Raw genomic sequence first — 53,229 nt, 5'->3', positions numbered from 1 at the left:
GTGTCTGCTTGTCTGCGTCTCCGGTAAGGGGGGTTCTAAGGTTTGTTCCAAATACCCGCAACCCCTTTTTTCGGTTTATTGCACTTTTTCTTCATTTCCTGAATTTTTGCTTAAAATCAGCATGTTGATTGGCAAATGATGCGCTGGCTTTGGGTGTTTGGGTACGATTATTGCTCTTACCAAAGGTAAGTTGCCGGGTCTTGTCGGGAACCTTTTGAGTTATCCACAGGACAGGCTGCGACTCGAACGATCCGGGTACCCGTTTGCGCCAACATTTCGGCCTCAAACCCGGTGAATCGGCTTGGAATCGGTCCAGCTGGGCAGAATCAAATCAGATGGGCTGCCGTTTTCTGCGTTTTGGCAGTCGCAGCGCCAGCAAACCCAGAATCACAGCCATGTAGAGCAACGGTTCGAACTGAAACCCTTTGACCAGCCAGACAAAGTGTACCCCGCCCAAGATCACAGCCAGATAGGTCAGCTTGTGAAGGGTCCGCCACTTTGGCCCCAGCTTGCGGACCGAATAGGCGTTCGAGGTCACAGCCAACGGCACCAGACATAGAAAGCCAGCCATGCCGACGGTGATATAGGGACGCTTGATAATGTCTGCCCAGATCTGGCTGAGGATCCCGATATCAAGAGCCAGCCAAACCAACAGATGCAGTGATACATATAGAAAGGCCAGCAAGCCCAAGCAGCGCCGGAACTTGAGCAGGTTCAGGCCAGCGTATCTGCGCAACGGCGTGATGGCCAAACCAGCAATAAGTAGTTGAAGGGCGATTTGCCCCAACTCGTGTTCGAGCGCCTTGATGGGCTCTACGCCCAAGCCGCCGGTCTGCGCCAGATACAGCAGCCACGGCACCGGCAGACTACATACTATATAGACAGGCCATGTCGGGAACTTGCGGACGAAGCCGTTTATCTGGTCCACGATATGCGCCACGCTGCCTGCCCTGCCTTAAATGTCTTTGGTCAGATCCATGCCAGCATAGAGCGCTGCCACTTCTTCCTCGTAGCCATTGAACATCTCGGTCTCGATACGCTTCGAGAACAGCCCCCCGCCAATTGCCCGTTCGGTCGCTTGCGACCACCGCGGGTGATCCACCTTGGGGTTCACATTACTATAGAAACCGTATTCGCGGGCATTGGCCTTGTTCCAGCTTGTGGCGGGTTGGGTATCGGTCAACGTGATCCGCACCACCGACTTGATCGATTTATAGCCGTATTTCCACGGAACCACCAAACGCAGCGGCGCGCCGTTCTGTTTCAGGATGTCCTTGCCATAAACGCCGGTGGCCATAATCGTCAGCGGGTGCATCGCCTCGTCCAGCCGCAAGCCTTCGACATAGGGCCAGTCCAGAACGGGATAGGCGACGCCGGGCATCTCGTCTGGGCGCAAGGCAGTTTCGAACGCCACATATTTCGCGCCGGACTGTATGCCTGCCATGTTCAACAGATCGGCCAGTTCGAACCCGTTCCAGGGGATCACCATCGACCATGCCTCGACACAGCGGAATTTATACAGCCGTTCTTCGATGGTCATCGCCTTCATGATGTCTTCGAACGCGTAGGCACCAGGTTTGTCGACCATGCCGTCAATTTCGACTGTCCACGGATCAATGGTCAGCGCATCTGCATATTTGGCCGGGTCATCCTTGCCGGTGCCGAACTCGTAATAGTTATTGTAGGAAGTGATTTCTTCATAGGTGTTCGGCTCCAGCCCTTGGGGTGCGGCGCTGGCGCTGCTGCTGATGCCAGCCAAACCGATCCCCGCTAACGCACCGCCCATGATCTGCCGTCTGTTCATGAACAGCCCCTCGGGGGTCACGTCTTTTTCTTTCAGCGTATTGATCCAGCGGTTGGCCATTCGGGCGCTCCTTACATCTATATATATAGTAGATAGTGCGCGGATCAGGATCGACCAAACGGTAAGCGGCGACATTTCAGCAATCACACCTTATTGTCACCAAAACGCAAAAGGGCCGCAGCAAATGCTACGGCCCTTCGTTACTGTATATATAGTGTCGCTTAGTGAACGGTCGCGTCATCCGGTTTTGGCCGGTTGCTGGCCGCCACCCGATCACCGATGATCAGACCATCGGCACCTGCCGACACAGGGATCAGATCGCCGTCCATCACATCCCCGGCCAAGATCATCTCGGCCAGCGGATCTTGCAGCGCGCGTTGGATCACACGCTTCAACGGCCGCGCACCGAACACCGGATCATAGCCTTCATCCGCGAGCCACTGCCGGGCACCATCGTCCAGCTGAAGATCGATCTTGCGACCTGCAAGACGCTTGAGCAAACGATTGATCTGGATATCGACGATCCCGTTCATGTCGGCACGCGCCAACCTGTCAAAGATAATCGTTTCATCCAGACGGTTCAGGAACTCGGGCCGGAAGTGCCCGCGCACTGCGTCCATGACATCGCGTTTGGCCTGATCCATATCCCCGCCTTCGGGCAATTGGCTCAGCGCTTGGGCACCAAGGTTGCTGGTCAACACGATCAGCGTCTGCTTGAAATCGACCTTGCGACCCTGACCATCGGTCAGCACACCATCGTCCAGAACCTGCAACAACACGTTGAACACATCCGGGTGGGCCTTTTCGACCTCATCGAACAGCACAACCTGATAGGGTCTACGCCGCACGGCTTCGGTCAGCACACCGCCTTCGTCATAGCCAACATAGCCCGGAGGGGCACCGATCAGGCGGGACACGGCGTGTTTCTCCATGAATTCACTCATGTCGATCCGCACCATCGCGTTTTCGTCGTCGAACAGGAACTCGGCCACGGCCTTGGTCAGCTCGGTTTTACCCACGCCTGTTGGTCCAAGGAACAAGAAGCTGCCCAAAGGACGCGCCTCGTCGTTCAGACCGGCCCGCGCACGGCGCACCGCGTTGGCGACGGCTTTGACCGCTTGGTTCTGACCGATCACACGGTTGTGCAACTGATCTTCCATACGCAGCAGCTTGTCACGTTCGCCTTCCAGCATCCGGCCAGCAGGAATACCTGTCCAGCGTTCAACAACGCTTGCGATCTGGTCGGGGCGCACGGCCTCTTCCACCATCACATCGGTTTCGCTTTCCTCGGCCTCTCCAAGTTGGCGTTCCAACTGCGGGATCACGCCATAGGACAGCTCACCGGCCTTGGCCAGATTGCCTTCGCGCTTGGCGATATCCAGTTCGGCCCGCGCGCGGTCCAGCTTTTCCTTCAGCTCACGCGCGCCTTCAAGACGGTCACGTTCACCTTGCCATTGCGCGGTCATCGCGTCGGCTTTTTCCTGGAAATCAGCCAGCTCTTTCTCAAGCTTCTCAAGACGGTCCTTGCTTGCAGCGTCGTCTTCTTTCTTCAACGCCTCGGCTTCGATCTGCAATTGCATGATCTGACGGTCCAGCGCGTCCAGTTCCTCGGGCTTGCTGTCGACCTGCATCCGCAAACGGCTGGCCGCCTCGTCCATCAAGTCAATCGCCTTGTCCGGCAAGAAACGGTCGGTGATATAGCGATGCGAAAGCGTTGCCGCAGCCACCAAAGCCGAGTCGCTGATCCGCACGCCGTGGTGCAGTTCGTACTTCTCTTTGATGCCCCGCAAGATCGAAATCGTGTCCTCGACCGTAGGCTCTTCTACCATCACCGGCTGGAACCGGCGGGCAAGGGCGGCGTCTTTTTCGACATACTTACGATATTCATCAAGCGTGGTGGCACCAATACAATGAAGCTCCCCGCGTGCAAGCGCCGGCTTGATCAGGTTGGCCGCATCCATTGCGCCCTCGCCTTTGCCCGCACCAACAAGGGTGTGCATTTCGTCGATGAACAAGATCACTTCGCCAGCGGCCTCAGTTACTTCGGTCAGAACGGCTTTCAGGCGTTCCTCGAATTCACCGCGGTATTTGGCACCGGCAATCAATGCGCCCATATCCAACGCCAGCAATTGCTTGTTGCGCAGGCTTTCGGGAACATCGCCATCCACAATCCGCAAGGCCAAGCCTTCGGCAATCGCGGTTTTACCCACGCCGGGCTCACCGATCAGAACCGGGTTGTTCTTTGTGCGACGGCTGAGCACCTGCATGGCGCGGCGAATTTCTTCGTCCCGGCCAATGATAGGGTCGATTTTGCCTTCGCGGGCACGTTCCGTCAGATCAAGGCTGTATTTCTTGAGCGCGTCATAGCCTTCTTCGGCGCTGGCACTGTCTGCCGTCCGCCCCTTGCGCACATCATTAATGGCAGTGTTCAGCGCTTGGGCGGTCACCTTACCACTGTCCAATGCATCCTTTGCACCGGATTTCACCATGCACAGCGCCATCAAGACGCGTTCAACAGGCACAAAGCTGTCACCGGCCTTCTTCGCCAGATCTTCTGCCTCGGCCAAAATCTTGGCGGTGGTGTTGTCCAGATATACTTGGGCCGCGTCGCCTGACACCTTGGGCATCTTGCCCATCGACAAGGTGACGGATTCGAGAACTGCCGATGCATCACCGCCAGATGCGGTGATCAGATTGCTTGCCAGCCCTTGATCGTCATCCATCAACGCTTTCAGCAGATGCTCTGGCATCAGCCGTTGGTGGCTTTCTCTGGTTGCGATTGTCTGCGCTGCCTGAATAAAGCCACGCGATCTCTCCGTGAACTTGCTTAAGTCCATGGTTCTCTCCTTTTCAGTTAAGCGCCCGTTTGGTTTGACGCCTGAATAGCAGCACGCCAGTTTGTGGGCCTTGACCTAAATCAAGTATCCCGCGCCGGTTGTTTCAAGAGGGGAGCAGCACAATACGCGGTTTTTAGTCATTAATTCGAACGCGCGCCATTCCGCCGATGCGATTTGGGCAATGGGAACTCTTTCGTCTCAGAATCGTTTTTATAGCAGACGACAACAGACCATCCCATCGCACTGATGACCGATGTTGGACTCAAAAAAGGTACGAGACATGCAGACCCGCCCAGTTCAAATGACCGATGTAATCTATAACGCGGCCGAGCAATGCTTTGAAGCGTTGGTAACCGTCCATGACAGTGACGGTTCACGCAAATACGCCTGTTCGATCAACGCACCGATTTCGACATCCTTCGCCGATGCCGCGACCGGACTGCGCAAACAAGCAGAGCGACGTCACGCCAACCACGGCGGTATGTTCAGTGAATTGCAGTTTCAATCGGCTGCGCTGCGGGGCGGACGCCAGCGGTTCGATCCGAAAACATGGCTTGCGCATATTGCCAGCCTATCCGGTCTGCGCGCGGCCTAAAGCTTGGGTCGGCGGGCCAGCTTGCGCCCGTATCGCCCACGCATTGCCATACCCCCCCCGGGAAACGCCTACCGTATTTGCCAGCTTTTCATTATCTTTTCATTATAATGGACATGGGCAGCCTGACACCGTAAAGCACAACCGTTTGCCCCTGCCCCAAAAACCGGAGTGCCCCCATGTCAGATGATCGCCTTATCGTTGCCCTTGATGTTCCTCACGCCGTCGCGGGGTTGGAACTTGCGCAAAAGCTTGGCGACAGCGTCGGGTTTTACAAGATCGGACTGGGGATGCTGACCACAGGTGGCCTTGGCCTTGCCAACGAGCTGATCCAGGAACATGGCAAACGCGTCTTTCTTGATATGAAGCTGTTCGACATCGGGGCGACGGTCGAAGCCGCTGTGCGCGGTCTGGCCCAGTTCGATCTGGATTTCCTGACCGTCCACGGCGACCCTCATGTTGTGCGCGCCGCGATGGAAGGGGCCGCAGGATCGCGGACCAAAATCCTTGCCGTGACGATTTTGACATCGCTGGATCGCGCTGACCTTGATGCCGCATTGATCCAGCAAGGCGACATTCCCGATTTGGTCGCAACCCGCGCGGGCCGCGCGCTTGAGGCGGGTGCAGATGGCGTCATCGCCTCCCCTCAAGAAGCCGCGCTGATCCGTGCGCTGCCCCAGTCCGAGGGAAAGCTGATTGTCACACCCGGTGTGCGCCCCCAAGGCGCGGCCTTGGGCGATCAAAAACGTGTCGCAACCCCGCATCAGGCCATCAAAGACGGCGCAGACCATATCGTGGTGGGCAGACCGATCTGGCAAGCCGCCGATCCAAGCGCTGCCGCACGCGCTGTATTGGCCGAATTGCCTTAATCCCGCCACCATTAACCCTTGACTGTGCTTAATGGGTAACAGACCGACTTTTACTGTCGTAATACGGGAATTCAACCTTTGTATCCCGGGAATGCTATGGCAACCTTACTTTGGTGATACTCCCCGACGAACTGGTTCTTCCTGATGTTCGTCACCTCCCCCCGCTGGTTGCGGGGGGCTCTTTTTTCCTCCCCCTCCTCATGCAGCTTTCCGCCACCTTGTCAGTGACGCCTCGTCATGTGCGGGATACAGCTGTGTCGCGTAATGAGTGGCTGGCCGGACCACGACATGCCGCCCTTGCCCCATGTAACAGCACCGCCATTCCATACCCCAATCGACCATATACTTAAGTATTAGGTGATTACTGCCCGTGGAACGCCATGTTCAAACCGGGCAGCCTGCGGTATCTTGCCAGCATCATCCGTAGGCCCATATATCCCTTATGCCCGCACTTTGCCGCGATTGCCTGACCCAGATATCACCCGCGCGCCGATGTTCGGTTTGCGGCAGCCCCCGTGTGATGTCCCATCCCGAACTTTTCGACCTGTCCATCGCCCATATGGATTGCGATGCCTTTTATGCGTCCGTCGAAAAGCGCGACAACCCTGCGTTGAATGGCAAACCCGTTATCATCGGTGGCGGACGGCGCGGCGTGGTCTCGACCGCCTGTTATATCGCGCGAATCAAGGGTGTTAGGTCGGCAATGCCTATGTTTCAGGCACTCAAACTTTGCCCAGAGGCCGTGATCATCAAGCCGCGCATGGACGCCTATGTCGAAGCGTCGCGCGCCATTCGCGCAATGATGGAGGAACTGACCCCCGCCATCGAGCCGCTGTCGCTGGACGAGGCGTTTCTGGATATGACCGGCACGACGAAACTGCACGGCGCACCGCCTGCCGTTATGCTGGCAAAGCTGGTCCGGCGTATGAAAACCGAACTGGGCCTGACAGGGTCAATCGGGCTATCCCATAACAAGTTCCTCGCCAAAGTCGCGTCTGATCTGGATAAACCGCATGGCTTTTCGATCATCGGCCAAGACGAGACGATGGCGTTTTTGCACGACAAACCCGTGAGCATGATCTGGGGCGTAGGTGCCGCAACGCTGGCATCGCTGAACAAGGCCGGCATTCAGACCTTTTCCGACCTGCTGAGGTGGGAACAGACCGACCTGATCGCGCGGTTTGGCAGCATGGGCGACCGCCTGTGGCATCTTGCGCGCGGGCAAGACAAACGCCGCGTTTCATCCCATGAGCCGATGAAATCGATCAGCAACGAAACCACCTTTAACGACGACACATCAGACCCCGAATTGCTGGACGGGCACCTGTGGCGCATGGCACAAAAAGTCGCCGACAGAGCCAAGGCAAAAAATCTGGCGGGCCGTGTTGTTGTTCTCAAGCTTAAACGCGCGGATTTTTCACTGATCACGCGGCGCGTGTCGCTGTATGATCCGACCCAATTGGCCGACCGCATTTACCGCACCGCACGCGGGCTGTTTGACCAACTGAATGATGCTGGCCCCTATCGCCTACTGGGCTGCGGCATATCGGACTTAAGCGATGCGGGTGGCGCGGATCTGTCTGGTGATCTGCTGGACCCCGATGCCGGGCGGCGCGGCAAAGCCGAACGGGCCACCGACGCGATTCGCAATCGGTTCGGCGACAAGGCCATCGTCAAAGGCCGCGCGCTGCGCTGATTACTCTGCCGCCAAGGGGACACGCCCCTGCCCGATCAACGCAATTTCAGCGACAACAGCTTGCAGCGCCTTTTGCACGTCCTCAAAATTATCATTCGGCTGCACCAAGGCTTCGTTCATGTATAGCGACCGGTCCAATTCGATCTGAACGGCATGCTGGCCGCGCAATGGCCGCCCGTAAGCTTGGGTAATATAGGCCCCGGCGAAAGGCGTGTTGCGCGTTACATTAAACCCCGCGCTGGTAAACGCCGCCTCGATCCGGTCAACCACATCACCGCTGGCCGCTGCCCCGAAACGGTCCCCCAACACAACGTCGGGCCGTTTCATACCTTGCCGTGCAACGCCCTCTACCGCCTCATGGGGCATGGAATGGCAATCGACCAGCACGGCCTGCCCATGACGCCGATGCGCGGCATCCAGTAAGCCCTGCAACATGGCATGATAGGGCCGCCAACAGGTATCAATGCGCATTTCAGCCTCTTCCAGCGTGATTTTACCCCGATAAATCGCGCGGCCATTCGCCACGACGCGCGGAATCACCCCAAGGCCGGATGCCACACGCGGATTATGCCCCTGCCGGCGCACCCCCTCGATCAACGCGGGGTCCAGTTCTTCACGGGCGCGGTTCAAATCGATATAGGCGCGCGGTGCACCAGCCATCAAAAGCGGCGCACCATAATGCGGGGCCGCATTAAACAACACATCAACGAACGCATCCTCGGACGAGCGGATCGTATGATCGTCCAAAACAGTGGAATTCAGGAAAGAAGCGCTGTAATTACGCCCCGAATGAGGGGACGCGAACACCACACAAGACAGGTTCCGATCGGGGTGAATGACGTCGTACGAGGGGTGTGGCATGGGGGCACCTTTCAAAAACCATACTAACGCATGTTTTTACAAAGCCAAAACCCCTTGATCATACCTGCGACTCTATTTATAGACCCCGCTACCGGCGCGTAAATTTCGCGCCCCGTTTTTGTTTGGGGTGCTGGTTTTCGTGTTACATAGGGGGTGATTAGCTCAGCGGTAGAGCACTTCGTTGACATCGAAGGGGTCACTGGTTCGATCCCAGTATCGCCCACCACCTAATTCATTGGCCTCGCATCGCGGGGCTGCCCGCAACCCGGCGCTGGCCCGCGCCACGACACAGGAGAACGACCATGAAGGTTCGCAATTCGCTCCGCTCGCTCAAGAACCGGCACCGTGACTGCCGCGTTGTGCGTCGCAAAGGCCGCGTTTACGTAATCAACAAAACGCAGCGCCGGTTCAAAGCCCGTCAGGGTTAAGAACTGCTCGCAGACAATTACAAAAGGCCGCTCCTTCGGGGGCGGCTTTTTTTGCTTGGGGGGGGATGGATGCCAGCCGTGTTGGGATAAGTTTCCAGTCGCGGCCAACCGGGACCCGTCCGCCAACAGCGCATAACGATTTCGCAAAAATATGGAATATACGCCCGATTTCAGGCGGCAATAGAATCTGGCGGTGGCTATAACGCTCACATGTTATTTGACCTCCCAGATCACGCTACACTTTACCAAGCGCTTTTGGCGCGCGATGCCGACTATGACGGCCAGGCCTATGTTGGCGTGGCGACAACCGGCGTATTTTGTCGCCTTACCTGTCCGGCGCGAAAGCCGAAATCAGAGAATTGCACATTCTATGCATCTGTTGGTGCGTGCATCGAAGCGGGGTTCCGTGCTTGCAAACGGTGCCATCCTCTTGAGCCGATGGCATCTGCTGATCCGGCAATAGGCGCGTTACTTGCGGCGCTTGAGGCCCGGCCGGAGTATCGGTGGTCAGAGGGCGACATTGCCCGCTTGGGCTTTGATCTGTCCACCATCCGGCGCAGTTTCAAGCGACAGTTTGGGATGACGTTTCTTGAAATGGCACGGCAACGGCGGCTGCGCGGCGGGTTTGAAACCATCTCGGACGGGGGCAAGGTGATCGATGCGCAGATTGATGCGCGCTTTGAATCGGCCAGTGCGTTTCGCGCGGCATTCGCCCAGCTTTTGGGGCGTGCGCCCGGCACCCTCGATAGCAATCCTATGCTTTACGCTGATTGGATCGCGACACCCTTGGGGGACATGATTTCGGTCAGCGATGAATCACAATTGCATTTGCTGGAGTTTGTGGATCGCAAGGCGTTAAAGGCCGAGCTGAGCAAACTTGATAAACTGACAAAAGGGCGGATCGGCATCGGGAAAACCGCAATTGGCGCGCTGATCAAAGTTGAGCTGGCTGCGTTTTTCGACGGAACATCCCCCAAGTTTACCACGCCACTTGCCTATCATGGTGCGCCCTTCGCGCGGCGTGTCTGGGATGAGTTACGACAAATCCCGCCGGGCGTCACGTTCAGCTATTCCCAGATCGCCGCCCGCATCGGCAGACCGACGGCAACACGCGCAGTTGCCCGCGCGAACGGCGCAAACCAGATCGCGCTTGTCGTGCCTTGCCACCGCGTCATCGGGGCAGATGGTGCCTTAACTGGCTATGGCGGCGGGTTGTGGCGCAAGCAAAAGCTTCTCGAAATCGAGAGGCATTACAAACAACAAGCCAATGAAAGCACCATGTCATGAACCAGGCCGAAAAAGCCGATCACTTCAAGTCGTTGCATGTGAAAGGCACCCCTCTCGTTTTATATAATATCTGGGATGCTGGCGGGGCCAATACGCTGTCCAAAGCCGGAGCGGCGGCAGTCGCGACAGGAAGCTGGTCCGTGGCTGCGGCGCACGGTTATGACGACGGTGAGGCTATTCCATTGGCATTTGTGTTGCAGATCGTAGAGCGCATCGCGCAAGCAACCGACCTTCCGCTGACGGTAGATTTTGAGGGCGGCTATTCGGCTGACCCGGAACAAGTTGCCGAGAACACGAGAAAGGTCATCAGCGCGGGTGCCATTGGCGTCAACTTTGAGGATCAGGTCGTGCAAGGTGACGGCCTGTATTCGATTTCGACGCAGGTCGCGCGGATCAAAGCCATGCGTCAGGCCGCTGAAAGCGAAGGCGTGCCGTTGTTCATCAACGCACGAACCGATCTATTCCTTGGCACCGATCCGGCAGCCCATCCCGCACAAGTTGCCGAGGCCATCGATCGCGCTGCGGCTTATGCCGAGGCGGGTGCCGATGGCTATTTCGTTCCGAGGCTGACCGATCTTGCCCTGATCGAACAGATCGTTGGCCAGATAAGTCTTCCTGTGAATGTCATGATGATGGGCGAATTGGCATCGATCAAGGAAGTTGCCAGTGCCGGTGTTGCCCGCGCGAGCTTTGGTCCGGGGCCATATTTTAGTGCGATGTCTGATTTGACCGAACGGTTCAGCGCGTTGAAGTAGGCCGGCCTGCATTTCACAAAGAGTTGCACCACCAATGCAAAGCGGACATCCCCCTGCGTTATCTCCCTCTTGCGCTCCCCCCCACACGCCCTAGGTTCTCACCAGACATAATGACAAAACCAAGAGGGATCTCCATGACTGATCTGCCCGACTATACCCCCCCCGCCGTCTGGAAATGGGAGCCCGGAAACGGGGGGAGATTCGCCAATATCAACCGCCCCGTAGCAGGGTCGACCTCGGAGAAAGAGCTGCCGGTAGGCAAGCATCCGATCCAGCTGTATTCGCTGGCCACGCCTAACGGCGTCAAGGTTACTGTCCTGCTGGAAGAGCTGCTGGCCGCAGGTCACGAGGGTGCGGAATATGATGCGTGGTTGATCAACATTGGCGAGGGCGACCAGTTCGGGTCGGGCTTTGTCGATGTGAACCCGAACTCAAAAATCCCTGCGATGATGGATCGTTCCGGTGACAAACCGCAGCGGATTTTCGAATCCGCATCCATGATGCTGCATCTGGCAGAAAAGTTCGGGGCGTTCCTGCCCACAGACCCAAGCCAGCGCACTGAATGTATGTCTTGGTTGTTCTGGCAAATGGGCAGCGCGCCATATCTTGGCGGCGGTTTCGGCCATTTCTACGCCTATGCGCCGGTCAAAATCAAATACTGCATCGACCGTTTCGCGATGGAAACCAAACGTCAGCTGGACGTTCTTGACCGCCACCTTGCCGACAACGAATACATGGCGGGTGAATATTCCATTGCCGATATGGCGATCTGGGCATGGTATGGCCAGCTTGTTTTGGGACGTCTGTACGAGGCCGCCGAGTTCCTTGATGTGGCATCGTATAAGAACGTCATGAAGTGGGCCGAAAAGATCGATGCACGCCCTGCAGTCACACGTGGCCGCATGGTGAACCGCGCCTTTGGCGAGCCTGAAACGCAGCTGCACGAGCGTCATGACGCCAGCGATTTCGACACAAAAACCCAAGACAAAATCGGGTCTGACACGTAAGTATCACGCGTTTTGCTGCTGTCTCGGCGGCAAAACGCTCCCTTAGTCTTTTAGTCAAGAATTCCTTGCTTGCCGGCCCCAAATCTGTTTCTTACTGAATCTGTAAATTTACTAAAACAGATGGATATACACATGACCCTGACAAAACCCGCTTTTGCTGCCGTGCTTTTAGCCTCAGTCGCCATGCCCGCTTTTGCCGAGGGACAGTTGAACCTGTATTCTTCGCGTCACTACGATACTGATGAAAAGCTGTATTCCGACTTTACCGATCAGACTGGCATCACCATCAACCGGATCGAAGGCAAAGCCGACGAATTGCTGGCCCGTATGCAAGCCGAGGGCGCGAATTCCCCCGCTGACGTCATGATAACGGTCGATACAAGCCGTCTGGCCCGCGCCAAAAACATGGGTCTGCTGCAATCCGTAGACAGCGACATTCTTGAGGATCGCATCCCTGCCAACCTGCAAGACCACGACAACCAATGGTTCGGGTTTTCGCAACGCTCGCGGATCATCTTCTATGCCAAAGACTCTGTTGATACGCCTCCCATGACCTATCTCGAGCTGGCCGATCCAGCCTACAAGGGCAAGGTCTGTATCCGGTCTTCCTCGAACTCGTACAACCAGACCTTGCTGGCCGCGATTGTCACCCACCACGGCGAAGAAGAAGCAACCGCATGGGCACAGGGCGTTGTCGACAACATGGCACGCGCACCTCAGGGTGGTGACACCGACCAGCTGCGTGGGATTGTATCGGGCGAATGCGAAATCGCTGTGTCCAACACCTACTATTTTGCACGTGCCTTGCGCACCGATGTTTCGGGTGTCAGCGCTGAAATCGATAAAATCGGTTGGGTCTTTCCAGATCAAGACGGCACAGGCGCGCATATGAACCTGTCCGGCGCAGGTGTTGCCGTCAACGCGCCAAACCGTGACAACGCGGTGAAGTTCCTTGAATACCTGTCGTCCGACAGTGCTCAGGCGTATTTCTCGGCCGGGAATGACGAATTCCCAGCGGTCAAAGGTGTGGAGCTGGCTGAATCAGTCGCCAAACTGGGCGAGTTCAAAGCAGACGAGGTGAACCTGTCAGAAGTGGCAGAGAACATCCCGACAGCACAAAAGATCTTTGACGCGGTTGGCTGGGAATAAATCCTAACCCCCACGCAAAACGAACAAGAGACCGCGTCGAAGCATCTTCGGCGCGGTTTTTTACTGTCCAGCCCCGACTGTCGGCGGGGAAACCATCAGATGTTTCTAGCGCCTTAGCGCTGGCGCCCGACCTGCCGACAGATCAGGATCACCGGTAGCAACCCCATCGCAACAATCACCAAAGATGGCACGGCAGCACCTTCTAGGCGTTCGTCACTGGCCAGACGGTACGCCTGCACCGCAAGCGTGTCATAGTTGAACGGCCGCATAATCAGCGTTGCGGGCAGCTCCTTCATCACATCGACAAAGACGATCAACAGCGCGGTCAGCAGGCTGGGCGTCAGGATCGGCAGATGCACCCGGCGCAAGGTGCCAATCGGCGTTTCGCCCAAAGACCGTGCCGCCGAATCCATGTTGGCATGCACCATCGCCTGCCCACCCTCGTAAGCACCCAAGGCCGCCGCCAGAAAGCGCACCATATAGGCCGCGACCAGCAGCCAGATCGACCCAGTTACCAACAGCCCCGTCGAGATGCCAAAGGTGCTGCGCATCCATGCATCCAACATGTTGTCAAAAGCCGCAAACGGCACCAGCAAGCCCACTGCGATAACACCACCGGGGACCGCATAGCCCAACCGCGCCACATAGGCCGCCGCGTTGGAAACGCCACCCGGGCGCAGCCGCTGGAAAAACCCGACGCAGACCGCCGCCGTGACAGTGACGACCGCCGCAACGCCCGCCAATGTCGCCGAGTTCCGTATAAAGCCAAGGTAGCGGGGGCTGAGCAGATCCTGCTCGGACCCTAGCCCCATGAAAACCAAGATCACAACTGGCAGCACCGCGCCCAAAAGCACCGGCACACCGCAAGCAATAAATGCCACCGCCGCACGCCATCCGGTCAATTGCACCGGCGGCATCGCTACAGCGCGGCGCGAGGGGTCGTGATATTTCGCCTTACCGCGCTGAACCCTCTCAAGCATCGCAAGCAACAACGCAAAGCTGAGCAAGCACAGCGCGAGCTGCGCTGCACCCGCCCTGTCAAACAGGCTGAACCAGCTGGTGTAGATACCCGTCGCAAAGGTCTGGACGCCGAAATAGGCGACAGTGCCAAAATCCGCGATCGTCTCCATCACGGTCAGTAGCACACCGCCCGCGATAGCCGGGCGCGCCAATGGCAGGCTGACCTTGTAGAACGCGGCCCAGGCACTGCTGCCCAAGGCGCGGGCCGCCAGAAATGTCGTGGCCGATTGCTGCAAGAATGCGGCACGGGCCAGCAGATACACATAAGGATAAAGCACCAAGATCAGCATCAGGGCAGCGCCGCCCAGTGATCTGATCTCGGGGAACCAATAGTCGCGCGGGCCCCACCCCGTCACATCGCGCAGCGTCGTTTGCACAATGCCCGGATGATCCAAGACATGGGTGTAGGCATAAGCCAGCACATAGGCCGGAAAGGCCAACGGCAGTACCAGCGCGATTTCGAGGATTTTGACCCCGGCAAAGCGCGTCATGGTGACGAGCCATGCGGCCCCGACCCCCACGGAAAACGTGCCCAAAGCAACAAAGACCACCAAAAGAAGCGTGGTCCCCGCATAGCCCAGCAGAACCGTATCAACCAAATGCCGAACCGTGTCCGTGCCCCCCACAAGGGCGGCCAACACCACAGCGAGCATCGGCAGGGCGCAGGCGGCTGCAATCATGACCGCAACCGTCGCAAGCCCCCGCAACCCGTCACGGGGGGCCTTGATGGCAAATTCAGCAGGGGTTTTCTGGCGCATGGTCATTAATTCGGTTTCGACTATTTTAGTCGAGAATACCAGCGGGGTGCGCAAAATTATCGTGCCGCACGGTGCGGCGTGGTGCCGCCTTCGGCGAGGATATTTAAGAGCCAGAGAAGCGGGACAGAGCAAGGCAAGCTGACCGAGGTATTGCTAGACTGCGGGGTGTGTCTTGGAGGCGACATGCCAAATTATAGCGGATGGGAAAGGCAGGCCGCAAACCTGCTCAAGCCAGAGTTGAAACGAAAGGGGGTGACTTACGCCCAACTTGTTGAAAAGCTGGACGCTATTGGAATCAACGAGAAAGAGGTGAATGTCGCCAACAAGCTATCCCGTGGGAAGTTTTCAGCGGCGTTTATGTTGCAATGTCTAAGGGTTATCGAAACGGAGCATTTGCACTTGGTTTAGTTGTTGGTGGCGGTGTTGCGCTAAACCTATTCCTTTGGCTTGATTATCGCGCCCAACGCCAATCCAATCAAGCCGCCTATGCTCAAAACGATTCCGATTACAGCCAGATAGGAACTTATTGGGATGGGCTGATCGGGACGTTTATTAGCCCTAGCGATACGCTCGCACAATGGATCATGGCTGCATTCACCATCGCTGCCACTATTGTTCTCGTATTTACGCTTAGGTCTGCCAACAACACCAACAAGGCCGCAATCAATGCATCCAAAGCAGCACTGGCAGCTAACCAAATAATGCGGGATCAAGGGGCTGGCTACCTTATTTTTGAGAAAGTCGAAGTTCAGGCGCGGCGATCTGACGTTTTTATATACGCGACAGTCAAAAACATTGGTCAGCGGCCAGTGCGTGCGGGGAAAATACATGGCGCTCTTAAATTTGTGCTTCCCATGAACGACAAAGGTGGAATCCCGCAATTTCAATTTATTCGTGTACAGGTAAACATTTTTATTGGCGTTGTGGAGGCCGGGCAGACAAGTCGTGGCTTGAGCGCCCTTTCTTGGTCCGACATTGTAGATGACTATGAAATCTATTCTCAACGCATCTACAGCACAAAAGATAGTGGGGTAGATTTTGACTGCCGAATAAGTTGGGATGACACTATCAAGCCACCCAGCAGTGAACGGCATATTTTGCACCCGCTTAGAGATTTTGAAGTTCTCGAACCTAATATGGGGCCGATAACAACACTCACCGTCGCCTATTCCGGCCTGAGTAAAGACAGGGAAGAAAGCAAAACATAAAAGACATAAAACCTTAATCACTCTTCACACCCCGCTTGGTGCGCTTGATACATAAGGCCGGATATTTAAGAGCCAGAGAAGCGGGGCGGGGTTAGTCGTAGCTGCGTTGGTCTTCGATCACGAGGCCGTCTTTTGGCAGGGTGTCGGGGGCGCTGATCACGATCTTGCCTTTGAGCTTGAGCACGTTGACCACGGTTTGCGCGTAGGCATCAGCATCGCCACCGCTGGATTCGATATGCACGGTCATCACGTCTTGTTCACCGGCGCGGCTGGCGACAACGCGGGCCTTGGTGATCTCGGGGTGGTGGGCGACAAGGGCGGCGACCTGTTCGGGGCGCACAAACATGCCTTTGATCTTGGTGGTTTGATCGGCGCGGCCCATCCAGCCTTTGATGCGCATATTGGTGCGGCCGCAAGTCGATGTGCCCGGCAGGATGGCGCTTAGGTCACCCGTGGCAAAGCGGATCAGCGGGTAGTCGGGGTTGAGCGTGGTCACCACGACTTCGCCAACTTCGCCAGCGGGGACCGGGTTGCCAGTGCCGGGCGTAACGATTTCAACGATGACGCTTTCATCGACGATCATGCCGTCCATCGCTGTCGTTTCATAAGCGATGTTGCCCAGATCGGCAGTCGCGTAGCTTTGCAAGCAAGTGATGCCACGGCCGGTGTAATAGTCACGCAGGGACGGGAACAGTGCGCCGCCGCCAACAGCGGCCTTGGTGATCCCGAGGGTCACGCCCATCTCGTCGGCTTTTTCGAGGATGATCTTGAGGTAGTCAGGTGTGCCAGCATAGGCGGTTGTGCCCACATCGCGCGCGGCAATGACCTGAAGTTCGGTCTGACCGGTCCCGGCGGGCAGCACGGCGGCACCGACAGCTTGGGCACCGGATTCAAAGATCATGCCGGCGGGCGTCAGGTGATAGCCAAAGCAGTTTTGCACAATGTCACCCGCACCGATGCCAACGGCATGCAAAAACCGGCCCATACGCCACCAGTCAGGCGCGTTCGAGGACGGCTCATAAATCGGGCCGGGCGATTGGAACACATGGGTAAAGGCGTGTGCAGGCTTGGTCGTAAAGCCGCCAAAGGGGGCGGCCGCCGCCTGTGCTTTGCCGATCTCGGACTTGCGCAGCACTGGCAAAGCAGCAAGCGCATCCGCGCTTGTGATGGCTGCAGGATCGACGCCGTCCAATGATCCAGCATATCCGGTCAGTGCTTTGGCGCGGGCGATCTGGGCGGGCAATGCCTGCGCCAGATCGGCGGCGCGTGCCGCTGCGCTGCGGGTTTCGAGATCATCAAAGTGGGACGTCTGTGCCATGTTGCTTACTCGCAATTCATGTGAAGTTCAGGATCGGCGGCAAAGGTCGTTTTAGCTGAGCCAGCGCTTGCGGCGGCGGTAACTGCGCACGTCGCGAAAAGATTTGCGGCCCTCGTCGGACATGCCAAGATAGAATTCCTTAACATCCTGATTTTCGCGCAGATCGGCGGCAGGGCCGTCCATAACCACACGGCCGGATTCCAGGATATAGCCGTAATGCGCAAAACGCAGGGCGACGTTGGTGTTCTGTTCAGCCAACAAGAAGGTCACGCCTTCGTTTTCGTTCACCGACTTCACAATCTCGAAGATCTGTTCAACCAACTGCGGGGCAAGGCCCATCGACGGCTCGTCCAGCAGGATCGTTTCGGGGCGTGACATCAACGCGCGGCCAATCGCGCACATCTGTTGTTCGCCACCCGAAGTATAGCCGGCTTGCGATTTGCGGCGTTCACGCAGGCGTGGGAAATAATCATACACCATCTCAAGGTCGCGGGCGATTGCGGCCTTACCGTCGCTGCGGGTATAGGCCCCGGTCAGCAGGTTTTCTTCGATGGTCAGGTGTTCAAAACAATGCCGGCCTTCCATGACCTGCACGACACCGCGCTTGACCATCTCGGCGGGATCGGAACTGTGCACTGGTTCGTTGCGGTATTTGATCGACCCTTTGGTGACCTCGCCCCGTTCGGAATGCAACAGGTTCGAAATCGCCTTGAGCGTCGTCGTTTTGCCCGCGCCATTGCCGCCGAGCAAGGCAGTGATGCCGCCCTTGGGGACCTTCAGGCTCACGCCCTTGAGCACCAGAATGACCGAGTTATAGATCACTTCGATATTGTTGACCTCAAGAAGGGTCTCGACCTGCGCGTCGGGCGTTGGGGTGGCGTCCAGCATGGGTGTCTCTTTCATAGATGGCGGTTGTCGGGATGCGGCGACTGTGCCGCCGCATCCCAAGTCAAAGGCTTAACTTAGCAGCCCGGCGTGATACCGGATTCAGCTGCGAATGCAGCCGCGTCTTCTGCGATCAGCGGTGTCAGCACGTCTTGGTCAGACTGCTCGTAGCCTGTGATCAAGCTCCAGCTGTCGGCAGCGGCATCCCACTGGGATACGGCAACAAGACCGTTACCACCGTGGTTTTCACAGGACACAGTGAACTCGGGACCAAAGTTCGGCAGGCCCAAACCGGCCATCTTCGCTTCGGTGATTTCCAATGCTTCCATACCGTCACGCATTTGTGCAGGTGTCAGCGCCTTGGTGTTGTGGATACCTTGGGCTGTCTTCGCAGCTTCGGCAGCCAACATCGCAGCATAGAGACCACGGTTGTACAAAGCTGTACCGATCTGGTCGCCCGCACCGGCAGCTTTGCCCGCGTCGACAACAAACTTCTGGATGTCCGCAAACACGGGGAAGTCATCACCAACATTGTGGAACGTCAACGCTTTGTAGCCGTTGGCCTTTTCGCCCGCAGGACGTACGTCGTTTTCAGAACCGGACCACCAGATGCCCATGAACTGATCCATTGGGTAACGGATGTTTGCCGCTTCCTGAATGGCAACCTGGTTCATAACGCCCCAGCCGTACATGATGACGTTGTCAGGCTTTTCGCGACGGATTTGCAGCCACTGCGATTTCTGTTCCTGACCTGGGTGGTCAACGGGCAGCAAAGACAGTTCAAAACCGTGCTTTTTGCTTAGCTCTTCCAGCGTGCGGATTGGTTCTTTGCCGTAGGCAGAGTTGTGGTAAACCAACGCGATTTTTTTGCCTTCAAGGCTGCCACCGTTCACGTCCAGCAGGTGCTTGACCGCAACCGATGCGCCATCCCAGTAGTTCGCAGGGTAGTTAAAGATGTTCTTGAACACGGAACCGTCTTTGGCCGAGGTCCGGCCATAGCCCATCGAGTGTACAGGAATGCCGTCAGCCGTCGCTTTGGGGATCAGCTGATAGGTGATGCCTGTGGACAGCGGTTGATAGACCAACGCGCCTTCGCCCTTGGTGCTTTCATAGCATTCCACACCTTTTTCGGTATTATAGCCGGTTTCGCATTCGATCATACGGATCGGTTCGCCACCGATGCCGCCATCGCGTTCATTCAACAGCGTGAAATAATCCGCGTAACCATCGGCGAACGGAATGCCGTTTGCGGCGTAAGGGCCGGTGCGGTAGCTCAGCGATGGAAAGACAAGCTCTGCCATTGCGGGGCCAGCGGCCAGCGTAACGCCTAGCGCGACTGTGGTCAGTTTCAGTTTCATGTTCATCGGTGTTTCCTCCCTGGATATGTCCGATCATGCCGGGTTTGCCCGGTCGTCTTCTTCGACGAGGGTCTCCTCCCCCTCGCCATGCGCCGTCCCCTTAGTGCGGGAAGGGCCACAATCTCAGTTTTTCCTTGGCGACGCGCCATAGCTGCGCAAGGCCGTGTGGTTCTGCGATCAGGAACACGATAATCAGCCCCCCGACGATCACAAGCTGCAAATGCGCCACGATATCCGTGGGCCAACCCAGCCAGTCCACGCCAACGATCTTAAGCACGACCGGCAGCAGCACCAGAAACGCGGCACCGGCAAAGCTGCCAAAGATCGACCCAAGCCCGCCGATGATAATCATGAACAGCACGAGGAACGATTTCTGAATGCCGAACACTTCGCCAACTTCGACCGCACCCAGATAGATCGCAAAGAACAACGCGCCCGAGATGCCGATAAAGAACGAAGACACCGCAAAGGCTGTCAGTTTGGCCCGCAACGGGTTCACCCCGATGATTTCAGCCGCGATGTCCATGTCACGGATCGCCATCCATTTGCGGCCCACCGACCCGCGGGTCAGGTTGCGCGCCACATAGGCGCTAAAGATCACGAACATCAGACAGAACAGATAGGTCGCCCAGGCTTGGGTATTCGCACCCGTGATGTTGATGCCAAGGAACGTGCGTTCCGGTGCGCTGATCTGACCAGACGCCGAATAGTTGTAGAACCACGGCACACGGTTGAACAGCCACACAAGAAAGAACTGCGCCGCCAATGTCGCCACCGCGAGGTAGAACCCCTTGATCCGCAAGGATGGCAAACCGAACAGCACGCCGACCGCCGCTGTGACAAGCCCGGACAGCAAAACATGTACCAACATGCTGACATCTGGAAAACTGGTCATCAGCTTGTAGCAGGCATAGGCCCCTACCGCCATAAAACCACCGGTGCCCAGGCTGACCTGCCCGCAATATCCCACCAGAATGTTCAACCCGATCGCCGCAATGGCATAGATCAGGAACGGCAGGAAAAGCGAGTTCACCCAGTAGTCGTTGATCATAAACGGGATCACGGCAATGGCGATGAACAGCACAAAGTAATAGCGGTACCGGTCAAACTTGATCGGAAACGTCTGGCTGTCTTCTGCATAGGAAGAACTGAAATCCCCTGATTCACGATAAAGCATCAGACGCGCCCCTCATTCCAAATGGTTTTAAATCCCGGGGCCCGAACCAAACACATTGGCAGAGCCCCGATCCGACAGCGAAATAGGCTATACGCGTTCAATGATCTTCTCCCCAAACAAGCCTTGCGGACGGAACACGAGGAAAATCAGCGCCAACATATAGGCAAACCAGTTTTCTGTCGCACCCCCAAGGAAAGGCGCACCAATCAGGAATTCGAACAGTTTCTCACCCACACCGATGATCAAGCCGCCCACGATGGCACCGGGGATCGAGGTGAACCCGCCAAGCATCAACACCGGCAAAGCCTTGAGCGCGATCAGCGACAGCGAAAACTGCACGCCCGATTTCGTGCCCCACATGATGCCAGCCACAAGGGCAACAAACCCGGCCAACGACCACACCAAGATCCAGATAAAGTTCAGCGAAACACCGACCGACAAAGCCGCCTGATGGTCATCCGCCACAGCCCGCATGGCGCGACCCTGCTTGGTATATTGCGCGAACATGACCAACCCGATGACCAGCAGCGCCGCAATAATGCTCGCTACGATATCCAGGTTGTCGATAAAGAAGCCATAGCCCAACGCCTCGAACGTGGTCTCGTCGATCCACATGTTGATGCCCTGCGGCAGACCAACGTCCATCGATTTGATGTCAGACCCCCACATCAGATCGCCAACACCTTCAAGGAAATAGGCCAGACCAATGGTCGCCATGAACAGGATGATCGGTTCCTGTCCGACCAGATGGCGGAACACCAAACGCTGCACGGCATAGGCCAGCGCGATCATCACAACCATTGTCAGCAAGATCGCCAGAAACGCCGGAACGTTCCAGCCAAAGTGATGCACATCGGTGCCGAAAACGGCATTGATCAAGTGGCTAAACGGCACCTGTCCGTCCATGATCCCGGCCAACGTCAACGCCGCAAAAAGCGCCATAACCCCTTGGGCATAGTTGAAAATGCCGGATGCTTTGTAAATCAGAACAAAGCCCAACGCGACAAGCGCATAAAGCACCCCCGCCATCAGACCGTTCGCGGTTACCTCTAGGGCAAAGGCCAGTTGCTCAGGCATATCAGACCCTCCAGTTCGCAAAATTTAGGTCAAAATCAGTCATCATGTGCGACCCCCAGATAGGCGTCGATGACGTCTTGGTTGTTGCGCACGTCATGCGGCGTGCCGTCACCGATCTTTTTGCCGTAATCCATCACGACCACGCGGTCGCTCAAATCCATCACCACGCCCATGTCGTGTTCGATCAGAACAATCGTCGTGCCGAATTCGTCATTCACATCCAGAATAAAGCGGCTCATGTCCTCTTTTTCCTCGACGTTCATGCCCGCCATCGGTTCATCCAACAACAAGATCGACGGCTCGGCGGCCAATGCACGGGCCAGCTCGACCCGCTTTTTCAAGCCATAAGACAGGCGCGAAACCGGCGTCTTGCGGATCGCCTGAATCTCAAGGAAATCGATGATTTTCTCGGCGACTTCGCGGTTCGCTGTCTCTTCGCGCTCTGCTTTACCCTTCCAGAGGGACTGCCAGAACAGGCCGGTTTCCATATGGGTCAACCGGCCGGTCATGACGTTATCCAGAACGCTCATCCCTTCGAAAAGGGCGATGTTTTGAAACGTCCGGGCAATGCCCTGCTGCGCCACCTGAAACGGTTTCATCGGTGCGCGACGTGCGCCCTTGTACCAAACTTCGCCATCCTGCGGGACATAGAACCCGCTGATCACGTTCAACATCGAGGATTTCCCCGCGCCGTTCGGTCCGATGATCGCGCGGATTTCACCTTCGCGAATATCCAGCGAAATATCCTTGATCGCCTCTACGCCGCCGAACCGCAGGGTGATGTTTTTCATCTCCATCACCACCGGGCCGATCTGGCGACCATCCGCTGTGACGTAGCCGTCAGCCTGATCCTTCATGCTACACCCTCTTTCCAAATGGTCTTAAAATCCACTGCGCAACCATTGCGCCCGAACACTCCGCTCATGATGCTCATGCCGCAGCCTTCTTGCGATTGTCGGCGAATACCTTGGCGTCGCGCACTTCCAATGTGGCCGCAATCGACCCTTTGCGCCCGTCCTCATAGGTCACTTCCGTGACCGTGCTGACCGACGGCGATCCATCGTAAAGCGCGTTGATGATATCTTCGAACTTTTCGCCAATCACCTTGCGGCGTACTTTGCGCGTGCGGGTCAGCTCACCATCATCGGCGTCCAGTTCTTTGTGCAGCACAACAAAGCGGTGCACCTGACAGCCCGACAGCATCTCGTCTTCGGCGATGGATGCGTTGACCTCTTCCACGTGGCTTTGGATCTGGTCCATCACCTGCGGATGCCGCGCCAGTTCTTGGTATGACGCGTAACCAATGTTGTTGCGTTCCGCCCAGTTCCCCACGGCGGTCAGGTCGATGTTGATGAACGCGGTGCATTCCGAACGGCCATTGCCAAAGACAACCGCCTCAAGAATATTCGGAAAGAACTTGAGCTTGTTTTCAACGTATTTCGGCGCGAACAGGCTGCCATCGGCCATTTTGCCAACGTCCTTGGCGCGGTCGATGATGCGCAGGTGGCCTGTGCTTTCCTCGATAAAGCCCGCGTCGCCGGTGGCGACCCAACCTTCGGCATCCTTCGTGTCTGCCGTGCTTTCGGGGTTCTTGTAATATTCAACGAAAACACCGGGGCTGCGGTAAAACACCTCGCCGTTGTCGGCGATTCTCAACTCGACACCCGGGCAGGTCACACCAACCGTGTCACTACGCACTTCGCCATCGGGCTGCGCTGTGATGAACACGGTCGCTTCAGTCTGGCCGTACAGTTGTTTCAGGTTGATCCCCAGCGAACGGTAGAAATCAAAGATCTCAGGGCCGATTGCCTCGCCCGCCGTATAACCCACACGCACGCGGCTCAGGCCAAGCGTGTTTTTCAGCGGGCCGTAAATCATCAATTCGCCCAGACCGTATTTCAGCCGGTCCATCAGACCTACGGGTTTGCCATCCAGAATGGATGGGCCAACCTTACGGGCGACCTTCATAAAGCGGTCGAACAGCCACTTCTTGAAGCGGCTCGCGTCTTCCATGCGGATCATGACGCTGGTCAGCTGTGTTTCAAACACCCGCGGCGGGGCAAAATAATATGTCGGCCCGATTTCGCGCAGATCGACATGCATTGTGTCAGCGGATTCAGGGCAGTTTGTGCAGAACCCCGTCCAAAGCGCCTGACCCACGGAAAAGATGAAATCGCCAACCCATGCCATCGGCAGATAGGCAAGAATGTCATCAGTCTGGCGCAGACCATCAAATTCCGACGACGACTTGGCTGTCTCGATGATGTTGCGGTTGCTTAGCACAACGCCCTTGGGCTTGCCCGTGGTCCCCGACGTATAAAGCATCACGCCGGTGCTGTCGTAATTCAGCTTCGCCTGACGCGCTTCAAGCTCTTTAATCTGCTTGTCGCGGGCTTTGCGGCCCATTTCCTGAACGGCAGTATACTGGTCCAACGCGCTGTGGTCGTATTTACGCAAACCGCGCGGATCAAGATAGATGATGCGTTCGAACTGGGTCAGCTGATCCTCGACCTCAAGCACCTTGTCGACCTGTTCCTGATCGCCTGCGATGACAAACCGTGCGCCGCAGTGATCCAGCACATAGGCCATCTCTTCGGCGTTGGCGTCCTGATACAGCGGCACAGGCACGGCACCGACCATTTCGGCTGCCATCATTGCCCAGTACAGATACGGGCGGTTGCGGCCGATAATGGCGATGAAATCGCCTTCTTTGGCACCCAACTCAAGCAAGCCAAGGGCAAGCGCTTCGACCTCGTCGCGCGTTTGCGACCAGGTCCAGCTTTGCCAAATACCGAATTCTTTTTCACGATACGCAGGCGCGTTCGCGAATTGCTTTGCATTGCGGTGCAACAACGCCGGAACGGACTGCGGTCCGTCGGCGCTCACAAGCTTGTAAGCCAAATGTCTTCCTCCCAAGTCCTGCTCTTTATCGGCAGGTCGATCGCTGATGCGATTCTGATGTCGCACCATGATGTTGATCACAGTCTGGCCGTCAACTTATTCTTAATGATTTCTCAATCCTTACGAATTGTTACGAGTGTCATTTTGACGGCGCGGGCTTTGCGCAGCCTTGTTGATGATGCTAGCAATTGCGCAACGAAGGGGGGACCAGATGCAGTTCAACGACACGCAAACAAGCGCGATGACCGCTGCCGGGCTTAACCTGATAGCTCAGGCATTAACCATCTATGACGCTGATTTGCGGTTGGTTTTGTGCAATGCGCCGTTCCAGCAAATGTTCAATCTGCCGCCTGCATTTGTGACCCCCGGCGCGTCCTTCCAAGAAACCATCGGCCATTTGGCAAAGGGCGGCGAATATGGCGACGTGACCGACGTCGAGGCGTTTGTTGCCGAACGCGTAGTTCAGGCCCGCGCCTTTGAACCCCATTATATGGAGCGTACCCGCGCCAACGGGCGCACCATTTCCGTCGAAGGATCCCCCCTGCCCCAAGGCGGTTGGGTTACCGTTTATACCGACATTTCACGCACCAAGCAGCAAGAGGCGTTGTTGCGCGCGCGATCAGACGCGCTGTCGGGCCAGGTGATCGCCCATGCCGAAGAACTGGCCGCGACCAACCGCGAATTGGCCGCGATGAACAGCGCGCTGGAAGAGGCCAAGCGCCAGTTGACCCTGTCCGAAGCGCGCACCCGTTTGACCACCGAAATGATGCCCGCACATATCGCGCATGTCGATGCGCAAGGGCGTTATACCTATTCCAACCGCCGCCTCTATGCGGTGATGCCGGGGCGGCCCACCGAATTGGTCGGGCGCACAATCCGCGAGATCCTAGGCCCCCAAGCCCACGATAGCATCACCCCCTCGTTGACCCAGGCCTATGCCGGCAAGCAATCCATCGTTGAGTTTACGGACGAAGCAAGCGCCCGCCGTATCCGCGGTGCCTTTACCCCCGATAACAATGGCGGGGTCTATATTCTGTCGATGGATGTGACCGAAGAAACCCAAAACCGGACGGCCCTGCAACAGACCCGGCGGCGCGAATCCGCAGCGCAGGTTATTTCCGGCCTTGCGCATGATTTCTCGAACCTGCTGACGATCATTCTGGGGCTGCAATCCCGCCTTGGCAGGCTAGAGACCCTACCCGCTGCCGCCGGCCCCCTGATCGAAGGCACGTTGGCAGCCGCCCGCCGTGGCGGCACCTTGCTCAGCACAATTGCAGATATGACAGGGGCCCGGACACTGCGGCCCGCCGCCACATTGATCGACAGCCTGCTGTCAGACCTAAGCCTGCTGGCCAAACCGACCCTGCCCAAGGCCGTTGAATTGCGCATCAACAACCTCATGCCTGATCACCCTGTCTTGCTGGACAGCGGATTGGTGCAAGACGGGTTGTTGAACCTGATCCTGAACGCCCGCGATGCCTGCGGCATGGCTGGTGTAATTACGCTTGAGGCGCGTCTGGTGCATGACACATGGATTGAATTCGTTCTTCAAGACGACGGTCCGGGGTTTTCGGCCTCAGCCTTGGAACACGGCTGCGCCCCGTTTTTCACCACCAAAGGTGCCGAAGGGTCCGGCCTTGGGCTGCCGATGGTGTATGACATGACAAAATCCGCAGGTGGCGATCTGCGGCTATCAAACACACCCACCGGTGCGCAAGTTACCATGCGACTGCCATACCGCATTGCCGTGCCTGCAACGACCGGCTTGGTCCTGCTTGTCGAGGACGCCGATGATCTGCGTGCGCTGGTGCGCGACATGCTGATGGGCATGGGCCATTCCGTTATCGAAGCATCCAGCGCAGACGAGGCCACCGCCCTGCTCGCCGATCTGCCCGATATTTCACTGATCCTGTCCGACATCCAACTGGTGGGCGAAGCAACCGGCCTTGATCTGGCCCAACGGCTCGGGCCTGATGCGCCGCCGCTGGTGCTGATGACGTCCCTACCCGTCGATGACGCATTGTTTCTAAAGGCGCAGACCCTTGCACCCGTCTTGCGAAAACCGTTTGATACGGATGATCTGACCGCGCTTATTACGCCCGAAGGAATGGCCGCCCAATGACCCGCCCTCTTGTCACCATTCTGGATGATGAACCAGAAATCCGCAGCCTGCTGGCCGATGTGCTGGAAGAAGCCGGTTTTGACACGCTTAGCTTTGGCCGCGCCCGCGCATTCGAGGCCGCGCTGGCGACCCACACCCCTGATGTTTGCCTTGTCGATCTGTCCTTGCCCGATACCGATGGGCTAACGCTGGTACACCGCTTGGCGCTAGAGCGCGGCGCAATCGTTATCATCATCTCGGGTCGCGCGCAGGTACAGGACCGCGTGACAGGACTTGAGCTTGGGGCCGATGATTATATCATCAAACCCTTCGATCCAGCCGAGGTTGTCGCGCGCATTCGCGCCCGTATGCGCAGCGTCAAACCCGCGACGAGAACCGGAAACGTCGCCACATTCAACGGTTGGACCGCGCATTTCGAACGCTACACTCTAGAGGACGAAGCAGGCACCGAAACCCCGTTTTCCCACGCCGAAGGTGAAGTTTTGCGTCTGTTTCTAGACGCACCCAAACGTCTGATCAGCCGTGCGCAAATGCAATCCAGCCTTGGCGGCGGTGCCTCAGAAAGCTTCGACCGCGCCATGGATGTGCGTATTTCCCGTCTGCGCACCAAGCTGCGCGAAGACCCCAAAAACCCCCAACTGATCAAGACAATATATGGGGCCGGCTACATCTTTTTGGGTGACGTGACATGGACCTGACCCCCTATCAAATTGGCCCTGACGACGCGGCATTGGCTGATCTGCTGACCCTCATGCGTGACTGTTTCGCCTATATGGAAGGGCGCATCGCCCCGCCCAGCTCTCTGGGAAAGGTTACGCAAACGTCCCTGCAAAAAACCGCATCCGAGGCCGAGATTTGGTGCATCGGCACCCCGCCCATTGCCTGCATGATCCTGACGCCAAAACGCAGCTGCCTGTATCTGGGCAAAATCTGTGTCGCGCCGACCCATCAACGCCTTGGCCTCGCGCGTCACTTGATTGATCACGCAACAGACCGCGCCCGCCAACTGCGGCTCACCACTCTAGAGCTTCAGACACGTGTCGAACTGGTCGATAATCACGCCACCTTCAAGGCGCTTGGGTTCAGCGAACACGCTCGCACGGCGCATCCCGGCTATGACCGCCCGACCAGCATCACCATGCGCAAACCGGTGGTCTAGCCGCCCAACATCGCGCGCATGGCAGGAACGGTTTCATCGTTAAACCACCCGCCCTCTGGCGCATTGGCACCTGCTGCGATGCCCGCTTTGATCGTTGCAATGGTGCCGCCCCTGATCTGGCGTTTGACAGATGCAAAGGTGGCAGGCGGAATCTCCCCCAGCTTGGCCGCCTCGGCCAATGCATCCTCCAACAGCGCCTCTTCGGCAACGATCCGGTCGACAATACCTGCAACCCGCGCGTCTTCTGCTGACATCGGTTGCCCCGTAAGCATCAACCGCCGCAGATCATTAGGTGACAACGTCGCCCGCGCAATCTCTAACGGCCCCAGCGGGAAATCCGCCCCCACGCGTACCTCGGCCAAACCAAAGCTGGCCCGATCAACCGAAATGCGAAAATCGCTTGCTAGAACATAGAACAAACCGCCCGCAATCGCCGCCCCGTTGACCGCAACAACCGTAGGCTTGCTGCATTCAAACAACTCTAGAAACCCTTCATTCAGCCCTTTGACAATCGCGTGCTGCGCCGCCAGATCAAACTCTTGCGCTTGCTTCAGGTTCAACCCCGCCGAAAACACCTTGAACGGCGATGCAATAACAATGGCACGCACATCGTCCCGCGCCTCAAGCGCTCTAATCGTCTCTCCAAACCGCATCAGCCCCTGCGCAGATAACGCGTTCACCGGGCCGGCATTCAACGTCAGGCAAACAACCCCGCCCGGGTGTTCGCTTTGGATCAAATCTGTCGAAGCAGTCATCGCTTGCCCTCCTTGCCGCGCATCACATCGTTTCACCCAATTGATCCTACGTCACCCGAAATCGTCACTTCAAACCCCGCAGGCATGTCAATTTCCCGTTGCTTTACCCATGATATGACAGCTAGATTCACTAGATGATCGAATGCCTTCTTTACCGGACCAGCACCGCAGAGCGGCGATTGTTCTACCGTGTTGAAATCGCGATGAACCTGTTCAGCGAAGTATCCGTGATGCGCGAATGGGGGTTGGCCGGCGGGCGACCCAAAGCGGTGGTGCAATGCTTTAGCAACCTACGCGAAGCATCCCGCGCCGCAGACACCCATCGCAACCGCGCAGAACGACGCGGCTATCTACGCGCCTGATCGCAGACCAGATAACCTCGCGTCTTCTCTGGCTCTAAAATATCCTAGGGAGTTTGAGGGACAACGTCCCTCATCCCCAAAATAGATCGCATGTGCCCGAAGGGCACCCAATCATATGATGCGCTACTGGGCAGCAACAGTCCCAGCGACCCCTTCAACCTTTACAGCCGAAAATTTGAACTCGGGGATTTTGCCATAGGGGTCCACCGCAGGGTTTGTCAGAATATTGGCAGCCGCCTCAACATATGCAAAGGGCAAGAACACCATATCGGGGGACACCGCCCGATCCTCGCGGGCCATAATCTCGATCGCGCCACGCTTCGTCGATAGACGCACGTAATCCCCGGGGGTCACACCAAGCTTGCGCAAGGTCGATGGATGTAGCGAACAGTTCGCCTCAGGCTCCAGCCCGTCCAACACATGCGATCGGCGTGTCATTGATCCGGTGTGCCAATGCTCCAACTGGCGTCCCGTGGTCAGGATCATCGGGTAATCCTCATCCGGCACATCATCCGGCGCGATGATGCTCGCGGGGGTGAAACGCGCCCTTCCGTCTTGGCGCGGAAAGCCGTCGCCAAAGACGATTTCCTGACCGGGGTCCACCGGGCTCAGCGACGGGTAAGTCACTGCGCCCTCTGTCTCCAACCGGTCCCATGTGATGTTGTTCAGCGAAGACATGTTCAGCTTCATTTCCGCGAACACCTCGCTTGGGTGCGTATAGGTCCAGTCCAGCCCCAAGCGTTTGGCCAACTCGACCTCAATCCACCAATCCTCTTTGGCCTCATCAGGCGGCGTCACGGCTGCGCGACCCATCTGAACCTGACGGTTGGTGTTTGTCACTGTCCCTGTCTTTTCCGCAAAGGCCGATGCGGGTAAAATCACATCCGCGAAATTTGCGGTTTCCGTCAGGAAAATATCCTGCACAACCAGATGATCCAACTGCGCCAACGCATCACGTGCATGGTCCACATCAGGGTCCGACATAGCGGGATTTTCACCCAGAACATACAGGCTGCGGATGTCACCGTCATGGATCGCATCCATGATCTCGATCACCGTCAGTCCCTTTTCATTGCTAAAATCGCCACTTTTCCAAACCTCGGTAAAGGCAGACCGCACGCCATCATCTGCAACGGGCTGGTAATCCGGCAAAAACATTGGGATCAAACCGGCGTCAGACGCCCCTTGCACGTTGTTTTGCCCGCGCAACGGATGCAAACCCGCCCCCGGCCGCCCGATTTGCCCCGTCATCAACGCAAGGCTGATCAAACAACGCGAATTGTCAGTACCATGAATATGCTGCGATACGCCCATACCCCAGAAAATCATCGCGGCGTTGGCCCCGGCAAAGGTCCGTGCCACATCGCGCAGCGTCTCGGCATCAATCCCGCAAATCTTGGCCATCTTTTCGGGAGTAAAGGTCTTAAGATGCGCCTTTTCGATTTCCCAGTTCTCGGTGTAGGCCTCGATATATTGCTGATCAAACAGCTTCTCTTCGACGATCACATGCATGATTGCATTCAGCATCGACACATCGGTGCCGGGGCGAAATTGCAACATATGCGACGCGTGCCGTTTCAGCGCTTGGCCACGCGGGTCCATCACAATCAGCTTGCCACCACGTTTGGCGAACTGTTTGAAAAACGTCGCTGCAACCGGGTGGTTTTCCGTCGGGTTCGCCCCGATCACAATCGCCACATCCGCGTTTTCGATCTGGTTAAAGGTCGCCGTGACGGCACCCGATCCGACATTCTCCATCAACGCCGCGACGGATGAGGCATGGCACAGCCGCGTACAGTGATCGACATTGTTATGACCAAACCCTTGGCGGATGATCTTTTGGAACAGATAGGCTTCCTCGTTGGTGCATTTGGCCGACCCGAAACCGGCAACGCCACGCCCGCCGATCTTCTTCATGCCATTGGCGGCAAAATCCAACGCCTCGTCCCATGACGCCTCGCGGAAATGCGTGTGCCAGTTGCCAGGGTCCACATTCAACCCCTTGGCCGGCGCATCATCACGGCGGATCAAAGGCTTGGTCAGCCGGTGCGGGTGATGGATATAGTCAAACCCGAAACGCCCCTTTACACACAAACGACCCTCGTTGGCCGGGCCATTGATACCCTCGACATATTTGATCTTGCCGTCTTTGACCTTCAACGACACCTGACAACCCACCCCGCAGAACGGGCAAATGCTGTCGACTTCACTGTCAAAATCCGCGCGGTCCCCGACTTGATTGGCATCCACCACCGTGGCCTCCATCAAGGCACCCGTCGGACAAGCCTGCACACATTCGCCGCACGCCACACAAGACGACGCCCCCATCGGGTCGGCCATATCAAATGTTGGATAGCTGTCATGGCCCCGCCCGGACATACCAATCACGTCATTCACCTGTACCTCGCGACAGGCGCGCACACACAGATTGCACTGAATACAGGCATCCAGATTGACCCGCATCGCCACATGGCTGTCATCCAACAGTGGAATGCGCCCCTCTTCTAACTTTGGAAATCGGCTGGCCTCGACGCCTTCAAGCTCTGCCATATCCCAAAGATGGCTCGACTTATCATGCGCCACATCTTTCGGCGGCTGATCCGTAACAAGCAACTCCATCACCATCTTGCGCGCACTCTCGGCGCGCACATTGTTGGTGGTCACAACCATACCCTCGGCAGGCTCGCGCAAACACGACGCAGCCAGAACACGCTCGCCCTCGATCTCGACCATACAGGCGCGGCAATTGCCATCTGGGCGATACCCCGGCTCTGGCGTATAGCACAGATGCGGTATTTTGAGACCGCGTCCGTTGGCGACCTCCCAGATGGTCATCCCAGCCTCGGCCTCAACTTTTTCGCCATCCAGCACAAATGAAATAGTCTCGGCCATGGTCAATCCTCCTCCAACGCGTTCATATACCATAGACCGCATCGAAAAACGACGGCAGTCACAATCCCGACGCCCCACCCCGATTTTGCGCCACGGTTGTTTCCGATACGCGTCCCCCCGCTTCTCTGGCTAAAAAATATCCTCGCCGAAGGCTCCGGCCCTTTCAACCTGTGCCAGCCTTGCCTATCAAAGCTGCAACAACAAAAGGCGCGCCAATGTCCCACATCACTCTTATCCGCCACGGCCAAGCCAATTCAGGTGCCACCGACGAGGCCAGCTATGACATGCTCAGCCCGCTTGGCCACCAACAAGCGGCATGGCTGGGGGACCATCTGCGCCACTCTCAAACACACCACACCCGGCTCTACACCGGGACCTTGCGCCGCCATATTGAAACGGCTGACGGGATGAATACCGCACTGGAACCGGTTCTCGACGCGCGCCTGAACGAGCTGGAGTATTTCACCCTCGCAACTTTGTTGGAACAACAGCACGGCGTGCCCATTCCTGAAGATCAGCACGGGTTCAGCACCCACCTGCCACTGGTTTTCGAGACGTGGAAAAACGACAAGTTCGATAATCCCCCAGAAAGTTACGCCAGTTTTGAAAGCCGCATTCAGTCCGTTCTTCAGGAAATTGCCGAAGGCGACGGGCCCGCGCTTGTGGTGACGTCGGGCGGATTAATATCAATGGCGATGGCACAGGCGATGGGGCTGGGCGTGCCCGCCATGTCACGCATGGCCTTGGCCATCATGAACACCTCGATGCATCGGCTCTTTCCGATTGGGGGCCACTGGTCGCCCGTGCTGTTCAACGCGGTTCCGCATCTCGACACACCGGACCGGCGCACCGCGCAAACCCATATTTGAAAGGTTCCGCGATGCTCACACTCTACTATTCTCCGGGCACAATTTCGATCGCCGTCGCACTTACACTGGAAGAAGCCGGCCTGCCTTATGAGGCGGTGAAAATTGATTTCAAATCTGCCGAACAAACCCAGCCCGATTACCTAGCGATCAATGCAAAAGGGCGCGTGCCCGCATTGGCCCTGCCAGACGGCACAGTCCTGACTGAAACCGGGGCATTGCTGGAGTATATCGCGGATGTGGCACCATCGGCAAAGCTGATCCCCACGGACCCCGCCCTTGCCGCGCATATGCGCAGCGCAATGTATTACTTGGCCTCAACCATGCATATTGCACACGCCCATAAATTGCGCGGTTCCAGATGGGCCAGTCAGCAATCCAGTTTTGATGATATGAGATCTATGGTCCCCCAGACCATGGCTGCCTGCGCAAAATATGTGGAAACAGATCTGCTGCGTGGTGACAGCGTATTGGGGCAAAGCTTCAGTATCGCAGATCTCTATCTCTTTGTGGTGTGCAGCTGGCTGGAAGGCGACGGCGTCAGCATCGCCGACTACCCAAAAATTCAAAATTTCATGACAAAGATGGAAGCACGCCAAAGCGTCAAAACCATTCGAGAAAAGGCCATGCTATGACACAAACCCACCTCTGGGTCCGCGCCGAACAGCGCGACAATGAAACCCGTGTTGGTATCACCCCCGCTGGCGCTGCAAGCTTGCTGGAACAGGGCTTCAAAGTCACGGTTGAAGCATCTGACACCCGTGTCATCCCCGCGCAAGCCTACGCGCAGGTTGGGTGTACAATCGCACCGCAATTCAGCTGGCCTGACGCGCCATCCGACGCCATCATCTTTGGCCTCAAGGAATTGCCTTTCGATAATACGCCTCTGACCCATCGTCACATCATGTTCGGCCACGCATATAAGGGGCAAACCTCTGGGCGTATCCTTCTTGAGCGTTTCAAAGCCGGCGGTGGCACATTGTATGATCTTGAATACCTAACCAATGATGCTGGCCGCCGCGTCGCCGCTTTTGGGTATTGGGCGGGTTTCGCAGGGGCTGCTGTTGCCGTCAAATGCTGGGCTGCTCAGACACGTGGTGAGATCGCTGCACCCATCACCCCGTCAGCCAATGCAGATGAGCTCACCAATGAATTACGCGCAGCACTTGCCCCGCTAGATACGGATCATCTGGACGCGTTGGTGATCGGGGCGCTTGGCCGTGTCGGCACGGGTGCCTCGGATCTTTGCACGCGATTGAACATTCCTGTCACCGGATGGGATATGTCAGAAACCGCCAGCGGCGGCCCTTTCCCCGAAATTCTGGATCATGCACTGTTCTTTAACTGTATCCTCGCCGGTCCAACCACGCCTGTCTTTGTGCCAAAATCGGCCCTAACGGCCGAAAGACGTTTGCGGGTGATCGGTGATATCGCCTGTGATCCCGATAGCACGTTCAACCCCGTGCCAATCTATAGCGCGGCGACAAGCTGGGAAGCGCCTGCCTTGCGTGTCCATGAAAACCCGCCTTTGGACGTCACCGCGATTGATAACCTGCCTTCAATGCTGCCGCTGGAAAGCTCTGAAGACTATGCCGCGCAGTTGCTGCCCACACTACAAGGGCTTTCAGACAACACGATGGTCTGGCAGCGGGCGAAGCGGCTTTTCGACGAACATCTTTTGGATATTTAAGAGCCAGAGAAGCAGGGGACCCGCAAAACATGTAATGTCGTCGCAAGACGACACCTTTGGATCAGGTTGCGCTACCCGAAAAGACGGAAATAAATCGCATCAGGCAGCAGCCGCGCGAAGCGGAACAGCAGCGAGAATACAAAGGGGAAGCTTGTCTTGAAGCGGTCGCTGTTCATGTGATCAAACGCTTGCTGTGCCGCGTCTTCTGGCGTCATTAGAAACGGCATCTTGAAGTCGTTTTTATCCGTCAGTTGCGTCTTGATAAAGCCCGGGTTGATCACCTGAACCTGAACGCCTGTTTTGCGCAGATCGGCGTACATACATTCTGCCAACGACATCGCCCCCGCTTTGGACGCCGTATATCCGATTGATCTTGGTAATCCGCGAAAGGCGGTCAGGCTTGATGTGATAACGATGTGGCCCGCGTCATTCTTGACCATGGCCGGCACGGTTTCGCCCATCACACGTACAAGGCCGGTCAGGTTCACGTCGATCATTGTCGTCGCGTGGTCCGGTTCCCATTCTTTCGCGCCAAACGGCCAATAGGCACCGGCCAGATAAACAATGCCATCGACATCGCCCACGTTTCGGGCGGCAGTACGGACACTATCGATATCTTGCACGTCAATCGCCTCAAAGCGTGCTTTGCCCGGCAGCGCTTTGACCAGCGCGGCAAGCTTGTCTTCGGACCTTGCCGATACAATCACCTCGGCCCCGGCGCGGCTTAGCTTGTGGGCCAGTGCAGCACCCAGGCCTGCGCTTGCCCCGACCAGCCAGTACCGTTTGCCCTGCCAGGATTTCATCGGCTGTCCCTTTTGCGAATTGTCGCGACCAGTTCTGCGACTTTGATACCAAACTTGCGGAACTGGCTGCGGTTGATCAGCGTCCCTTCGGGCGTCAGATATATCCAATCCACCGTTTGCAAAGTGTGCCCCCCTACATCGTCGGGCAGCGTGATCGGGTATCTGATTTGCAGGGTTGCCCCGGAAGTGCAGCCCATTCCGATGCCGGGTACGTCTGGTGCCGTCGCGGTAAACTTGCCATCCACACCCATCTTGATGGTCCAAACGCGATCTTGGGTGGATTTGTCATCATAGACGAAATGTTCATTGATCGTTGCCGTGTCGCCGTCCCAGTGGACATTGAAATCCGCGACGAATGTGCTGGTAACGCGCCCCATGGGGCCGAATATGACACCTTCACAGACCATCTCTCCGTTCAGGTCTTTGCGCATGTCGAAAACGTTAAGGTCGTCGGCGTAATCGTCGGGTCGTTGGGCGGGAAAGCCAGCAATAAGATGGCGCGCCAGAATGATGCTGATGACACATCCGGCCCCGATCAAGAAGAATACCAAATCCATTACCTCTTGCCCTTTTCAAGTCTGGTTGCGGCCAACAGCCCAATCGTCAGCAGCTTGAGAATGCAGGGAACCCCCGCATAAAGCCAGATCAATGTCCTGATTGCCGATTCTGGGTTAACCGCGGCACCGCTGTTGAACCCCGACGTCTGTAGTATTGGAAGTAGCGTCACAGCGGCGAAAGCAAGTGTGAATTTCGAGACGAGTGACCAAAGTCCGAACCCCTCGGCGGCGGAGGGTGATATCAACGCCATGCGCGTTGCAAACATTGCAGGCAGCAGCGTCAAATCGGCACCAAGTGCTGCGCCAGAGCCGATGCACACCAGTGCAAACAGCGCGACATCGCCCGCGTCTAGAAATAATGCGCCGCCAAATGCCACAACGGCAAGCAGCATTGCACCCAGAAGAACCGGCTTGGCTCCGTGCCGTTCCGCCAAAAAGCCCCACATCGGGGCGGCGGCGGCAGCAGCCAGAAAGAACAACAGCAACAGCGGCCCTTCCCAACCCGGTGCCTGCAACGCGCCTTCGACATAGAACAGGAACAGGGTCGAGGAGACCGCCACAGGTGCCGCGTTCAAAAGCGCGATCAGCAAAAGCATTCGGGCGACAGGGTCACGCAGGACAAAGGCAAAACCCGGTGCTGCGGGTGTATCAACCTGCTGCCATTCGTTGCGCATCACCCAAACCGCAGCCAGCGCCAGCACGGCAAACCCGACGGCGAAGCCCGCAAATGGCGCGCCCATCACTGCCCCCAAACCCACTGGCGCGACAGAGGCCACACATACCCCCAGCAATCCGCCGGTTTCCCGCCACCGCGCCAATGACAAGTGGCCCGCGCCGGGCAAGGTTGCAGCCTTGGCCACGCCTTGGGCGTAGAAACAGATCGTCAGAAAGCTGAATGACGAAAACACGCCCGTCAGGGTTACCGCGAACCATGCCAACGGCGGCAACTGCGGCGGGATCGCAAACAGGGCATACATCGACACTGCCATCAGGCCGCAGGCAATGGCGACCGCCAACCCGCGATGGTTTCGCAGTCGTTCGGAGAGCCGCCCCAGCAAGGGGTCTTGGACCACATCCAACAGGCGCAACCCAAATAAAACAGACCCTAACGCAGCAAGAGATACGCCATATTCATCAACAAAAAACTTCGGTGCGTGAATATAAATCGGCAACCCCGCTGATGCCAAAAGCGCCGCGAACACCGCGTAGGCTGGCAAATTATGCGGGGCGGTTTGCATCAACGCGATACGTCCTGCCGGGGTGGATCTGGTCTGGGCCTGTACCCGCCGCCCTTCCACCACAGCTTGACCGCTTGCCAATGGATCAACGCAAGAACACGTCGTGCCCCAAAGGGTCTGCGCAGCAGTGACCACGCGATGCCGGCATTGGTCAGCGGCTTCCGCTTGCCCGTCAGGGTCGCAATCAATCCGCCATCAGCTTGTGTGTAATCAATCCAGATGCCCACGCGGTCATCGCGGATATCAAAGCGAAAGACATAAGCACCCGCGACCGGCTGAAACGGTGAGACATGGAAAATCTTGGTCGCGTGCAAGTGATCATCAGGTTTGATTTCGGAAAGGTCGTCATGGTGGCACAGATAACTATGCCGGTCGCCAAATGTATTCGACACTTCGGCAATCACGGTGATCAGCGCGCCGTCTTGCCTGCGGCATAACCAAAAGCTGACGGGATTGAACACGTGCCCCAGAACGCGCGGCTGGGCCAACAGCTCGATCTTGGCGACATCCATGATCTGATGCTGCGCCAAGACATCGCGCACCCACGCGGCACCGCGCCCTGCGCCCTTATCTCCGCCATGATCGCTATCGTGTAGCGACAGTATCCCGCGGCCATTTCGGGCAAACAGAAACGGCGTTTTCAACGGGGCTTCGGCATCGACCAAGACATAGTCCACCGAATAGCGGAACGCGTTTTCAATGCTACCTTTGCGCCCGTGATAGGTGATGCCTGCAATATGATCGACGCCTGCGGTCACTCTGCCGCCAACGGCAGCTGGATCTCGCCCCTGATCGCGCGCACCACGTCGACCGCGCTGGAAAGACCGTCCTCGTGGAACCCGTTTTTCATCCATGCCCCGCAGAACCATGTGTTTTTTGCCCCGTTAAAACCGCGCACCTGTTCTTGGGCGTTCAGGGCTGCCATGTCATACACGGGGTGGCGCAGGGTGACCTGATCATAGATCAGTTCCTCGCGGATCAGGCGTTTGGTGTTCAGGGTCACGAAATGCAAATCATCCATCGGGATGGGTTGCAGCGAATTCATCCAATAGGTCAGGTCGATCCGGTCGGATTGCTGACCCTTATCCTCGCAATAGACCCACGACGCCCATGTTTTACGGCGCTTGGGCATGATGCTGGTATCTGCGTGCAGCACGATATCATTCGGCTGGTATTTGACTGCGCCCAAAGCCGCCTGTTCTTGCGTGCTTGGGTCTGACAACATCGCCAGCGTGTCATCGGAATGGGTGGCAAACACCACCTCGTCAAAGGCTTCCCAGTCCGAGCCGTTCGATTTTACCTCGACCCCGACGGGTGTGCGGCGCACAGACTGCACGGCCGCGCTTAGACGGATATCGACCCCCTTGGCGGTCAGGGACGCGCCCAGACGATTGACGTATTCCTGCGATCCGCCCTTTACGGTGTACCATTGGTGCTGGCCCGTATGGCTTAGCAATGCGTGGTTTTCAAAGAAATCGATCATCGAATAGGCCGGGAAATCCATGATCTTTTCAACTGGCGTCGACCAGATCGCGCCGGACAATGGCGCAAGGTAGTATTTGCGGAAATACGGCCCCGCGCGCAGCGTGTTCAAAAAGCCTGCAATGGTCAGCGTTCGGTCTTTGGCGATTGTTGTGGCGGTACTGTTGAACCGCAAAATATCGCTGAGCATGCGCAGGAATTTCGGGTTCGCCAGATTGCGCCGCTGCGCAAAGATCGAATCCATTGTCATAAGCGCATATTCCAGCCGCCCACCATCAATCGACGCGCCAAAGCTCATGTTGGATTTGATCACCGGCACGTCCAGTTCTTCGAACAGCGCGGCCAGATGTGGATAATTTGCATAGTTGAACACGATAAAGCCGGTATCGACAGGTTGATCCCCATTTTTCCCAGCCATCTTGGTACGGGCATGCCCGCCAAGCCGTGCTTCGGTTTCAAAAATGGTGACGTGGTGATCATCGGACAACATATGCGCCGCCCCCATCCCGGAAATTCCGGCACCGATAACGGCAATTTTACGTGGGCCTGTCAGGGTGCCGTGGCGCGGCGGGTCGATGGCTTCAAATGGCATGATGGGGCAATATCCAGTATGGTTAGGTAACGTGGATGTAGTGCGAATAAGACGGACGCCAACACGTAAATGAAGTGCATGCCGTTTATGTCACTCACTGCCGTTCTGACTGTGGTAGGATCAGGTTAGGGCGCGCGATCCGGGTTGGGCTTGGCCAACGGCACAATCGAACTGTCTTGCTCTGAAATTTCTTCAAAATCAAAGTTATCCAAGCGGGCGGCACGCTTTCCAGCGCGTTCCGCCGCGGTTCCCAACCCTTCAAGATCGGCCCGTGCCTGCCCGAAATGTGTATTCAGCTTGCCCACGCGTTCCACGACAATCTCGACGTCACGGTGCAGCAATTTCAGCGTTTTGCGAATGGCCCCTGCCTGTTCACGCATACGCGCATCTTTCAGGATGGCGCGCATCGTGTTCAGTGTGGCCATGCAGGTGGTGGGCGACACGATCCAGACCCGCGCGGCGAAGCCTTCGCGTACCAGATCAGGGAAATTCGCGTGCAGCTCGGCGTAGACGGCTTCGGACGGCAAAAACATCAGCGCACCATCTGCGGTTTCGCCTTCGATGATATACTTGCTGCTGATCGCGTTGATATGGGTTTTGACGGCGACCCGCATGGCGCGGGCGGCGTCTTTGACCTCGTAATCCGACTTGGCTTTGCGCAGCGCCTCATAGGCTTCCAGCGGGAATTTACTGTCGATCACGATAGGGCCGGGCGGGTTTGGCAGGTGGATCAGGCAATCGGCGCGTTTACCCGTCGATAGGGTCGCCTGCATTGTATAGCTGTCGCTGGGCAACGCCTTGGACACGATGTCGTTCAGCTGGATTTCCCCGAATGCGCCGCGCGTCTGTTTGTTGCTCAGGATATCCTGCAAGGACAACACATCGCCTGACAGTTTGGTGATATTATCCTGCGCCTTGTCGATCGCCGCCAGCCGTTCTTGCAGTTGGGTCAGGCTGGTCGTTGTTTGTTTGGACGACCCGTGCAGGGTTTCGGTCATGCGTTCCTGCATTTCCGCCAGACTGCGGGCCGAGCGCGCGGCGTTTTCTGCCAGCCTGTCCTGCATCTGCTGCTGAACATGGGCCATCCGCGCCTCGATACTTTGGACCATTTGGGTTTGCGCATTTGCCTGCGTGTCCGACACGGTTTGCAAGCCGCCGCGCAGCTGTTCCTGCCCCATGCCAAGCTGTTGCACATGCCCGCCCATGGCTTGCATCTGCCGCGCCAAGGGTTCGACCATCCGCGCCGATCTGCCAGCCGCCCGCACCGCCATGATCAGCAGGATCAAGACCAAGCCGGCAAGCACAGCCGCCCCGATCACCATCAAAACGCGCGGATCATCCAACGCATAGCTTTGCCCGCCAATCTGGATCATGTGCGCCCGAACAGCCGTTCAATATCGCTGAGTTTTAGCTCAACATAGGTGGGGCGCCCGTGGTTGCATTGGCCGGAATGGGGCGTTGCTTCCATCTCGCGCAGCAGGGCGTTCATTTCTTCGCCGCGCATCCAACGGCCTGACCGGATCGACCCGTGGCAAGCGACGCGGCTTAGGATCGCCTCGATCCTCGCCTGTACAGTGTTGCTTTCGTTCTGGTCGGCAAGTTCATCCAATACGTCCAAGATCATCGCCTTGGCATCCACCGTCCCTAGGATCGCAGGGGTTTCGCGCACGGCGATGGCGCTGCCGCCAAAGGCCTCGATGCTCAGGCCCAATTTGGCCAGCTCGTCCGCGACATCCAACAGACGCGCGCAATCGGATGCTGACAAATCGACGATCTCGGGGATCAGCAACGCCTGCGCAGCAACGCCGTTTTCAGCCATCTGCCGTTTCAGCTTTTCATAGACCAGCCGTTCATGCGCCGCGTGTTGGTCGACGATCACCATGCCTGTGGCAGTCTGTGCGATGATGTAATTCTCGTGCACCTGACCGCGTGCTGTGCCCAACGGATAATCGGGGGTCTCTTGAGGTTCTTCGGTCACGGGGGCGGTGGGGGTTTCGACCCGGCCCCACATGCCGGCGGTCTCAGCAAAACCCGGTGCCTGCGCCTGATAGGCCGCGGTGCGCGCGCCCAGCGAAGGACGGTCCATCTGGTACACCCGCGCGCCGGTTTGTTCTGGCCGCATCGCGCCCAATGTCGCATCTGCCACGGTGGTCGACGCACGGTGACCCGCATCCGCCAAAGCATGGCGCAGGCCCGATACAATCAGGCCACGCGCCAATCCGGGATCACGAAACCGGACCTCTGATTTCGCGGGGTGCACGTTGACGTCGACCAGTGTCGGATCGCAATCAAGGAAAAGTGCCGCCGCCGGATGGCGATCACGGCTAAGCAGATCAAAGTAAGCGCCCCGCAGCGCGCCAACCAGCAGCTTGTCCCGCACCGGACGGCCGTTCACAAACAAATACTGTGCCACGGCCGTGCCCCGCGAATAGGTCGGCAGCGCGGCAAAACCTGTCAGATGCAGCCCCTCGCGTTCGGCATCAATGGCCAGCGAATTATCCGCAAATTCCCGCCCCAAGACCTGCGCCAGACGCCCGTGAAGCGCGGCAAACAGGTCGCCTTGTTCCGCCTCGGCGCGAAAGACTTCACGGCCCGGGCCATCGCCCGACACATCGCGCAAGGTAAAGCGCACGAAAGGTTCGGCCATGGCCAGACGTTTGATGATGTCTGAAATTGCCTGCGCCTCGGCGCGGTCGGTGCGCAGGAATTTCAGCCGCGCGGGCGTGGCGAAAAACAGATCGCGCAGGGTCACGACAGTGCCGCCATTCAGCGCGGCGGGGCGAACGGGGCCGGTTTTGCCACCGTTCACGGTGATCTCGGCCCCTTCTTGGCCCGCAACGCGGCTGGTGATGGTCAAACGACCCACGGCACCCAGCGATGGCAAAGCCTCGCCCCGAAATCCGAAGGTGTGGATGTTCAGCAGATCCGAGCCGTCGATCTTGGAGGTCGCGTGGCGGGACAGGGCTAGGGTCAGATCCCCCGCGGCGATGCCGCAACCGTCATCTGTCACGCGGATCAGCGTTTTGCCCCCATCGGCATATTCCACGGTGATCTGGCGCGCGCCCGCATCGATGGCGTTCTCGACCAGTTCCTTGACCGCGGAGGCAGGGCGTTCAACGACCTCGCCCGCTGCGATGCGGTTGATTGCCGATTCATCAAGTTGCCGGATTACCGGCGCACTATCGCGTATATTGGGGTTTGGGTGTGCCATAACGCTAGAACTAGCATAGTCGCACGCGATTCTGAAAGTGGCAAAGGAGCGGCGCGTGGGTTGGCACCCACCCTACGGGCGCATTGCCGCTTGGTACCATGCAACGATCTGCGCACGTTCATCGGCGCGCATATAACTTAGGTTTGCAGGGGGCATCGCGTGGGTCACGCCCGCTTGAAGATAGATCTGTTTTGCCGCTTTGGCGATCTGGTGTTCCGTCTCAAGGCGCACACCCTTGGGGGCCCAAAGCAGACCGTCCCAGGACGGCTCTGCCGCGTGGCACATGCTGCACCGCCCCAGCACGATATCATGGACCTGTTCGAACCCGTCAGCGGCGGCAAAGCGCAGCGCGGGGCCTGATGCCTCTTCTGGTTCGGCGATGCGGAACATGGGGGCTGTGGACAGCCAGATGATCGTGATGAACAACAGCGCCGTGGCCAGCCATGTCCAAGTCGGGTTGCCTGCACGTGAATGCAGCGAGTTGAAATAATGGCGGATTGTCACACCCATCAAAAACACCAGTGCCGCGATCAACCAGTTCATTTCAGATGCGAATGCCAGCGGGTAGTGATTGGACAGCATCAGGAAAATCACCGGCAAGGTGAGGTAGTTGTTATGCGTGCTGCGTTGCTTGGCGATCTTGCCGTATTTCGCATCCGGCGTGCGCCCGGCCTTGAGGTCGGCCACGACAATACGCTGGTTCGGCATGATGATGAAAAACACATTGGCCGACATGATCGTCGCGGTAAATGCGCCCAGATGCAGCAGCGCGGCACGGCCAGAAAACACGGATGTGTAGAAATACGCCATCCCGACAAGGATCACATAAAGGCCGATCATCAACCGCGTATTGTTATCGCCGAATTTGCTTTTGCAAATCAGATCATAGACGATCCAGCCGAACCCAAGCGACAGCATCGAAATGCAAACGGCTTGCCACGTTGCCAGATCAGCAACCGCCGGATCGACAAGATAAAATTCAGCACCCAGATAGTAGACGAGGATCAGCAGCGCAAAGCCCGAGAGCCATGTTGAATAGCTTTCCCATTTGAACCAGACCAGATCATCCGGCATCTGCGCCGGAGCGACGAGGTATTTTTGCACGTGGTAGAACCCGCCCCCGTGGACCTGCCATTCTTCGCCATCTGCGCCGGATTTCAAATTCCGGCCACGGTGCAGCCCCAGATCAAGGGCAATAAAATAAAACGAAGACCCAATCCACGCGATGCCCGTGATGACATGCACCCAGCGGACGGCAAATTCAATCCAAGCGCCCATGGCGGCCATATCGTACATGTTGGGGTCCTTGCGTTGATAGTCGTAACAGGACCGCCGGTGGCGCGCTTGGTCGATGGCGCAGATGCCTCCGGCGGGGATATTTAAGAGCCAGAGAAGACAGGGGCCCCTCTGGCTGATATTTTAGTGCGGCAAGCTGCCTTTGGAGTTGCCTGACATCCCGCCCGAGACTTCTTCGGTCGATTCCTCGGCCAGCTCGTTCGGGAGCAGCAGGTTAAGAACGATGGCAATCAGGGCTGCGGGGAGCAAGCCGCTGGTCATCAGGATTTTAAGCGTTGCAGGTAGGTGTTGAACAGCACCCGGTTCCAATTGCAAGCCCAGACCGATGGAGATGGAGATCGCAAAGATCACCATATTACGGCGGTTCCAATCCACATCCGACAGCATCGACATACCCGCCGCGACCACCATGCCGAACATGACGATAACGCCGCCGCCCAGAACCTCGATCGGGACAGTGCGGATGATCGCACCGACCTTGGGCACAAGGCCGCAGATGATCAGGAAAATGGCACCGATTGTCACGACGTGGCGGCTCATGACGCCTGTCATCGCGATCAGGCCGACATTCTGGCTGAACGATGTATTTGGCAAACCGCCAAAAATGCCTGCAACGGCTGTGCCGACGCCGTCAGCATAGGTTGCACCCTGGATTTCCTTATCCGTCGCCTCGCGGCCTGCGCCACCTTTGGTGATGCCCGATACGTCGCCCACGGTTTCAATCGCCGAGATGAACGCCATCAGGCAGAAACCGATGATTGCCGCAGCCGAGAATTCAAACCCGTATTTGAAGGGGTTCGGCAGGGCAAAGGGCGCAGAGCGGCTCCAGGAGCCTACAATGGCGTCGAAGGTCAGCATGCCCACACCTAGCGCATAGAGGTAGCCCACGATCAGGCCAATCAGCACAGCCGAGATGGACAGCATTCCTTTGGTGAAGAACTTGACGCCCAAGGTGACAAGGATCACCACCAGCGCCGCAGACCAATTCAGCAGGCTGCCGTATTCCGGTGTGCCAATCGCCGGGACGCCGCCCGCCGCGTATTGGATGCCGACCTTGACCAGTGCCAGACCGATCATGGTAACCACAAGACCGGTCACCAGCGGCGGCAGGGCAAAGCGGATTTTACCGATGAATACGCCAAGGAAGGCGTGGAAAATACCGCCGATGACGATGCCGCCGAACAAGGCAGCAAGCCCGTCGACACCCTTGCCTGCGACCAGCGGGATCATGATCGGAATAAACGCAAAGGAGGTGCCCTGAACGATGGGCAGGCCTGCGCCGATGGGGCCAATTGTAAAGGTCTGCAACAAGGTCGCAACGCCCGCAAACAGCATCGACATCTGGATCAGATACAGCAGTTCAGGGAAATCGGGTGAATTGGACCCAAAGCCGAAACCAGCGGCCCCCGCCACGATGATCGCTGGCGTCACATTCGACACAAACATCGCCAGCACATGCTGGATACCAAGCGGAATCGCGCGGCTTAGGGGCGGGGTGTAATTTGGATCGCGCAGCTGTTCTGGCGTCCCGATGGCGTTACTAGTCATGTTTTCATCCCTCGTTGATGGTTGGCCGCATTTTTTGCGCGGTCCGTGTTTTCTACCTTAGGTCGTGACCGTATAGGGACTGTCCAGCGGGAATTCGTCAAGGTTTGTGGTCGTGCCGATACGGTCGATCACAGCAAATATGCCGGGCGTTGCCAACGGGGTAAGCACCCCATGCCACGTACCACGAAAGAAATTGATGCCCTGATAGGGCCCTGTCAGAAACGCCCGGGGGGTGCCCGGCACGCCATCTTCGTCCGGGGCCGCGATGACCAGAAACGGTGCCGCCGTCATGGGAATGAACGCTTGTGATCCGTCGGGGTGCCGTTCGAGAAGGTCGAGCGTGTAAGGCAAACTGCGTGCTTGGGCGTTAAAAACGCTGATCCCAGCGCGCCCGTCACGCCCGAAATCAAGCGTGGCCAGATCGTGATGACGGCCACACAGCCCGCCGTTGATCATTTTGTCAGGGCTGCCGGATGCGTCCACAATGTCACCGAACGGTGCAAAGCCATCCGGCGTCAGTGGTTCAACTTTGATAACGCGGCTCATAGGGTCAGCGGCATGTGACGGTTCACATCCTTGTACAGCAGATAGCGAAACGGTTCGGCCCCCGTCGCGACACAAGCCTGAGGGCAAAACGCGCGTAGCCACATGAAATCGCCCGGCACCACGGGCACCCAATCGCGGTTCAGTAGATAGTCAGCGGTCCCTTGCATCACGTATAACCCGTGTTCCATCACATGGGTTTCTGCAAAGGGGATCACCCCGCCCGGCTGGAACGTCACGATGTTCACATGCATGTCGTGGCGCAAATCGAGCGGATCAATAAAGCGCTGCGTGGCCCAAGCGCCATCGGTGTCTGGCATTGCCGTTTTGGGCACGTCATCGTCGTGGGTCACCAGTGCTTGCGGCGGTTGCAGACCCTCGGCGGGGACATAGCGTTTGCGAATCCAATGAATCCCGCAGGGCACGTCGGCGGTATTCCAAAGGGTCCAGTCAGCTGCGGGTGGAAGATAGACATAAGAGCCGGGGATCAGATCATAGGCGTCTTGCCCGATGGTCAGACGTGCCGTGCCATGGGCCACAAACAGCACCGCTTGGGCATCGATATCAGGTTCGGGCGTGTCGCTGCCGCCGCCGGGGGCCAGTTCAAGCGCGTATTGTGCGAATGTTTCGGCAAACCCGCTAAGCGGGCGCGCCAAGACCCAGACGCGGGTGTTCGACCATCCGGGCAGAAAACTGGTGACGATATCGCGCTGCACCGACGCGGGGATCACCGCATAGGCGTCTGTAAACACCGCAGTGCTTTCGGGCGATTGTGACTGGTCCGGCAATCCGCCGGGGGGAAAGGCATAGGTCATAGCATGGTTTCCAATCGCAAACGTGCGATACGTTCGACCTGCGCACAGGCGGTTTCAAATTCGGTTTGGGTATCATTTGATATCCGCGCCTCAAAGTGGCGCAGGATACCGTCCTTGTCGTGATCTTTCACCGCGATGATAAAAGGAAAGCCGTGCTTGGCGACATAGGCCCCGTTCAGTTCAGTGAATTTTGCACGCTCTGCATCCGTTAACGCATCTAGGCCCGCGCTGCCCTGTTCGGCTGTGCTTTCTGCAGTAAGGCGCTTGGCCGCCGCCAGTTTACCCGCCAGATCGGGGTGCGCGGTCAGCACGCCCAAGCGTTCACCGTGGCTGACCGATCTGAACATGCGCGCCAATGCGTTATGAATGCCCGCAACGCTGTTATGGGCCGGGCCCAGTTCCAGATCAAAGGCCCGTTCGGCGATCCATGCAGAATGTTCAAACACGCCACCGAACTTTTCAACAAAGCCAGCGCGGGACATCTGGTCGATCCGCAGGGGGTGTTTAGGCGGATGGGTCGCGCGCCAATGATCCGCAATGTCGATGCGGCGCGGGGTCCAGACGCCTTCGAACCCTTTGATATAGTCGATGAACCGTTTCAGCGCCTGAACGCGGCCCGGACGGCCAACCAGACGACAATGCAAACCAACCGACATCATCTTGGCCGCACCATCGCAGCCTTCGGCATATAACGCATCAAAGGTATCGCGCAGATAGGCATAGAACTGATCGCCGGAATTGAACCCTTGAGGCGTGGCAAATCGCATATCGTTGCAATCCAGTGTGTAGGGGATGATCAACTGATCCCCGCCCGCAACTTGCATCCAATAGGGCAGATCGTCGTCATAGGTGTCTGAAATATAATCGAACGCGCCTGTTTCGGCGGCTAGGGCGACCGTATTGACCGAACTGCGCCCCGTGTACCAGCCACGGGGGGCTTCGCCCACGACTTCGGTATGCAGGCGGATCGCTTCGGCGATGTCAGCGCTTTCGGTTTCAGCGTTATGATCCTTGTAGTCGATCCATTTCAGGCCGTGACTGGCAATTTCCCAATCGGCGTCTTTCATCGCCTCGACCTGCTGCGGCGACCGTGCCAAGGCGCTGGCGACACCGTAGACCGTGACCGGAATATCCGCGCCGGTGAACAAGCGGTGCAGGCGCCAGAACCCTGCCCGCGCGCCATAATCATAGATGGATTCCATGTTCCAATGACGTTGACCCGGCCAAGGTGCTGCCCCGACGATCTCGGACAGGAATGCCTCGGATGCGGCATCGCCGTGCAGGATGTTGTTTTCGCCGCCCTCTTCGTAATTCACCACGAACTGAACTGCGATGCGGGCACCGCCGGGCCATTGTGCATCGGGCGGTGTCGGGCCATAGCCCTGAAAATCACGAGGGTAGCGGTTCATGGTCCTGTCCTTTGTTCAACACCGTCCACAGTGCCTTGCCAAGCAGACCAATTGCAAGAATCCAACCTGCAAAAAGTACAACAGGCTAACCTGTTCAAAAGGTCAGCCCGTTGCCAGATCTGCGCGTATTGGCCCTGCTCGCTTGTTATCCGAGAGTTCTCGGGCGCTGGCCGATCTGATACTCTTCAAAATTTGCGGCGGCTGCGGCGTTAAAGTTGGACAGGGACCGCTGACAATACGCATGGTACGTTCAGTCCTGCCGGTCCCTGTCCTAAAGTCACCATTTTACTATGGCGTGCTCGAATATCGAAATTCTGTTCCCCAGCGTACAAGCCTCAGACTTATTTTCCCCCGCTGGCAGGCGGCGCATCTGGTCACTTGTGACATCCATATAAGCCAAGGATGATTCGCGGGTCAAAACAAAAACGAATCGGTCTGGCATTTTCCTTGATAAAAGACCGCGGCCGCCGCGCATGACAGCCATTGACGCGGTAAGTGCCGCCCCTATCCTGCACCAAAACAACCAACGAAAGACCGACACCATGGCAGATGGCTATCTCACGACCCATGTCCTTGATACTGCGCGCGGGATGCCAGCCAGCGCGCTTGCGATCACGTTGTACCGGATTGACGGGGATAAACGCGTGCACCTTGCCGATATGGTGACCAATGCAGACGGCCGCACCGACACGCCGATCCTGCCGAAAGATCAATTTATCCCCGGCACATACGAGCTGGTGTTCGAAGCGGGCGATTATCTGGATGCGGTCGGCACCCCGCCAGAAACACCGCGGTTTCTGGATCAGATACCGCTTCGCTTTGGCATTTCGGACCCGGACGCGCATTACCACGTGCCGCTTTTGCTTTCTCCGTTCGGCTATTCCACCTATCGCGGCAGCTAACAGCAGCGTGACGTCGGGGGCGTTGCGGTTGCAAAACAAGCAGTACCCGTGTCATTTTGCACTTCTGATCAAACAGGAAAACGCCCATGTCCACACATGTGACAACCCCGACTGACATCGCGCAAAGCCATCTGCCCCAAGTGACAGAGCCGCGCAATCCGGGCATGCCCCTGGACATGGATTGGGTCCGATCCGTTCAGGTCAACACATCTGCCGTGGAACGGCGTGCCAGCAGCATCGCCGCGCGCAGGTCTGTAAAAAAGGATCATCAGGCCGCATGGTTGCTGCGCGCAATCACCTGCATCGATCTGACGACATTGTCCGGCGATGACACCGCGCGCAGGGTGCAGCGGCTGTGTGCAAAAGCCCGGCAACCTGTGTCCCCGCATTTGATGAAAGCCCTAGGGATGGAGCCGATCACCGTTGGTGCCGTCTGTGTGTATCATGAAATGATCGCCCCCGCGAAGGCCGCCCTTGAGGGAACCAATATCCCCATTGCCGCTGTTTCAACCGGGTTTCCAGCCGGATTATCCCCGCTAGAACTGCGCATCAAAGAGATCGAGATGAGCGTGGCCGAAGGGGCAGCAGAAATCGACATCGTCATTTCACGCCGCCATGTTTTGTCAGGGGACTGGCAGGCATTGTATGACGAGATGCGCGCCTTTCGGGCCGCTTGCGGCGACGCGCATGTAAAAGCAATTCTGGCAACCGGCGAATTGGGTAGCCTGCGCAATGTTGCGCGCGCATCGCTCGTTTGCATGATGGCAGGGGCCGATTTCATCAAAACCTCGACCGGCAAGGAAAGCGTGAACGCCACATTGCCCGTTACACTGGTGATGATCCGCGCCATTCGCGACTATTTCGACCGGACCGGTATTCGCATCGGCTATAAACCTGCGGGCGGCATATCAAAGGCGAAAGACGCGATTACCTATCTTGCCTTGATCAAGGAAGAGCTGGGCGATCGCTGGCTGCGGCCCGATCTGTTCCGCTTTGGCGCGTCATCCTTGCTGGGCGACATCGAACGCCAGCTAGAGCATCATGTGACCGGCAGCTATTCCGCAAGCTATCGCCACGCCATCAGCTAAGCCGCGCGTAGCGGGTGTTGAATTTGAGTATTTGAAAAAGGGTGAAGCCATGAGCGTTTCCGAAATCTATGAGACCATGGACTATGGGGTCGCCCCCGAATCCGCCGCTGATGCCCTGGCATGGTTGGTCGATCAGGGCAGCCGGTTTGGCCATTACATAGATGGCGCATTCACAGATCCCAGAGATGACTTTGAAAGCCGCAATCCGGCGAATGGGAACGTGTTGGCCAATCTTACCCAAGCGACGCAGGGCGAAGTTGATACAGCCGTCGCCGCCGCACGCAAAGCGCAACCCAAATGGGCAAAGCTGTCTGGCCATGAGCGCGCGAAATACCTTTATGCGATCGCGCGGCTGCTGCAAAAGCACAGCCGCCTGTTTGCGGTGCTTGAGACATTGGACAACGGCAAACCGATCCGCGAAGCCCGCGATGTCGATATCCCGTTGGCGCAACGCCATTTCTATTACCACGCCGGGATGGCACAGCTGATGGAAAGCGAACTGCCCGACGCGCAGGCGCTAGGTGTGTGCGGCCAGATTATTCCGTGGAACTTCCCCTTGCTGATGTTGGCGTGGAAAGTGGCACCCGCCCTTGCCATGGGGAACACTGTGGTCCTGAAGCCTGCCGAATACACATCGCTTACGGCTATGATGTTTGCCGATATCTGCCAACAAGCCGGATTGCCCAAAGGTGTTGTGAATATCGTGACTGGCGATGGCGCGGTTGGTCAGATGATCGTGAACGCCGATGTAGACAAAATAGCGTTTACCGGATCGACAGCCGTGGGCCGCCGCATCCGCGAAGAAACCGCAGGCAGCGGCAAGGCGCTGACCCTCGAGCTGGGCGGAAAATCCCCCTATATCGTGTTTGATGACGCCGATCTGGATTCCGCAGTCGAGGGGCTGGTGGATGCGATTTGGTTTAATCAAGGACAGGTGTGCTGTGCCGGTTCGCGGCTGTTGGTCCACGAACCCGTTGCCGATCGGTTCTATGCCAAATTGCGTACCCGGATGGCGAAATTGCGCGTTGGCAACCCCTTGGACAAATCCATCGATGTCGGCGCGCTGGTCGATCCTGTGCAGGTGCAACGTGTCACTGATTTGGTCACATCTAATAGTGCTGGTGACGTGTTTACCGCGGGCGACATTCCCAAAAGCGGTTGTTTCTATCCACCAACCCTTATCACCGGTCTCAGCCCCGCCGACACCTTGATGCAAGAGGAAATCTTTGGCCCCGTTCTGGTGTCCACGACCTTCCGCACCCCGGAAGAGGCCGTGGCAGTCGCAAACAATACCCGCTATGGTCTTGCCGCGACGATCTGGTCCGAGAACATCAATCTTGCCCTTGATATCGCGCCCAAGTTGGTGGCCGGCGTGGTCTGGATCAACGGTACCAACATGCTGGATGCCGCAGCGGGGTTTGGCGGCCTGCGCGAAAGCGGCTTTGGCCGCGAAGGCGGGTGGGAAGGTCTGACCGCCTATACCAAGCCTAAAGACGACCCAAAGCCCCTTAAGACACCCGCGCCGATGCAGGGCAAAGGCAGCCCAGAAGGCGGGATTGACCGCACGGCAAAGCTTTATATCGGCGGCAAACAAGCGCGCCCTGACGGCGGGCAATCCGCCCCGATCTGGGCCAAATCCGGCGGGCTTTTGGGCCATGTATCTTTGGCTGGGCGAAAAGATGTCCGCAACGCAGTCGAAGCCGCCCATGCCGCGAAAGGCTGGAGCAAAACGACAGGCCACCTGCGGGCACAAATCCTGTATTATATCGCGGAAAACCTGGCCGCCCGAAGCGACGAGTTCGCCAATAGGCTTGATGCCATGCAAGGCGGAAAATCGGGCGCAAAAGAGGTCGCCGCATCAATCAGCCGTCTGTTTACCTATGCAGCATGGGCCGACAAATATGATGGCCAAGTGCACGGTGTCCCCATTCGCGGGGCCGCACTTGCTATGAAAGAACCCGTGGGCGTCATCGGTGCCATCTGCCCGGATGAGGCACCCCTGCTTGGCCTTATTTCTTGCATGGCACCCGCCATCGCGATGGGTAACCGCGTCATTCTGGCTGCCAGCACGCCGTTCCCGCTATCATCAACCGATTTCGTGCAAGTTCTTGAAACGTCGGACGTCCCGGCGGGCGTGGTCAACATCCTGACCGGCCCCCACACGGACCTTGCCGAAACGATGGCGCGCCACATGGATGTCGATGCAGTCTGGAGCTTTGGTGCCGAACCGCTTAGCCAATTGATTGAAAACGCATCGGCGCAAAACCTCAAACGAACATGGGTCAACAACGGTCAAGCCCGCGACTGGTCCAGCGCGTCCGGCGAAGGGCACATCTTCCTGCAAGCATCCACCGAAGTTAAAAACATCTGGATCCCCTACGGCGAATAACTCCGATCATCTTCTCTGGCTTATAAATATCCTCGCCGAAGGCACGCCGGACCGCCAAGGTCCGGCAAAACATCATGTGGCGCGTCAGCGCCTCAATTCGGTCACGGCCTAGTCGCCAGCAGTTGTCTCAAGGCCCTCAGGCTGGCCGACAACGACAAACGCCAACCCCTCGGGGTCCAGCAACTCGGCCGAGACGCGGCGCACATCTTCTAGGGTGACCGCATCGACTTTATCATTGCGTGTCGCAATATAGTCGATGGGCAGGCCCAACATCTGCATCCCAACAAGAATGCCAGCAATCTGTTGGTTACCATCAAACCGCAACGGATATGACCCGGTAATATAGGTTTTGGCATCGTCCAACTCTTGGGCAGTCGCGCCGTTTTCAGCCATCTCTTTCCATTCGTCGCGGATCACACTGATCGCTTCTGCAATGCGGTCGTTGGCCGAACTGACCGACCCTTGATAGGTTGCGGCCAAATCCATCGGTGCCAGATAAGAATAGACACCATAGGTCAGTCCG

47 protein-coding genes and 1 tRNA gene (1 of these 48 cut by a window edge) are annotated in these 53,229 nt (G+C 57.4%); 21 read left to right on the top strand and 27 right to left on the bottom strand.

The features are described from left to right. Nucleotides 1-331: 331 nt before the first annotated feature. From msrQ to clpB, 3 genes are all read right to left on the bottom strand, one after another. Nucleotides 332-931, bottom strand: a complete 600-nt coding sequence (gene msrQ, locus KZZ06_RS12535; protein WP_219580468.1) for a protein-methionine-sulfoxide reductase heme-binding subunit MsrQ — start codon at nt 929-931, stop codon at nt 332-334. Nucleotides 932-955: 24 nt separating this feature from the next. After that, the gene (msrP, locus tag KZZ06_RS12530) at nt 956-1,864 is read right to left on the bottom strand and encodes a protein-methionine-sulfoxide reductase catalytic subunit MsrP (protein ID WP_219580414.1); all 909 of its coding nucleotides are present in this window, start codon (nt 1,862-1,864) and stop codon (nt 956-958) included. Between the two features lie 161 nt (nt 1,865-2,025). Continuing rightward, a complete protein-coding gene (clpB, locus tag KZZ06_RS12525) occupies nt 2,026-4,641 on the bottom strand; it encodes an ATP-dependent chaperone ClpB (RefSeq protein WP_219580413.1) in 2,616 nt (871 codons plus the stop codon). Between the two features lie 280 nt (nt 4,642-4,921). Between clpB and KZZ06_RS12520 the strand changes: the two genes are divergently transcribed. From KZZ06_RS12520 to KZZ06_RS12510, 3 genes are all read left to right on the top strand, one after another. Next, entirely contained in the window at nt 4,922-5,236 is a 315-nt protein-coding gene (locus KZZ06_RS12520) for an orotidine 5-phosphate decarboxylase (protein ID WP_219580411.1), read from the top strand. A 176-nt stretch (nt 5,237-5,412) separates the two neighbouring features. Beyond that, the gene (gene pyrF / locus KZZ06_RS12515; RefSeq protein WP_219580409.1) at nt 5,413-6,102 is read left to right on the top strand and encodes an orotidine-5'-phosphate decarboxylase; all 690 of its coding nucleotides are present in this window, start codon (nt 5,413-5,415) and stop codon (nt 6,100-6,102) included. A 442-nt stretch (nt 6,103-6,544) separates the two neighbouring features. Next, complete coding sequence (locus tag KZZ06_RS12510) at nt 6,545-7,798, top strand: DNA polymerase IV (RefSeq protein ID WP_219580408.1); 1,254 nt, start codon at nt 6,545-6,547, stop codon at nt 7,796-7,798. Here the strand turns inward: KZZ06_RS12510 and KZZ06_RS12505 are convergent, their stop codons facing one another. Then, nucleotides 7,799-8,659: an N-formylglutamate amidohydrolase gene (locus KZZ06_RS12505; protein WP_219580406.1), complete on the bottom strand. Its 861-nt coding sequence runs from the start codon at nt 8,657-8,659 to the stop codon at nt 7,799-7,801. Between the two features lie 151 nt (nt 8,660-8,810). On the opposite strand from KZZ06_RS12505, the gene KZZ06_RS12500 reads away from it, so the two are divergent. The 6 genes from KZZ06_RS12500 (at nt 8,811) to KZZ06_RS12475 (ending at nt 13,285) form a co-directional block, all read left to right on the top strand. Next, a tRNA-Val gene (locus tag KZZ06_RS12500) sits at nt 8,811-8,885 on the top strand. Nucleotides 8,886-8,961: 76 nt separating this feature from the next. Next, nucleotides 8,962-9,087 carry a type B 50S ribosomal protein L36 gene (gene ykgO / locus KZZ06_RS12495; RefSeq protein WP_005850168.1) on the top strand — a complete coding sequence of 42 codons (126 nt, stop codon included), beginning with the start codon at nt 8,962-8,964 and terminating at the stop codon, nt 9,085-9,087. Nucleotides 9,088-9,297: 210 nt separating this feature from the next. Next, nucleotides 9,298-10,374, top strand: a complete 1,077-nt coding sequence (locus tag KZZ06_RS12490) for a bifunctional transcriptional activator/DNA repair enzyme AdaA (RefSeq protein WP_219580405.1) — start codon at nt 9,298-9,300, stop codon at nt 10,372-10,374. After that, nucleotides 10,371-11,129, top strand: a complete 759-nt coding sequence (locus tag KZZ06_RS12485) for an isocitrate lyase/phosphoenolpyruvate mutase family protein (protein WP_219580403.1) — start codon at nt 10,371-10,373, stop codon at nt 11,127-11,129. Before KZZ06_RS12490 ends, KZZ06_RS12485 begins: the two co-directional genes overlap by 4 nt. 134 nt (nt 11,130-11,263) lie before the next feature. Beyond that, nucleotides 11,264-12,136 carry a glutathione-dependent disulfide-bond oxidoreductase gene (yghU, locus tag KZZ06_RS12480; protein ID WP_219580401.1) on the top strand — a complete coding sequence of 291 codons (873 nt, stop codon included), beginning with the start codon at nt 11,264-11,266 and terminating at the stop codon, nt 12,134-12,136. A gap of 132 nt (nt 12,137-12,268) precedes the next feature. Then, on the top strand, nt 12,269-13,285 hold the full coding sequence (locus KZZ06_RS12475; protein ID WP_219580400.1) for a Fe(3+) ABC transporter substrate-binding protein: 1,017 nt from the start codon (nt 12,269-12,271) through the stop codon (nt 13,283-13,285). Between the two features lie 113 nt (nt 13,286-13,398). Here the strand turns inward: KZZ06_RS12475 and KZZ06_RS12470 are convergent, their stop codons facing one another. After that, nucleotides 13,399-15,069, bottom strand: a complete 1,671-nt coding sequence (locus KZZ06_RS12470) for an iron ABC transporter permease (RefSeq protein ID WP_219580398.1) — start codon at nt 15,067-15,069, stop codon at nt 13,399-13,401. Between the two features lie 177 nt (nt 15,070-15,246). Here KZZ06_RS12470 and KZZ06_RS12465 point away from each other — a divergent pair, with 177 nt between their 5' ends. Further along, nucleotides 15,247-15,471, top strand: a complete 225-nt coding sequence (locus KZZ06_RS12465; protein WP_219580396.1) for a DUF6471 domain-containing protein — start codon at nt 15,247-15,249, stop codon at nt 15,469-15,471. Then, nucleotides 15,429-16,271 carry a hypothetical protein gene (locus KZZ06_RS12460; RefSeq protein WP_219580395.1) on the top strand — a complete coding sequence of 281 codons (843 nt, stop codon included), beginning with the start codon at nt 15,429-15,431 and terminating at the stop codon, nt 16,269-16,271. The genes KZZ06_RS12465 and KZZ06_RS12460 overlap by 43 nt, the downstream gene beginning before the upstream one ends. Nucleotides 16,272-16,362: 91 nt before the next feature. Here KZZ06_RS12460 and KZZ06_RS12455 read toward each other — a convergent pair whose 3' ends face one another. From KZZ06_RS12455 to KZZ06_RS12425, 7 genes are all read right to left on the bottom strand, one after another. After that, a complete protein-coding gene (locus KZZ06_RS12455; RefSeq protein WP_219580393.1) occupies nt 16,363-17,589 on the bottom strand; it encodes a phenylacetate--CoA ligase family protein in 1,227 nt (408 codons plus the stop codon). Nucleotides 17,590-17,640: 51 nt separating this feature from the next. Then, the gene (locus KZZ06_RS12450) at nt 17,641-18,477 is read right to left on the bottom strand and encodes an ABC transporter ATP-binding protein (protein ID WP_219580391.1); all 837 of its coding nucleotides are present in this window, start codon (nt 18,475-18,477) and stop codon (nt 17,641-17,643) included. 74 nt (nt 18,478-18,551) lie between these two features. Continuing rightward, on the bottom strand, nt 18,552-19,832 hold the full coding sequence (locus KZZ06_RS12445; RefSeq protein ID WP_219580467.1) for an ABC transporter substrate-binding protein: 1,281 nt from the start codon (nt 19,830-19,832) through the stop codon (nt 18,552-18,554). Nucleotides 19,833-19,932: 100 nt separating this feature from the next. Continuing rightward, nucleotides 19,933-21,009 carry a branched-chain amino acid ABC transporter permease gene (locus tag KZZ06_RS12440; RefSeq protein ID WP_219580389.1) on the bottom strand — a complete coding sequence of 359 codons (1,077 nt, stop codon included), beginning with the start codon at nt 21,007-21,009 and terminating at the stop codon, nt 19,933-19,935. Between the two features lie 87 nt (nt 21,010-21,096). Further along, a complete protein-coding gene (locus tag KZZ06_RS12435; RefSeq protein ID WP_219580387.1) occupies nt 21,097-22,086 on the bottom strand; it encodes a branched-chain amino acid ABC transporter permease in 990 nt (329 codons plus the stop codon). 35 nt (nt 22,087-22,121) lie between these two features. After that, a complete protein-coding gene (locus tag KZZ06_RS12430) occupies nt 22,122-22,943 on the bottom strand; it encodes an ABC transporter ATP-binding protein (RefSeq protein WP_219580385.1) in 822 nt (273 codons plus the stop codon). A gap of 73 nt (nt 22,944-23,016) precedes the next feature. Then, entirely contained in the window at nt 23,017-24,987 is a 1,971-nt protein-coding gene (locus KZZ06_RS12425) for an AMP-binding protein (protein ID WP_219580383.1), read from the bottom strand. 211 nt (nt 24,988-25,198) lie between these two features. Between KZZ06_RS12425 and KZZ06_RS12420 the strand changes: the two genes are divergently transcribed. Genes KZZ06_RS12420 through KZZ06_RS12410 form a run of 3 tightly spaced genes read left to right on the top strand, consistent with a single transcriptional unit; the run spans nt 25,199 to nt 28,268 of the window. After that, nucleotides 25,199-27,109 (top strand): PAS-domain containing protein, encoded by a 1,911-nt coding sequence (locus KZZ06_RS12420; RefSeq protein WP_219580382.1) that lies wholly within the window; start codon nt 25,199-25,201, stop codon nt 27,107-27,109. Further along, a complete protein-coding gene (locus tag KZZ06_RS12415; RefSeq protein WP_219580380.1) occupies nt 27,106-27,807 on the top strand; it encodes a response regulator transcription factor in 702 nt (233 codons plus the stop codon). The genes KZZ06_RS12420 and KZZ06_RS12415 overlap by 4 nt, the downstream gene beginning before the upstream one ends. Continuing rightward, nucleotides 27,798-28,268, top strand: coding sequence for an N-acetyltransferase (locus tag KZZ06_RS12410; protein ID WP_257884324.1), 471 nt, complete (start codon nt 27,798-27,800; stop codon nt 28,266-28,268). The genes KZZ06_RS12415 and KZZ06_RS12410 overlap by 10 nt, the downstream gene beginning before the upstream one ends. Here KZZ06_RS12410 and KZZ06_RS12405 read toward each other — a convergent pair. Continuing rightward, nucleotides 28,265-29,023: an enoyl-CoA hydratase/isomerase family protein gene (locus KZZ06_RS12405; protein WP_219580378.1), complete on the bottom strand. Its 759-nt coding sequence runs from the start codon at nt 29,021-29,023 to the stop codon at nt 28,265-28,267. The two genes, KZZ06_RS12410 and KZZ06_RS12405, sit on opposite strands and share 4 nt — an antisense overlap. 134 nt (nt 29,024-29,157) lie before the next feature. Here KZZ06_RS12405 and KZZ06_RS12400 point away from each other — a divergent pair, with 134 nt between their 5' ends. Beyond that, entirely contained in the window at nt 29,158-29,385 is a 228-nt protein-coding gene (locus KZZ06_RS12400) for a WGR domain-containing protein (protein WP_219580377.1), read from the top strand. 123 nt (nt 29,386-29,508) lie between these two features. On the opposite strand, the gene fdhF is transcribed toward KZZ06_RS12400, so the two are convergent. Continuing rightward, a complete protein-coding gene (gene fdhF, locus KZZ06_RS12395; protein ID WP_219580375.1) occupies nt 29,509-32,277 on the bottom strand; it encodes a formate dehydrogenase subunit alpha in 2,769 nt (922 codons plus the stop codon). A gap of 215 nt (nt 32,278-32,492) precedes the next feature. On the opposite strand from fdhF, the gene KZZ06_RS12390 reads away from it, so the two are divergent. The 3 genes from KZZ06_RS12390 to KZZ06_RS12380 are packed head-to-tail and all read left to right on the top strand — an operon-like array spanning nt 32,493 to nt 34,833. Continuing rightward, nucleotides 32,493-33,146 (top strand): histidine phosphatase family protein, encoded by a 654-nt coding sequence (locus tag KZZ06_RS12390; RefSeq protein WP_219580373.1) that lies wholly within the window; start codon nt 32,493-32,495, stop codon nt 33,144-33,146. A gap of 11 nt (nt 33,147-33,157) precedes the next feature. Continuing rightward, nucleotides 33,158-33,778: a glutathione S-transferase family protein gene (locus tag KZZ06_RS12385; RefSeq protein WP_219580371.1), complete on the top strand. Its 621-nt coding sequence runs from the start codon at nt 33,158-33,160 to the stop codon at nt 33,776-33,778. Beyond that, complete coding sequence (locus tag KZZ06_RS12380; protein ID WP_219580369.1) at nt 33,775-34,833, top strand: saccharopine dehydrogenase; 1,059 nt, start codon at nt 33,775-33,777, stop codon at nt 34,831-34,833. Before KZZ06_RS12385 ends, KZZ06_RS12380 begins: the two co-directional genes overlap by 4 nt. A 71-nt stretch (nt 34,834-34,904) precedes the next feature. On the opposite strand, the gene KZZ06_RS12375 is transcribed toward KZZ06_RS12380, so the two are convergent. The 12 genes from KZZ06_RS12375 to puuE form a co-directional block, all read right to left on the bottom strand. Then, nucleotides 34,905-35,636 (bottom strand): SDR family oxidoreductase, encoded by a 732-nt coding sequence (locus KZZ06_RS12375; RefSeq protein WP_219580368.1) that lies wholly within the window; start codon nt 35,634-35,636, stop codon nt 34,905-34,907. Further along, nucleotides 35,633-36,193 carry a DUF3833 family protein gene (locus KZZ06_RS12370; RefSeq protein ID WP_219580367.1) on the bottom strand — a complete coding sequence of 187 codons (561 nt, stop codon included), beginning with the start codon at nt 36,191-36,193 and terminating at the stop codon, nt 35,633-35,635. Before KZZ06_RS12370 ends, KZZ06_RS12375 begins: the two co-directional genes overlap by 4 nt. Beyond that, a complete protein-coding gene (locus KZZ06_RS12365) occupies nt 36,193-37,431 on the bottom strand; it encodes an MFS transporter (protein ID WP_219580366.1) in 1,239 nt (412 codons plus the stop codon). Before KZZ06_RS12365 ends, KZZ06_RS12370 begins: the two co-directional genes overlap by 1 nt. Beyond that, nucleotides 37,431-38,189 (bottom strand): DUF1365 domain-containing protein, encoded by a 759-nt coding sequence (locus KZZ06_RS12360; RefSeq protein WP_219580365.1) that lies wholly within the window; start codon nt 38,187-38,189, stop codon nt 37,431-37,433. Before KZZ06_RS12360 ends, KZZ06_RS12365 begins: the two co-directional genes overlap by 1 nt. Further along, nucleotides 38,186-39,505, bottom strand: coding sequence for an NAD(P)/FAD-dependent oxidoreductase (locus tag KZZ06_RS12355; protein ID WP_219580363.1), 1,320 nt, complete (start codon nt 39,503-39,505; stop codon nt 38,186-38,188). The genes KZZ06_RS12360 and KZZ06_RS12355 overlap by 4 nt, the downstream gene beginning before the upstream one ends. A gap of 125 nt (nt 39,506-39,630) precedes the next feature. Next, nucleotides 39,631-40,878 carry a DNA recombination protein RmuC gene (locus KZZ06_RS12350; RefSeq protein WP_219580362.1) on the bottom strand — a complete coding sequence of 416 codons (1,248 nt, stop codon included), beginning with the start codon at nt 40,876-40,878 and terminating at the stop codon, nt 39,631-39,633. Next, complete coding sequence (gene mutL / locus KZZ06_RS12345) at nt 40,875-42,716, bottom strand: DNA mismatch repair endonuclease MutL (RefSeq protein ID WP_219580360.1); 1,842 nt, start codon at nt 42,714-42,716, stop codon at nt 40,875-40,877. The genes KZZ06_RS12350 and mutL overlap by 4 nt, the downstream gene beginning before the upstream one ends. Nucleotides 42,717-42,788: 72 nt before the next feature. Then, on the bottom strand, nt 42,789-44,012 hold the full coding sequence (locus KZZ06_RS12340; protein ID WP_219580358.1) for a urate hydroxylase PuuD: 1,224 nt from the start codon (nt 44,010-44,012) through the stop codon (nt 42,789-42,791). A 123-nt stretch (nt 44,013-44,135) separates the two neighbouring features. Continuing rightward, nucleotides 44,136-45,560, bottom strand: coding sequence for a uracil-xanthine permease family protein (locus KZZ06_RS12335; protein WP_219580357.1), 1,425 nt, complete (start codon nt 45,558-45,560; stop codon nt 44,136-44,138). 57 nt (nt 45,561-45,617) lie between these two features. After that, entirely contained in the window at nt 45,618-46,106 is a 489-nt protein-coding gene (locus tag KZZ06_RS12330; RefSeq protein ID WP_219580356.1) for an ureidoglycolate lyase, read from the bottom strand. Beyond that, nucleotides 46,103-46,918 carry a bifunctional allantoicase/(S)-ureidoglycine aminohydrolase gene (locus KZZ06_RS12325; RefSeq protein WP_219580354.1) on the bottom strand — a complete coding sequence of 272 codons (816 nt, stop codon included), beginning with the start codon at nt 46,916-46,918 and terminating at the stop codon, nt 46,103-46,105. The genes KZZ06_RS12330 and KZZ06_RS12325 overlap by 4 nt, the downstream gene beginning before the upstream one ends. After that, complete coding sequence (gene puuE, locus KZZ06_RS12320) at nt 46,915-48,327, bottom strand: allantoinase PuuE (protein WP_219580353.1); 1,413 nt, start codon at nt 48,325-48,327, stop codon at nt 46,915-46,917. Before puuE ends, KZZ06_RS12325 begins: the two co-directional genes overlap by 4 nt. Before the next feature lie 542 nt (nt 48,328-48,869). On the opposite strand from puuE, the gene uraH reads away from it, so the two are divergent. From uraH to KZZ06_RS12305, 3 genes are all read left to right on the top strand, one after another. Beyond that, entirely contained in the window at nt 48,870-49,229 is a 360-nt protein-coding gene (gene uraH / locus KZZ06_RS12315; RefSeq protein ID WP_219580465.1) for a hydroxyisourate hydrolase, read from the top strand. A gap of 86 nt (nt 49,230-49,315) precedes the next feature. Then, a complete protein-coding gene (gene deoC / locus KZZ06_RS12310; RefSeq protein WP_219580351.1) occupies nt 49,316-50,317 on the top strand; it encodes a deoxyribose-phosphate aldolase in 1,002 nt (333 codons plus the stop codon). Between the two features lie 49 nt (nt 50,318-50,366). Next, nucleotides 50,367-52,706 carry an aldehyde dehydrogenase family protein gene (locus KZZ06_RS12305; RefSeq protein ID WP_219580350.1) on the top strand — a complete coding sequence of 780 codons (2,340 nt, stop codon included), beginning with the start codon at nt 50,367-50,369 and terminating at the stop codon, nt 52,704-52,706. Nucleotides 52,707-52,814: 108 nt separating this feature from the next. Here KZZ06_RS12305 and KZZ06_RS12300 read toward each other — a convergent pair whose 3' ends face one another. Then, on the bottom strand, nt 52,815-53,229 hold the 3' end of the coding sequence (locus tag KZZ06_RS12300) for a pitrilysin family protein (protein WP_219580348.1). 902 nt of this gene lie beyond the right edge of the window; the window shows 415 of its 1,317 coding nt (coding positions 903-1,317); its start codon lies off the right edge, out of view — the gene reads right to left on this strand; its stop codon occupies nt 52,815-52,817.

It is taken from the genome of Sulfitobacter sp. CW3 (assembly GCF_019392245.1).
In the GTDB taxonomy this organism is placed as follows: domain Bacteria; phylum Pseudomonadota; class Alphaproteobacteria; order Rhodobacterales; family Rhodobacteraceae; genus Sulfitobacter.
The sequence above is the reverse complement of the archived record's forward strand: the minus strand, read 5'-3'. Positions and strand labels throughout refer to the sequence as shown.

Excerpts from the sequence above, each read along its gene's own strand:
- KZZ06_RS12510 (WP_219580408.1), top strand. The coding sequence starts at position 6,545 with ATGCCCGCACTTTGCCGCGATTGCCTGACCCAGATATCACCCGCGCGC.
- KZZ06_RS12305 (WP_219580350.1), top strand. The coding sequence starts at position 50,367 with ATGAGCGTTTCCGAAATCTATGAGACCATGGACTATGGGGTCGCCCCC.
- uraH (WP_219580465.1), top strand. The coding sequence starts at position 48,870 with ATGGCAGATGGCTATCTCACGACCCATGTCCTTGATACTGCGCGCGGG.
- KZZ06_RS12400 (WP_219580377.1), top strand. The coding sequence starts at position 29,158 with ATGATCGAATGCCTTCTTTACCGGACCAGCACCGCAGAGCGGCGATTG.
- KZZ06_RS12390 (WP_219580373.1), top strand. The coding sequence starts at position 32,493 with ATGTCCCACATCACTCTTATCCGCCACGGCCAAGCCAATTCAGGTGCC.
- KZZ06_RS12355 (WP_219580363.1), bottom strand. The coding sequence starts at position 39,505 with ATGCCATTTGAAGCCATCGACCCGCCGCGCCACGGCACCCTGACAGGC.
- mutL (WP_219580360.1), bottom strand. The coding sequence starts at position 42,716 with ATGGCACACCCAAACCCCAATATACGCGATAGTGCGCCGGTAATCCGG.
- msrP (WP_219580414.1), bottom strand. The coding sequence starts at position 1,864 with ATGGCCAACCGCTGGATCAATACGCTGAAAGAAAAAGACGTGACCCCC.
- KZZ06_RS12335 (WP_219580357.1), bottom strand. The coding sequence starts at position 45,560 with ATGACTAGTAACGCCATCGGGACGCCAGAACAGCTGCGCGATCCAAAT.
- KZZ06_RS12470 (WP_219580398.1), bottom strand. The coding sequence starts at position 15,069 with ATGACCATGCGCCAGAAAACCCCTGCTGAATTTGCCATCAAGGCCCCC.
- KZZ06_RS12415 (WP_219580380.1), top strand. The coding sequence starts at position 27,106 with ATGACCCGCCCTCTTGTCACCATTCTGGATGATGAACCAGAAATCCGC.
- KZZ06_RS12410 (WP_257884324.1), top strand. The coding sequence starts at position 27,798 with ATGGACCTGACCCCCTATCAAATTGGCCCTGACGACGCGGCATTGGCT.
- KZZ06_RS12440 (WP_219580389.1), bottom strand. The coding sequence starts at position 21,009 with ATGCTTTATCGTGAATCAGGGGATTTCAGTTCTTCCTATGCAGAAGAC.
- KZZ06_RS12435 (WP_219580387.1), bottom strand. The coding sequence starts at position 22,086 with ATGCCTGAGCAACTGGCCTTTGCCCTAGAGGTAACCGCGAACGGTCTG.
- KZZ06_RS12340 (WP_219580358.1), bottom strand. The coding sequence starts at position 44,012 with ATGTACGATATGGCCGCCATGGGCGCTTGGATTGAATTTGCCGTCCGC.
- KZZ06_RS12380 (WP_219580369.1), top strand. The coding sequence starts at position 33,775 with ATGACACAAACCCACCTCTGGGTCCGCGCCGAACAGCGCGACAATGAA.
- KZZ06_RS12330 (WP_219580356.1), bottom strand. The coding sequence starts at position 46,106 with ATGAGCCGCGTTATCAAAGTTGAACCACTGACGCCGGATGGCTTTGCA.
- KZZ06_RS12490 (WP_219580405.1), top strand. The coding sequence starts at position 9,298 with ATGTTATTTGACCTCCCAGATCACGCTACACTTTACCAAGCGCTTTTG.
- KZZ06_RS12325 (WP_219580354.1), bottom strand. The coding sequence starts at position 46,918 with ATGACCTATGCCTTTCCCCCCGGCGGATTGCCGGACCAGTCACAATCG.
- KZZ06_RS12350 (WP_219580362.1), bottom strand. The coding sequence starts at position 40,878 with ATGATCCAGATTGGCGGGCAAAGCTATGCGTTGGATGATCCGCGCGTT.
- KZZ06_RS12520 (WP_219580411.1), top strand. The coding sequence starts at position 4,922 with ATGCAGACCCGCCCAGTTCAAATGACCGATGTAATCTATAACGCGGCC.
- KZZ06_RS12505 (WP_219580406.1), bottom strand. The coding sequence starts at position 8,659 with ATGCCACACCCCTCGTACGACGTCATTCACCCCGATCGGAACCTGTCT.
- KZZ06_RS12385 (WP_219580371.1), top strand. The coding sequence starts at position 33,158 with ATGCTCACACTCTACTATTCTCCGGGCACAATTTCGATCGCCGTCGCA.
- ykgO (WP_005850168.1), top strand. The coding sequence starts at position 8,962 with ATGAAGGTTCGCAATTCGCTCCGCTCGCTCAAGAACCGGCACCGTGAC.
- KZZ06_RS12460 (WP_219580395.1), top strand. The coding sequence starts at position 15,429 with ATGTCTAAGGGTTATCGAAACGGAGCATTTGCACTTGGTTTAGTTGTT.
- KZZ06_RS12450 (WP_219580391.1), bottom strand. The coding sequence starts at position 18,477 with ATGCTGGACGCCACCCCAACGCCCGACGCGCAGGTCGAGACCCTTCTT.
- KZZ06_RS12465 (WP_219580396.1), top strand. The coding sequence starts at position 15,247 with ATGCCAAATTATAGCGGATGGGAAAGGCAGGCCGCAAACCTGCTCAAG.
- KZZ06_RS12455 (WP_219580393.1), bottom strand. The coding sequence starts at position 17,589 with ATGGCACAGACGTCCCACTTTGATGATCTCGAAACCCGCAGCGCAGCG.
- puuE (WP_219580353.1), bottom strand. The coding sequence starts at position 48,327 with ATGAACCGCTACCCTCGTGATTTTCAGGGCTATGGCCCGACACCGCCC.
- KZZ06_RS12375 (WP_219580368.1), bottom strand. The coding sequence starts at position 35,636 with ATGAAATCCTGGCAGGGCAAACGGTACTGGCTGGTCGGGGCAAGCGCA.
- KZZ06_RS12445 (WP_219580467.1), bottom strand. The coding sequence starts at position 19,832 with ATGAAACTGAAACTGACCACAGTCGCGCTAGGCGTTACGCTGGCCGCT.
- KZZ06_RS12405 (WP_219580378.1), bottom strand. The coding sequence starts at position 29,023 with ATGACTGCTTCGACAGATTTGATCCAAAGCGAACACCCGGGCGGGGTT.
- yghU (WP_219580401.1), top strand. The coding sequence starts at position 11,264 with ATGACTGATCTGCCCGACTATACCCCCCCCGCCGTCTGGAAATGGGAG.
- KZZ06_RS12475 (WP_219580400.1), top strand. The coding sequence starts at position 12,269 with ATGACCCTGACAAAACCCGCTTTTGCTGCCGTGCTTTTAGCCTCAGTC.
- KZZ06_RS12370 (WP_219580367.1), bottom strand. The coding sequence starts at position 36,193 with ATGGATTTGGTATTCTTCTTGATCGGGGCCGGATGTGTCATCAGCATC.
- deoC (WP_219580351.1), top strand. The coding sequence starts at position 49,316 with ATGTCCACACATGTGACAACCCCGACTGACATCGCGCAAAGCCATCTG.
- KZZ06_RS12420 (WP_219580382.1), top strand. The coding sequence starts at position 25,199 with ATGCAGTTCAACGACACGCAAACAAGCGCGATGACCGCTGCCGGGCTT.
- KZZ06_RS12430 (WP_219580385.1), bottom strand. The coding sequence starts at position 22,943 with ATGAAGGATCAGGCTGACGGCTACGTCACAGCGGATGGTCGCCAGATC.
- fdhF (WP_219580375.1), bottom strand. The coding sequence starts at position 32,277 with ATGGCCGAGACTATTTCATTTGTGCTGGATGGCGAAAAAGTTGAGGCC.
- clpB (WP_219580413.1), bottom strand. The coding sequence starts at position 4,641 with ATGGACTTAAGCAAGTTCACGGAGAGATCGCGTGGCTTTATTCAGGCA.
- pyrF (WP_219580409.1), top strand. The coding sequence starts at position 5,413 with ATGTCAGATGATCGCCTTATCGTTGCCCTTGATGTTCCTCACGCCGTC.
- KZZ06_RS12485 (WP_219580403.1), top strand. The coding sequence starts at position 10,371 with ATGAACCAGGCCGAAAAAGCCGATCACTTCAAGTCGTTGCATGTGAAA.
- KZZ06_RS12365 (WP_219580366.1), bottom strand. The coding sequence starts at position 37,431 with ATGCAAACCGCCCCGCATAATTTGCCAGCCTACGCGGTGTTCGCGGCG.